Origin of the sequence: Streptomyces sp. CB01635, from assembly GCF_002803065.1 — a bacterium.
GTDB lineage: Bacteria > Actinomycetota > Actinomycetes > Streptomycetales > Streptomycetaceae > Streptomyces.
The window spans coordinates 91,106-136,458 of the sequence record NZ_NNBL01000023.1 but is presented as its reverse complement, the minus strand read 5'-3'; the positions used below and the strand labels follow the sequence as shown (position 1 = coordinate 136,458).

The following is a 45,353-nucleotide window of genomic DNA, read 5'->3' as shown; positions in this document are numbered from 1 at the left end:
TTCCCTTTCCGGCGGTTCCGACTCTATCAGATCCTTTCGGGCCTGATTCCCAGTCAGCGGGGCTTGCCTTCCCGGCTGTTGGGCCGTTCCGACGAGTGAGACTTTAGCGGAGTCCTGCCTCCCGAGCTAATCGGGGGCGTTCTTTCGAACGCGGATTCCTCATTTCGCAAAGACGCATGAAAACGAGCCGTGGCGCATCTCGGAGAGACGCGACATCGATCGTTGAATGGTTCTTGCGGAATGGCCACCCGGGGACCGGTCAGGGACCGGAGCTCACGTCGGGCAACTCGGAGAACACTACGTACCGGGCCCAGGTGTGTCAACTTCACGCCTGTGAGGTCTACTCTTGGGCTCGTGACTACGCATGCGCACACCCAGCAGTGGTGGGCCGCCTGACGGCGGCCGGCACAAGCATGCACCCAACGGCCGCCGCCTCGGCGGCCGTTCTTGTATCTCCCTCCTGGAGACCACGGAGCCCGGCAGCCGGGCCGCGGCGGTCCTGACCAGGAGGTGGAGTGATGACGCGAATCTTCAGCGGGGTCAAGCCGACCGGGCATCTGACGCTGGGGAACTATCTGGGCGCCGTACGTCAGTGGGCAGAAGTCGATCAGCACAGAGCTGACGCGCTGTTCAGCGTCGTCGATCTGCACGCGCTGACCGTGGATCACGATCCCGGGCGGGTGCGGCGACTCAGTAAGCAGGCGGCAACGCTGTTGCTTGCCTCGGGGCTCGATCCCGAGGTGTGCACCGTGTTCGTGCAGAGTCATGTGGACGAGCACGCCCGGCTGTCGTATCTGCTCGAGTGCGTCGCCACGGACGGCGAGATGCGGCGGATGATCCAGTACAAGGAGAAGTCCGCGCGCGAGCGGGAGCGGGGCGGGAGTGTTCGGCTGTCGCTGCTCACGTACCCCGTGCTCATGGCGGCGGACATCCTCGCCTACGGGGCGGACGAGGTTCCTGTGGGTGATGACCAGACGCAGCACGTCGAGCTCACCCGGGATCTCGCGGTGCGGTTCAACCAGCGGTACGGGCACACCTTCGTAGTGCCGCGGGCGACGCCGCCCGCGGTTGCGGCGCGGGTCATGGACCTTCAGGACCCGACTTCCAAGATGGGGAAGTCGCACGACAACGGCGCCGGGATCGTCTATCTCCTCGACGAGCCGGACGTTGCGCGGAAGAAGATCCTGCGGGCGGTGACGGACAGCGGCGCGGAGGTCGAGTACGACCGCGAGGCCAAGCCCGGGGTGTCGAATCTGCTGGAGATTCTGGCCGCTTGTGAGGGTGGGAACCCGGAGGGCCTGAGCGGTGTATATGAGTCGTATGGCGCGCTGAAGAAGGCGACCGCGGAGGCCGTGGTGGAGCTTCTGGCGCCCCTGCAGAAGAGGCACAAGGAACTGGTTGCGGATCCCGCGTATGTAGAGGAGGTGTTGCGGCGCGGTGCTGAGCGGGCGAGGGAGATGGCGAAGCCAAGCGTGGACGCCGCCTATCGGGCGATCGGACTGCTTCCCGCTGCCTAGGCGTCCCTATATAGGGGCGTCCTATGGAGGGCCGCTCTCAGGAGCGGTGTTCTTAGGAGTGGGTGACGGGCCGCTCGGCGAATGAGGCCCGGTAGGAGCGTGGGCTGGTGGCGAGGCGCGATGCGAAGTGCTGGCGCATCGTGACCTCGCTGCCGAAGCCCGCGCGGCGTGCGACTTCGGGCATGGGGAGGTCGGTGCGTTCGAGCAGCTTCTGCGCTGCCGCCATGCGCTGGTCCAGGAGCCAGCGCAGCGGGGTGGTGCCGGTCGCTGCGGTGAAGTGACGGGCGAAGGAGCGCGGGGACATGCTGGCGCGCGCGGCGAGGCCGGCGACGGTGAGCGGTTCGTGGAGGTGCTGGAGTGCGTATGCGCGTACGGAGGTGAGCGCATCGGCGTCGCGGTCGGCTCGTGGCGTGGGGTGCTCGATGAACTGGGCCTGCGTTCCGGTGCGGAAGGGGGCCGTGACCATGGATCGGGCGATGGTGGCGGCGGTCTCCGCGCCGTGGTTCCTGCGGACGAGGTGCAGGCAGAGATCGATGCCGGCGGCTGTGCCTGCGGCGGTCCAGATGTTGTCGTCCTCGATGAAGAGGGCGTCAGGTTCGACGGTGACCAGGGGGTGATGGGCGCGGAGCAGGTCGACGAGGTTCCAGTGGGTGATCGCGCGGCGGCCGTCCAGTAGGCCGGCTTGGGCGAGTGTGAAGGCGCCGCCGCAGAGGGCGGCGATGGTGACGCCGCGGGCGTGAGCGCGGCGCAGGGACTCGAGGACCGGTTCGGGCGCAGGGGTGAGGTGATCGTCGAGGCCGGGGACGACGAGCAGATCGGTGGCGGGCGCGAGGCGTGTCAGCCAGGTGAGGGTGCGATCGGGGGTGAGGGTGAGTCCGCCCCGCATGGGGACGGGCGTGCGGTCTTCGGCGACGCGGCGCAGGTCGAAGGCAGGGACGCCGCGGTCGGTGCGGTCGGTGCCCCAGACCTCGGTGATGACGGAGACGTCGAAGGCCCGGATGCCGGGGAAGGCGAGGAGGGCGATGCGCTGGGTGGGGTGCGCGGGTGAGTGCGGGTCTGCGTGCGGCACGGTGGCAGTAAATCATCGATCGCTGTCTTTTGCGCCTCTGGGGCAGGCGCGCTCCGGGCGGGAGCATCGTGGGCATGGAGATCGCAGACAACGCAGCGCTGATCGTGGTGGACGTGCAGAAGGGATTCGAGGAGGAGGGGTTCTGGGGACCGCGGAACAACCCTGCGGCTGACGAGAACATCGCGTCGCTGATCGACGCGTGGCAGTCGACAGGGCGGCCGGTCGTATTCGTGCGGCATGACTCGCCGAAGCCGCAGTCGCCCTTGCGGCCCGGGTATGCCGGGAACGGTTTCAAGGAGTACGTGGAGGGGCGGCGTGGGAAGGGGGACGGGGCGGAGCTCCTGGTGACGAAGTCCGTGAACTCGGCGTTCTACGGGACGCCGGACCTGGACGCGTGGCTCAGGGCGGCCGGCATCGGACAGTTGGTGGTGGCCGGGATCCAGACCAACATGTGCGCGGAGACGACAGCGCGGATGGGCGGGAATCTGGGGTATGAGGTGTTGTTCGCGCTGGACGCGACGCACACCTTCGACCTGGAGGGCCCGTTCGGCTGGCACCGCACGGCGGAGGAGCTGGCACAGGCGTCGGCGGTCTCACTCCACGGGGGCGGCTTCGCCCGGGTGGTCACGACGACGGAGGTCGTGGCTTGGGCCGGGGCGCTTCGCGTGTGACGGTCGGGCGCGGGCGCCTCGGGCATGACCGACAGACGCGGGCGCCTCGGGCATGACCGACAGACGCGGGTGGGGGATCCGTGACAGTGAGGATCGGTGCCGGGTGGCGTGGTGCCGGCGGGCGGGCGCCGTCGCACCGGTGCGGGTCGTCGCCGTAGCGGTGTGGCCCGTCGGCCGTTCCCGTGTGATTCGCAGCGCCGTGTGAGGGCTGCTTCCGCATCGCCCGTCCGTCCCACGACGCCGCCCGCGCAGCACTCGGGCGCGGGCGGCGGTGGAGGGCGTAGGTCGGCGGGTCAGCTGTTGCCGGAGGCCAGTTCTCGGCTGCGGTCTCGGGCGGCCTCCAGGGCGGCGATCATGGCGGCGCGGACTCCGTGGTTCTCGAGTTCGCGGATGGCGTTGATCGTGGTGCCTGCGGGGGAGGTGACGTTTTCCCGGAGCTTGACCGGGTGCTCGCCGCTGTCGCGGAGCATCGTCGCGGCGCCGATCGCGGACTGGACGATCAGGTCGTGGGCCTTGTCGCGGGGCAGGCCGAGCAGGATGCCCGCGTCGGTCATGGCCTCGACCAGGTAGAAGAAGTACGCCGGGCCCGAGCCGGACAGGGCGGTGCAGGCGTCCTGCTGGGACTCGGGGACGCGGAGCGTCTTGCCCACGGCGCCGAAGATCTCCTCGGCGTGGGCGAGGTGGGCGGCCGTGGCGTGGGAGCCGGCGGAGATGACGGACATGGCCTCGTCGACGAGGGCGGGCGTGTTCGTCATGACGCGCACGACGGGGGTGCCTTCGGGCAGGCGCTCCTCGAAGAAGGTGGTGGGGATGCCCGCCGCGCCGCTGATGATCAGGCGGTCGGCGGGGAGGTGCGGGGCGAGTTCCGTGAGGAGCGTGCCCATGTCCTGGGGCTTGACCGTGAGGATCAGGGTGTCGGCCTGCTTGGCGGCTTCCGCGTTGGTGACGGGGATGACGCCGTAGCGGGTGCGGAGCTCTTCGGCGCGTTCCGGGCGGCGGGCCGTGACCAGGAGGTTGGCCGGGGCCCAGCCCGCCCGGATCATTCCGCTGAGCAGGGCCTCGCCGATCTTTCCGGTGCCGAGGACTGCGACGTGCTGCTGGGGCATGGAGGCCACCCTTCGGGGCGCGGGGTGCGGTGCGGTTGCGTCCGTCGGGGTCATCCTCGCATCGGCGGCGGTCAGGCCGTACGGCGGCGGAGAGTTGCGGCGCCGAGGGCCAGGACGAGGACGGCACAGCCGGCGACGACGGCCGTGTCGCGGATGAAGTCGGCGGTGAGGTCGGTGTGGCGGAGGACTTCGTTCATGCCGTCGACGGCGTACGACATGGGGAGGACGTTGGAGATCGCTTCGAGGACGGGCTGCATCTTGTCGCGCGCGATGAACAGGCCGCACAGGAGCAGCTGGGGGAAGATCACTGCCGGCATGAACTGGACGGCCTGGAACTCGGAGGCCGCGAAGGCGGAGACGAAGAGGCCGAGGGCAGTGCCGAGCAGGGCGTCGAGGAGGGCGACCAGGAGCAGGAGCCAGGCGGAGCCGGTGACGTCGAGACCGAGGCCCCACAGGGCGAGGGCCGTCGCCAGGACGGACTGGACGACCGCGAGGGCGCCGAAGGCGAGGGCGTAGCCGGCGATGAGGTCGCCCTTGCCGAGGGGCATCGCGAGGAGGCGTTCGAGGGTGCCCGAGGTGCGCTCGCGCAGGGTGGCGATGGACGTGACCAGGAACATCGTGATGAGCGGGAAGATGCCGAGGAGGGAGGCGCCGATGGAGTCGAAGGTGCCGGGGCTGCCGTCGAAGACGTAGCGGAGCAGGAAGAGCATCACGCACGGGACGAGCAGCATCAGGGCGATGGAGCGCGGGTCGTGGCGGAGCTGGCGCAGGACTCGGGCTGCGGTGGCGAGGGTGCGGGCTGCGTTCATCGGGGGCTCCGCTGGAGGGTGTTGGCCTGGTCGACGAGGTGGAGGAAGGCGTCTTCGACGGTGTCGGCCCCGGTGGCGGCCCGCAGGGCGTCGGGGCTGTCGTCGGCGAGGATCTCGCCCTCGCGCATGAGGAGGAGGCGGTGGCAGCGTTCGGCCTCGTCCATCACGTGGGAGGAGACGAGGAGCGTGGCGCCGCGCTCGGCGGCGATGGAGTGGAAGAGGTTCCACAGGTCGCGGCGCAGGACGGGGTCGAGGCCGACGGTCGGTTCGTCGAGGACGAGGAGTTCGGGGGTGCCGAGGAGGGCGACGGCGAGGGAGACGCGGCTGAGCTGGCCGCCCGAGAGATTGCCTGCCAGGGCGTCGGCGTGGGAGGTCAGGTCCACTTCGGCGATGACGCGGGCGACGTCGTCGCGGCGGTGGGAGGCGGCGGCGCGGCCCGGCTGGAGTACTGCCGAGAAGTAGTCCAGGTTCTGACGGACCGTCAGGTCGGCGTACACGGAGGGGGCTTGGGTGACATAGCCGATGCGGGAGCGGAGTTCCGCGGAGCCCGCCGGGTGGCCGAGGACGGTGAGCGTGCCGGTGACCTTGGCCTGGGTTCCGACGATCGCGCGCATGAGCGTGGACTTGCCGCAGCCCGAGGGGCCGAGGAGGCCGGTGATCTGACCTCGGGGCACGGCGAAGTTCAGGGCGTGCAGGACGGGGCGGGGGCCTCGGACGACGGTGAGGCCGGCGGCGTGAACGGCGGCCGCCGGGGGTTCCGGCGAAGCGGCGGGAGAGGGGGAGAGGTCCGGGGAGGATGACCCCTCGGGAATATTCATCATGTGATGAATATTCCTCCGGCGAGGCCGGACCGTCAAGCGTCTCGGGGGCGCAATGGCGGCGCCGGCGCTCGTGGGGTCGACCGGAAGCGGGACGTCCGCGGGCGGGTGACTCCGCGCTCCAGGGGACATCAGGACGTAACGGAAGTTCGGCCCGTCCTCAACTCCCTTACATGACAATGGATTTCGGCGCCGCGGCCTCCCCCCCCTGCCGGCGCCCACGCATCTCCCCCGGAGGTGCGCTCCAGATGCGTCCCCTTCGTCATGCACGTCATGCACGTCATGTCCGTCAGGTGGCTGTTTCCCGATCCCTCGCTCGCCCTCTCCCTCCCCCGTGCCGATCTGGGCGCGTCCCTCGTCGTCTTTCTTGTCGCGCTCTCGTTGTGTGTCGCTGTCGCCGTCGCGTCCGGGGTGCCAGCCGAGCTCGGGCTGATCACGGGCATCGTCGGCGGGCTCGTCGCCGGGGCGCTGCCCGGCAGCAGCCTGCAGGTCAGCGGGCCGGCGGCCGGGCTGACCGTCCTCGTCCACGAGGCCGTGCACACCCATGGCCCCGCCCCGCTCGGCGTCCTGATGGCCGCCGCCGGGCTCCTGCAGATCGGGCTGGGGCGCTGCGGCTCGGGCGGTGGTTCCGGGCGGTGTCCGTCGCCGTTGTGCAGGGGATGCTCGCGGGGATCGGCCTCGTACTCGTCGCAGGTCAGGTGTACGCGAGGGGGGACGCCGCGTCCGTGCCCGCGAGCGGGGTGGGCCAGGTGCTCAGGCACGCGTCGCTGCCCGGTGCGTCGGAGCCCGTCGCGCTCGCGGTCGGCGTCGGGACCGTCCTCGTACTGGTGCTGTGGCCCCGCTGGCGGCGGGCGGCGCGGCTGCTGCCCACGGCCGCTGGCCGCGATCGGGCCGGCGGCCGTGGTGACCGGGGCGTTCGGGTTACCGGTCCGACGGGTGGAGGTGCGCGGGCTGTTCGACGCGGTGCAGCCGCCCTCGCCGGCGAGGGCGGGGCTGCTGACGCAGGCCGGGTCGTCGGCACGGTCCTGGCGTTCACGCTGATCGCGTCCGCGGAGTCCCTGTTCAGCGCGGCGGCCGTGGACCGGCTCCACCGCGGGCCGCGGACGGACTACGACAAGGAGCTGATCGCGCAGGGCGTCGGGAACACGGTGTGCGGGGTGCTCGGTGCGCTGCCCATGACCGCCGTGATCGTGCGGAGCGCTGCCCATGTGCGGGCCGGGGCGCGGACCAAGGCGTCGCGGATCCTGCACGGGGTGTGGCTGCTGCTGTTCGCGGCCGTGCTGCCCGCCGCGCTGGGGCTGATTCCGGTGGCGGCGCTCGCGGGGCTCCTGGTGCACGCGCTCTGCAAGCTGGTGCTGGTACGGGAGTTGGTGCCGCTGTGGCGTGAGCATCGGGGTGGGGCGGTGGCGCTCGCGGTGACGGCGTTCGCGATCGTCGCCACGAATCTCTTCGAAGGGGTGCTGGCGGGGCTCGCGCCGGCCGTCGCGAAGACGGCGTGGGACATCAGCCGCGTACGAGTCCCGACCGAGGACGCGGGGGGCGGCCGGGCGGTCGTACGGGTGACCGGCAACGCCACGTTTCTGCGGCTGCCGAAGCTGCTCTACGCGCTGGATGCCTTGCCTGCCGACCGGGACGTGCGGCTGGAGCTGGACGGGCTGAGGCATCTAGATCACGCGTGCGCCACGGCGTTGGAGGGGTGGGTGGCGGGGCGGGTGCGGACGACGGCGTCGTGAGGTTGTGGGTGCGGCCGACCTCGTAGCGGCTGTGGGTCAGGTGCGGATGGCCACCAGGAGTTCGACCACGTAGGTCTCCTCCACCGTGCCGTCCGGGAAAAGCTCACCGACCCGGGCGCGCTCCTCGGTGAGGAAGGCCTGCGCGTCGCCCTCTTCGAGGACGAGGAACGCCGAGTGGCTGCCGATGTTGGCGAGGTGCGTGTCCAGCGGGACATGCCGGCTCCACCGCACGTGGCGCAGCGTGACCTCGCCGCGTCCCGGCAGGGCCGTAAGGCCGGACAGTTCGGTGGCGCGGGCCTCGTCGGGCCGCTGCCTGGCGCCCGTCTCCACACCCACGTGGCGCGCGATGCGCTCGTGCTGCGCGGCGATCCACGGGATGTCGAGGGCAACGGTGTTCCACCACAGCGCGAGCGCGCCGCCCGGGCGCAGGACCCGCATCGCCTCGGGGGCCGAGCGGGCCGGCTCGGTCCAGTGCCACGACTGGGCGTAGGTGAGGAGGTCGAGGGAGGCGTCGGCGAGCGGGAGGGCGTTGCCGTCGCCCCGCACGATCGGCACGGCGGGCAGGGTCTGGCGGAACTCGAGCGCCATGCCGTCGCCCGGTTCGACGGCGACCACGCGTGCGCCGCGCGCGTGCAGGAGGGCGGTCGAGATGCCGGTTCCCGCGCCTACGTCGGCCACGCGGGCGCCGGCGAGGGGCCGTCCGGCGGCTTCCTCGACGGCGTCGAGGAGGGCGGGCGGGTAGGACGGGCGGTTCGCGGCGTACTGGGCGGCGGCGATGTTGAACGAGTGAGCGCGCGAGGCAGTGGTCATGCCGCCATCCTGTCCTGCACGGGGGACTCTCGTCAGTACGTGGTGTGCGGCTCGGGCGATGCCTCGTGGCCCGTCCGCCCGTGGGGGCTGATTTGCGCCCGCAGGGGGTGTCAGCCCTTGCGCTTCTTCTTCGACGGGTTGCCGGTGCGGCGGGTGCTGCGGCGTTCGTACTGTTCGCGGGCGGTCGCGTACTCCTGCCTGCGGAGTTTCTCACCCGGGGCCTCGGAGAAGCAGCGCAGGCAGTACGCGAGCAGTACGCCGACGAAGCCGATCGACATGAAGCCGCGCAGGGATGCCTGCGCCTCGGGGTCCGGGCGCTTGGAGAAGCCGCCCCACGTGCGGCGGAAGGCGAGGGCGCTGCAGACCGCGAACATCAGGACGACGAGTACGTTCACGAAGGAGCCGACGTCGGCGATGGCCAGGCCCTCGTACGCGAAGCGCAGCACGAAACAGCCGGCCGCCGCGCCGACGAGCGCGCCCGCGGCGACCGCGGCGCGGCGCCATGTGTAGCCGCCGTCGTGCTCGACCCAGGTCCTGCCGAAGAAACGGATCTCCTCGGGCTGGGGGCCTGCGGGGATGCCGCCGTCTGCTTCCGGGGTCTCGGGGGCGGGGCTGAGGGTGCCGGATTCGTCGCTCACAGGTCGATTATGGCGGGCTCCGGCGGCGGCTTCGGGTCCGGAGGTCGGGCTTGGGTGGGGCGGTGGCGCCAGGCGGGTCCGGCGGATTGTCAGACCCCTCCCCTACATTGCCCGTATGACGGATTACGTACTGGTCGCAGGGGCGTGGCTCGGGGCGTGGGCGTGGGACGACGTGGTGCCGGACCTGCGCGCGGCGGGGCACGGCGCGCACGCCGTGACGCTCACCGGGGTCGCCGACAAGCAGGGCGTTCCGGCGGGGCAGAAGACCCATGTCCAGGACATCGTCGACGAGGTGGAGCGCCTCGGGCTGCGCGATGTCGTGCTGGTCGGGCACAGCTACTCGGGCATCCCGGTCGGTCAGGCCGCCGAGCGGATCGGTGACCGGCTGAGGCGCGTGGTGTTCGTCGACTCGAGTGTTCCGGCGGACGGGGAGTCCTTCGTTTCCGCGTGGTGGCAGGGGCCGGCGGCGCTGGAGGCCGCACTCGCCGCGAACGACGGTGACTGGCCGCCGCTGACTGCGCCCGAGTGCGAGGGGCAGGGGCTCGACGATGCGCAGATCGCGCGGTTCGTGAGCGGGGCCACGCCGCACCCGGGGGCGTCCCTGTCGGAGCCGGCCGTGCTGTCCCGCCCGCTGGGCGAGCTGCCGGCGACGTACATCAAGTGCCTGCTCGACGGGCCCGAGCCGAGTGATGACGTGGCCGAGCTTCTGCGCGGCGAGGGCTGGCGGCTGCGGGAGATGGACACGGGGCACTGGCCGATGTTCTCCCGGCCGCGGGAGCTGGCGCGGATTCTGCTTGAGGAGGCGGGGGCGAGCAGCGGTAGCCAGGCCGGTTGAGGGGCGGGAGCCAGAGGCCCCCGCCCGCCGTCCGCTACGCGCAGCGCGGGGCCACGTAACCGTCGTTGCCTGTCTTCACATACGCGTCCGACACGTACTGACCATTGGCGATGTTGTCCCAGAGGTTCGTCGTGCCGTATGTGCCGCTGATGCTCTCGCCCGGCTTCTGGCAGTTGATCGGCACGCGGGCGCCGAGCGGCAGGACCTTGACCAGCTGGTAGTGGGTGCCGGGGCCGCTGCGTACCTTCAGGCGGACTCCGGGGGCGACCGGGTAGCGGATGGCGAGCGCGTCGGCGCTCAGCTCCTCCGCACTGCCCCCTGCCTCATCCGCCGCGATGCCCTCAACCGTTCCCGCGCCGTCCTCAACAGCCATGTCGGTCTCCCCCGTTGATCACTCTGATGTCTCTGACATCTCTGAACACGCGTACGTGCCGCGCGACCCGCGCAGGCTAGCAAGCCCCTCCGACATCGCACGCACCATCGACTAGGCTCCGTGCGTCGCGCTTGCGGACACAGACACGGGGGTGGGCGATGCCGCCGCTGCGCAGCACCGGGCCGGGCCGGGAAGCGGAACATCCTGAGTACGCCGGGCAGTACCGTCTTGAGTCATGCCTCGGCGCGGGCGGCATGGGTGTGGTGCACCTGGCGACGTCCGCTTCGGGGCTGCGTCTCGCCATCAAGGTCGTACATGCCGAGTACGCGGCGGATCCGGAGTTCAGGGCCCGTTTCCGGCAAGAGGTAAACGCCGCGCGACGGGTCAGCGGCGCCTTCACCGCGCCGGTGGTCGACGCCGATCCGAATGCCGAACTGCCGTGGATGGCCACGCTGTTCATCCCCGGCGACACGCTCGCCGAGCGGGTGAAGCGGAGCGGCGCGCTGGCGTCCGACGACGTCCGCAGGCTGGGTGCGGGGCTCGCCGAGGCGCTGCGCGACATCCATCGTGTCGGCGTCGTGCACCGCGACCTCAAGCCGAGCAACGTCCTCCTCGCCGCCGACGGCCCGAAAGTCATCGACTTCGGCATCTCCCGCCCGACGGACAGTGATCTGCGTACCGAGACGGGCAAGTTGATCGGCTCGCCGCCGTTCATGGCGCCCGAGCAGTTCCAGCGGCCCCGTGAAGTGGGGCCCGCAGCGGATGTGTTCGCCATGGGCGCCGTGCTGGCCCACGCGGCGACGGGGCGTGGGCCCTTCGACTCGAACAGCCCGTACATCGTCGCCTACCAAGTCGTCCACAACGAGCCGGACTTGGCCGGGGCGCCCGAGGACCTCGCGCCGTTGATCAGGCGTTGCCTCGCGAAGGAACCCGGGGAGCGGCCCCTGCCCGCCGAGATCATGGAGGCGCTGCGGCAGCCTTCCCCGGCCGGGACGGGAACCGGGACCGGTGCTGGGGCAGCGGGTTCTGGGACCGGTGCGTTCATACCGGCCCAGCGGCGCCCGAGCGGGCAGCGGTACGCGGACAGGCAGCCGGACGCGGACGACGGACGCGAGCAGAGCACCCGGTGGACCCGGCGCATCCGCCGCCAGGACGGGCCCGCGCCCGCATCCACACCCGTCGGCCAGGACTCCCCCGCTTCCCGGGCGGACCAGCCCACCCACCCGCGGCCGAGCGAAAGAGCCACGCCGAAGTCACCGCGGCACCGTCGCCGCTGGGCACTGACGGCAAGAGCCGTACTCGCGCTGGCAGCGGCCGGCGCAGGCATCGCGCTGTACACGGCGGAAGGCGGTGGCGGGACCGGATCCGGCGGAACGGCCGTGCGGCAAGCCGGATCGTTCAAGCCCTGGCACAAGAACCTCGGTGGAGCGAGCGCCACCGCCCCGGCGTGCGCCTCCGGGCCGGGCGCCCTCTACTGCGTCAGCGGCGGCGGCAGAACAACGCGGCTCGACCCGTTGAACGGCCACGTCGTGTGGGCCTCGGCCGCGCCCCGCGAGCGGCACCCCTCCGGCACGGCCGCGCAGCGGTCCGCTCCGGCTGCGCCCACGCTGTCCGGAGGACTGCTGCACCTGGTCGACGACGGCCGGATCAGAGCACTGGATCCCCGTACGGGCGAGGAGCGCTGGGACGTCGACGCGTCCGCGTACGAGGCCGTGGAGCACGGCGTGGACACGACGCTGCTGATCGGATCGGGCGGTACCGTGCGCGCCCTGAACAGCGCGACCGGCGAGCCGCGGTGGACGAAGCGCGTCGGCGGCCTCGGCACCCAGTGGATCGCCGGACCGGGCGGCGACGGCGACTTCTTCGCCGTGACGGCGTCCGCCGACGGAGGCACCACGTCGGTCAGCGCGATCGGCGCCCACGGGGGCGCCGTGCGGTGGACCGTCCGGGCAGCGGGCAGCCTCAGCCCCTTCGGCGCATCGGACGAAGCCGTGTACCTGCTGTCCACCGACACGGACCTCCTGGTGGACGCCGTCGTACGGCTCGACACCGGCGACCGGACCGCACACCGCTTCCCCCTGACGACGCCCGCGGACCAGGCCGAGGCCACGGAGAGCGGCGGCATCGCCTACGTATACGGAGCCGGCGGCTCACTCGTCGCCGTCGACACCACGGCGACGAGGCCGCAGGACGCGGTCAGCTGGCGCCTGGAGACCTCGGTCAGCCGCCCCTCGCGGCCCGTCGTGTCGGACCGGTCGCTCTACCTCACCGCCCCCGACGGCCGCCTCCTCGCCACCGACGCCCGTACCGGCAAGCCCCTGGGCCAGACGCGCCCCCGGCTCGGGAGTGAACCCGGGCGGGTGGTCGGGGAGTTGCCCGCGCCCGTCGTGGGGGAGCGAGGGCGCGTCTACGGGAGTGCGCCGGACGGGAGTGTGTTCGGGGTGGACGGGCGGGAGCCCGGGCGCTGGTGACGTGGGCCGGGGCAGCACTCAGGTCAGGCACGGTGGCCGTACAGACATAAGGGCAGTCGCCGTACAGACATGAGCCCGCCCGGCAGCGAAATCGCCGCCGGGCGGGCTCACATCAGCATCGGTATCGGCAGTGGCACCGGCCAATGCGGGCTCCGACAGAGTCACGTCACCGCCTCATCCGGCGGCAGCCGGTCCTCAGCCCAGCTTCGAGACGTCCCGCACCGCGCCCTTGTCCGCGCTCGTGGCCATCGCGGCGTACGCGCGCAGCGCCGCCGAGACCTTGCGTTCCCGGGCGACCGGGGCGTAGACGCCGTTCAGGGCCTCGCGGCGGGTGGCCAGCTCCGCGTCGGGGACGAGGAGTTCGATCGAGCGGTTCGGGATGTCGATGCGGATCCGGTCGCCGTCCTGGACGAGGGCGATCGTGCCGCCGGACGCCGCCTCGGGCGAGGCGTGACCGATGGACAGGCCCGACGTGCCGCCGGAGAAGCGGCCGTCCGTGATCAGGGCGCAGGTCTTGCCGAGGCCGCGGCCCTTGAGGAACGACGTCGGGTAGAGCATCTCCTGCATGCCGGGACCGCCCTTGGGGCCCTCGTAGCGGATGACCACGACGTCGCCGTGCGTGATCTCCTTCTTGAGGATCTTGTCGACGGCGTCCTCCTGCGATTCGCAGACGACCGCCGGACCCTCGAAGGTCCAGATCGACTCGTCGACGCCCGCCGTCTTCACGACGCAGCCGTCGACCGCCAGGTTGCCCTTGAGGACCGCCAGGCCGCCGTCCTGCGAGTACGCGTGCTCGGCGGACCGGATGCAGCCGTTCTCGGCGTCCACGTCGAGCGCCTCCCAGCGCTCCGACTGGGAGAACGCCTCCGCCGAGCGGACGCAGCCGGGGGCCGCGTGCCACATCTCGACGGCCTCCGCGGACGGGGAGCCCCCGCGCACGTCCCACGTCTTCAGCCAGTCGGACAGCGACGGACTGTGGACGGAGTGGACGTCCTCGTTCAGGAGGCCGGCCCGGTACAGCTCGCCGAGGAGGGCGGGGATGCCGCCGGCGCGGTGCACGTCCTCCATGTAGTACGTGCGGTCCTTCGCCACGTTCGGCGCGACCTTGGCGAGGCACGGCACACGGCGCGAGACCTCGTTGATCTCGTCCAGGCCGAAGGCGACGCCCGCCTCCTGCGCGGCGGCCAGCAGGTGCAGGATCGTGTTGGTGGAGCCGCCCATGGCGATGTCGAGGGCCATGGCGTTCTGGAAGGCCGCGAAGGTGGCGACGTTACGCGGCAGGACCGACTCGTCGTCCTCCTCGTAGTAGCGGCGCGTGATGTCCATGACGGTGCGGGCCGCGTTCTCGTACAGCGCCTTGCGGGCCGTGTGCGTCGCGAGGACCGAGCCGTTGCCGGGGAGGGAGAGGCCGATGACCTCCGTCAGGCAGTTCATGGAGTTGGCCGTGAACATGCCGGAACAGGAACCGCAGGTCGGACAGGCGTTCTCCTCGATACGGAGGATGTCCTCGTCCGAGATCTTGTCGTTCACGGCGTCGGAGATCGCGTCGACGAGGTCGAGCGTGCGGACGGTGCCGTCGACCAGGGTGGCGCGGCCGGACTCCATCGGGCCGCCGGAGACGAAGACCGTCGGGATGTTCAGGCGCAGGGCCGCCATCAGCATGCCGGGCGTGATCTTGTCGCAGTTCGAGATGCAGATCAGGGCGTCGGCGCAGTGTGCCTCGACCATGTACTCGACGCTGTCCGCGATCAGGTCGCGGGAGGGCAGCGAGTAGAGCATGCCGCCGTGGCCCATCGCGATGCCGTCGTCGACGGCGATCGTGTTGAACTCGCGTGCGATACCGCCCGCCGCCGTGATCGCGTCGGAGACGATGCGGCCGACCGGCTGCAGGTGGGTGTGGCCGGGCACGAACTCGGTGAACGAGTTGGCCACGGCGATGATCGGCTTCCGGCCGATGTCCGCACCGGGTACCCCGGAGGCGCGCATAAGGGCGCGCGCGCCCGCCATGTTGCGTCCATGAGTAACTGTGCGGGACCTCAGCTCGGGCATCGTCGCTCGCTCCTTCAAGGGCCCGCATACGGGCCCGTGCGGCAGATAGGGCTGCTATCGAGCGTACGCCGCCGATCCAGGATCCGGACAGAGCGTCCGTAATGCGGGACAGGCGTCTCGCTGTATGTCCCGTTCAGCCGGCCGGAGCCCTCGTCACTCCCCCGTCAGATGCCCCTGCACCACCGGCGCCACCCGCTCGACGATCCGCTCCATGTCGGCCGACGCCAGCGGTTCCACCTTGATCACGTACCGCAGCATCGCGACCCCCACGAGCTGCGCCGCCGCCAGCTCCGCCCTGAGCTCGGCCTCCTCGGACGGCAGGTCGAGCTGCCCGGCGATCTTCCGCAGCAGCTGTACGGCGACCAGGCGCCGGAAGACGGCCGCCGCGGTCTCGTTGTTCACGGCCGAGCGGACGATCGCGAGGAGCGGGGCACGGGTCGCCGGGTTCTCCCACACGGAGAAGATGAAACGGGTGAGGCGCTCGCCGACGCCGGCCGTCGGGCCGTCCTCGATGGCGGCCGGCGCGTTCAGGGCGGGGGCGAAGGCGACCTCGATGGATGCCTCGAAGACCTGCTCCTTCGTGCCGAAGTAGTGGTGCACCAGTGCCGCGTCCACGCCCGCCGCCTTGGCGATGCCGCGTACCGACGTCTTCTCGTAGCCACGCTCGGAGAACTCCGCGCGGGCCGCCTCCAGGATGCGGTCGCGGGTCGCGGGGCCGGCCGCCTCCGTCTGCGTACGGGAGGGCCGCCCCCTGCGGCGTACGGGAGGGACGTCCGGGTCGGTCATGAGCGGGGGACCCGGACCGCCGACGCGAGGTGGAGCCGGGTGAAGGCGAGTGCCTCGGCGAGGTCGGCCTCACGTTCGGCGCTGGACATGGCGCGGCGGGTGTTGACCTCGATGACGACGTGCCCGTCGAAGCCGGTCAGGGCGAGGCGCTCCAGGAGCTCGGCGCAGGGCTGCGTGCCGCGGCCGGGGACCAGGTGCTCGTCCTTGCTGGAGCCGCCGCCGTCGGCGAGGTGGACGTGGCCGAGGCGGTCGCCCATGCGGTCGATCATCGACATCGCGTCGGTGCGGGCCGTCGCGGTGTGGCTGAGGTCGATCGTGAAGTGCCGGTAGTCGTCCTTGGTGACGTCCCAGTCGGGGGCGTACGCGAGCATCTCGCGGTCGCGGTAGCGCCAGGGGTACATGTTCTCGACAGCGAAGCGGACTTCCGTCTCGTCGGCCATGCGCCAGATGCCGTCGACGAAGTCGCGTGCGTACTGGCGCTGCCAGCGGAAGGGCGGGTGGACGACGACCGTGGACGCGCCGAGCTTCTCGGCCGCCGACTTCGCGCGCTGGAGCTTGGTCCACGGGTCGGTGGACCAGACGCGCTGCGTGATCAGCAGACAGGGCGCGTGCACGGCGAGGATCGGGACCTGGTGGTAGTCGGAGAGCCGGCGCAGGGCCTCGATGTCCTGGCTGACGGGGTCGGTCCAGACCATGACCTCGACGCCGTCGTAGCCCAGGCGTGCCGCGATCTCGAAGGCCGTCGCCGTCGACTCCGGATAGACCGAGGCCGTCGACAGGGCGACCTTCGCATCCGGGATGCGCACCACTGGTTCTGCCACGGAGACAGAGTACGGGCCCCGGCTGAGCCCCGGGGAGGTGGTCGGCGGGCGGGCGCTGTGGGGTGCGCCTCAATGGGGCATCCCCGGCCGGCGGCCCCGGGCAGTGGCGGGAGCCACCGCGGCCGGGGTGCCCGTGACCGCGACCCGGCCGCGGCCCGCGGTACGTCCCGTCAGACCCCCGGCATGTGGTCGAGCCGCCTGAGGATCACGCCCTCCCGGAGCGCCCAGGGGCAGACCTCCAGGGTTTCCACCCCGAACAGGTCCATGGCACCCTCGGCCACCAGCGCGCCCGCGAGCAGCTGGCCCGCTCGGCCCTCCGAGACCCCGGGGAGCTCGGCGCGCTCCGCCTCCGTCATCGCGGCGAGGCGCGGCACCCAGTCCTCCAGGGACTTGCGCTTCAGGTCTCGCTGTACGTACAGCCCCTCGGTGGAGCGGGCCGCTCCGGCCAGGCGCGCGAGCTGCTTGAACGTCTTGGACGTGGCGACGACGTGATCGGGTTTGCCGAAGCGCGTGAACTCCCCGACCGAGCGCGCGATCTGCGCCCGCACGTGCCGGCGCAGCGCCTTGATGTCCGCGGCGTCCGGCGGGTCACCCGGCAGCCAGCCCGCCGTCAGGCGCCCCGCCCCGAGCGGCAGCGACACCGCGGCGTCGGGCTCCTCGTCGATGCCGTACGCGATCTCGAGGGAGCCGCCGCCGATGTCCAGGACGAGCAGCTTCCCGGCCGACCAGCCGAACCAGCGGCGGGCCGCGAGGAAGGTGAGCCGGGCCTCCTCCTCGCCGGTGAGGACGCGCAGCTCGACGCCGGTGTCCTCCTTGACCCGGGCGAGGACCTCGTCGGCGTTGCTCGCCTCGCGTACGGCGGAGGTCGCGAAGGGGACGAGGTCCTCGACGCCTTTGTCCTCGGCCGCCTCCAGGGCGTCCCGCACGGTGGCGGTCAGCCGGGCCACGCCGTCGGGGCTGATGGCGCCACGGTCGTCGAGGAGCTGCGCGAGCCGCAGCTCCGCCTTGTGCGAGTGCGCGGGCAGCGGTCGCGCGCCCGGGTGTGCGTCCACCACAAGCAAGTGCACCGTGTTCGAACCCACGTCGAGGACACCGAGTCTCATAAACGGAACGCTACTGCGCCTGGGGCGGGCGTCAGTCCCCGAGGGCACCGCAGCGCGCTTACCCTGGAACCGTGCCAAAGACGAAAAAGGTCAACGCCGACAAGCGCGGTAAAAGCGACAAGGAAGCCAAGTCGGCCAGTAAGCCGTCCAAGGCGCCGAAGTCGAAGGAATCAGGAACTAAGGGGTCACTGCTGAACGAGTCATCGGCGAAGACGGCATCTTCGAAGGGCTCAAAGGGGGCGTCCGCGAAGGGCTCGTCCTCGAAGGGCACGTCCTCGAAGGGCTCGTCTTCAAAGGGCACGGCGAAGGGTTCCGTCCCGGACGAGAAGGGTCTGGACTTCGCCCGCGCCTGGGTCGAGTTCCCCGACCCCGCGGACGACGAGCAGATCTTCCGCTGCGATCTGACGTGGCTGACCTCGCGCTGGAGCTGCATCTTCGGGAGCGGCTGCCAGGGCATCCAGGCGGGCCGCGCGGACGACGGCTGCTGCACGCTCGGCGCCCACTTCTCCGACGAGGACGACGAGAAGCGCGTGGCCGGCTTCGTGGCGCGGCTCACGCCCGACATCTGGCAGCACCACGAGGTCGGTACGGAGACAGGTTGGGTCTCCAAGGACGAGGACGGCGAGCGCCAGACCCGCCCGTACAACGGCTCGTGCATCTTCCAGAACCGTCCCGGCTTCAAGGGCGGCGCGGGCTGCTCGCTGCACATCCTGGCGATCAAGGAGGGCCGCGAGCCCCTGGAGACCAAGCCGGACGTGTGCTGGCAGCTCCCGGTCCGCCGGACCTACGAGTGGATCGACCGGCCCGACGACACCCGCGTGCTCCAGGTGTCCATCGGTGAGTACGACCGCCGCGGCTGGGGCCCGGGCGGCCACGACCTGCACTGGTGGTGCACCTCGGCGACGTCGGCCCACGGCGCGGGCGACCCTGTGTACGTCTCCTACCGGCCCGAGCTGACCGAGCTCATGGGCAAGGAGGGCTACGACCGCCTCGCCGAGCTGTGCGAGGAGCGCCTGGCCTCCCAGCTGCCGCTGCTCGCGCCGCATCCGGCGGATCCCGCCACCGCTTCCTAGCCCCCGGTCCCCGCCGGCCGGCGGGGACCGCGCTAGCCGCCGCTCGGGCTCGCGCCGCCGCCGCTCGGCGGCGGTGACGAGTCCGTGGGGGCCGACGGGCTCGGTGACGGGTCGGACGGCGTGGGGCTCTGGTCGGACGGAGTGGGGTCCGGGTCGGACGGGCCGGGGTCCGACGGCGTGGGGTCGGACGGCGTGGGGTCCGAGGGGCCGGGGCCCGGGTGGCCCGTGTTCGACGGGTCGGGGCCCGGGTCCGAGGGGCCCGAACTCCCGTGTCCCTCTATTGAGATGACGGCCCCGGAGGGGTCGATGCCGATGCGCGCCGACCAGTGACCGGCGGGCTCCCGGTCGTGATCGACGTACACCCGGATCGTGAACGACTCGCCGGGCCGCAGCGTTCCCGACGTGCTCGTCAGATAGAGCCAGCTCGCTCCGGTGTGCGCGGACCAGTGGACCGGTGAACTCCCCGACGCCGTCAGCGTGATGAGGGTCGCGGAGCCGCTCGGCTGCGCCTCGACGGTGAGCCGGCCCGGGCCCGAGTGCGAGGGTCCGCCGGGGCTGATGACCTCCACGGAGACGTCCGGGGAGCGGCTGCCCGCGGTGAAACGGGGGTCCGGGGTCGTGCGCGCGTTGCCCGCGTTCTCGTACGCGCCGTCCGCGCCGTTGCCGTCGAGCCCGCCCGGGTCGCCGGCCTCGCTCGCGCTGATCGAGCGCCCGTCCTGGCTCTCGCCCGTCTGCGGCGCTCCCCGGTACGCCGCCCACAGCGCCAGCACCGGAGCGGCCACGACGGTGGCGACGACCGTCGTCGTGACGGCACGCGCGCGTAGCCGGTCGCGGCGGGCGGCGCGGTCCTTGGGGTCCATCGGGAAGCCGCGCCGGTCGAAGCGGGGTGCCGCGCCGCGCTGGGGGCGGTTGCCATGGGCCATCGCCCGGTGCAGGGCAGCGCGCGGGGCCGTCGCGAGGGGCAGGGCGGCCGGAGTGACCGTGGTGCCGGGCCAGGCGCCGGGGACGGCGCGCTCGGCGGTGCGGCGGCAACGGGGGCAGTCGTCGACGTGCCGGACCAGCTCGCGGCGCAGGGCGGAGCTCAGCAGCAGCTGATTGTCCCCGGTGAGGCGGGCGACGCTCGGGCAGGTGCCGGTCTCCACCACGGCCAGCGCGGCGCGGGTGCGTTCCACCTCGCAGGCGGCGGAGGCGAGCAGCTCGCGGGTGAGCGCCGGGTCCGTGCCCAGCGCGGCGGCGACCTCTCGGGGCGACAGCTGGTGCCGTACGGCCAGCTCCAGCGCCTCGCGCTGCTCGGGCGTCGTACCGGCCGCCTCGGGCCAGGCCAGGAGCGCCAGCTCTCGGCGGCGCTGCGCCTGGATCTCTTCGGAGGGGGTCTCTTTGGCGGGCGGGGTTTCGGGGTGGGGCCTGCCCGATGCGTGCGTCCCCTGTCTGCGGCGCTTCGCCTCCGCGAGCGCCCGCAGGCACGACCAGCGCGCGAGCGCGTACAGCCACGCCTTGCGGTCGCTCTCGGATTCGGGGCCGCGGGAGCCGCGGCGTTCGGCGAGCGCGAGGGCGTCGCCCAGTGCCGCGAGGGCGTCGTCGTGATCGCACAGGACGGACAGGCAGTACGTGAACAGGCCGTCCAGATAAGGCTCGTAGCGCGATGTCGGGCGCTGGGGTACGGTCCGCGGCGCAGGTCGCCCGCGCCCGTCGCGGTGCGCCCGGTGTGCGCCGGTGGTCTGCGTGGAGGTTTCCGGCCTGCTGGTCATCACCCGTGCGACCGTAGGCGGATGGTGGCGTACCCTTCCTCCCCCTTGGGGACATTTAATCCGTACGGGTGAAACGATCCCTCAAAGGGGGACGGGAATACCAAATTCCGTACAGGGGAACATGCGCTCGGCGCATTTTTGTGCGCCGGGGCGCATGGGCGCACACCCGGCGCGGGGCTCCCCCGAGGGGGCGGGTAGTGGTCGGTGCCGGGTTGTCAGTGGTCTCGGTTACGGTTCGGTGCATGGCTGCCCGTACGAAATCCGGCAAAGACCGGCCGTCCTACCGCTGCACCGAGTGCGGCTGGCAGACGGCGAAATGGCTGGGTCGCTGCGGCGAGTGCCAGGCGTGGGGGACGGTCGAGGAGTACGGCGTGCCCGCCGTGCGGACGACCGCGCCCGGCCGGGTCACGACGTCCGCCGTCCCGATCGGCCAGGTCGACGCCCGGCAGGCCACCGCCCGCTCCACCGGCGTGCCCGAGCTCGACCGGGTCCTCGGCGGGGGCCTCGTACCCGGCGCCGTCGTCCTGGTCGCGGGCGAGCCCGGCGTCGGCAAGTCCACCCTCCTGCTCGACGTCGCCGCCAAGGCCGCCAGCGACGAGCACCGCACCCTGTATGTCACGGGTGAGGAGTCGGCCAGCCAGGTCCGGATGCGCGCCGACCGCATCAAGGCGATCGACGACCATCTGTATCTCGCCGCCGAGACCGATCTGTCCGCGGTCCTCGGCCACTTGGACGCCGTCAAGCCCAGCCTCCTGATCATGGACTCCGTGCAGACCGTCGCCTCCCCCGAGATCGACGGCGCCCCCGGCGGCATGGCCCAGGTCCGCGAGGTCGCCGGCGCGCTGATCCGCGCCTCCAAGGACCGCGGCATGGCCACCCTCCTCGTGGGCCACGTCACCAAGGACGGCGCCATCGCCGGCCCCCGCCTCCTTGAACACCTCGTGGACGTCGTCCTCTCCTTCGAAGGCGACAGGCACGCGCGCCTGCGCCTCGTCCGCGGTGTGAAGAACCGGTACGGGACGACCGACGAGGTCGGCTGCTTCGAGCTCCACGACGAGGGCATCACGGGACTCGCCGACCCCAGCGGGCTGTTCCTCACCCGCCGCGACGAGCCCGTTCCCGGGACGTGTCTCACCGTCACCCTGGAGGGGCGACGGCCCCTTGTCGCCGAGGTCCAGGCCCTCACCGTCGACTCCCAGATCCCGTCCCCCCGGCGTACGACGTCCGGCCTGGAGACCTCTCGCGTCTCGATGATGCTCGCCGTGCTCGAGCAGCGCGGGCGGATCAGCGCCCTGGGAAAGCGGGACATCTACTCCGCGACCGTCGGCGGCGTGAAGCTCTCCGAGCCCGCCGCGGACCTCGCCATCGCGCTCGCCCTCGCCAGCGCCGCCAGCGACACCCCGCTCCCCAAGAACCTCGTCGCGATCGGTGAAGTGGGCCTCGCGGGCGAGGTCAGACGGGTGACCGGCGTGCAGCGCCGGCTCGCCGAGGCGCACCGGCTCGGCTTCACCCACGCCCTCGTGCCGAGCGATCCCGGCAAGGTGCCGGCCGGTATGAAGGTCACCGAAGTCGCCGACATGGGGGATGCTCTGCGGGTGCTGCCCAGGAGCCGTCGCCGAGAGGCCCCACGGGAGACGGAGGAGCGCCGGTAGACTTTGCCCTGGTCTCGCCCGTGCGTACGAACCCTGGGCATTCAAGATCTGCAAGTTCCGCAGGATCTGCGACATCTGTGACATCTGCGATGTCTGCAATAGATGTCTGCAATATCTGTGACATCTGCGACCGGAGGAGTGCAGTGGCAGCCAACGACCGGGCAGCAGCTCCCGGAAAGTCCGGCGGGAGCTCCGGCGCCGATGGGCTGATGCGCGCCTCACTGAGCGCCGTCGCGCCCGGTACGGCGCTGCGTGACGGCCTCGAGCGAATCCTCCGCGGCAACACCGGCGGACTCATCGTTCTCGGCTGGGACAAGACCGTCGAGTCGATGTGTACCGGCGGTTTCATCCTGGACGTCGAGTTCACCGCGACGCGCCTGCGCGAGCTGTGCAAGCTCGACGGCGGCATCGTCATCGACAAGGACATCACCAAGATCCTTCGGGCGGGCGTCCAGTTGGTGCCCGACCCCACGATCCCCACGGAGGAGACGGGCACGCGGCACCGCACGGCGGACCGCGTGAGCAAGCAGGTCAGCTTCCCAGTGGTCTCCGTGTCGCAGTCGATGCGGCTCATCGCCCTTTACGTGGATGGGCAGCGGCGCGTTCTCGAGGACTCGGCCGCGATTCTCTCCCGGGCGAATCAGGCGCTGGCGACTCTCGAGCGGTACAAGCTCCGCTTGGACGAGGTGGCCGGGACGCTCTCCGCGCTCGAGATCGAGGATCTCGTTACCGTGCGCGATGTGACCGCGGTCGCGCAGCGGCTGGAGATGGTGCGGCGCATCGCCACCGAGATCGCCGAGTACGTGGTGGAGCTCGGGACGGACGGTCGGCTGCTCGCCCTTCAGCTCGACGAGTTGATCGCCGGCGTCGAGCCCGAGCGAGAGCTCGTCGTTCGGGACTATGTGCCGGAGCCCACCGCCAAGCGGTCCCGGACCGTTGATGAGGCGCTGTTCGAGCTCGATGCGCTGACGCATGCCGAGCTTCTTGAACTGTCCACTGTGGCACGCGCGTTGGGGTACACCGGATCTCCGGAGACCCTCGACTCGGCCATTTCGCCTCGTGGGTTCCGGCTGCTGGCGAAGGTGCCCCGGCTGCCTGGGGCGATCATTGACCGGCTTGTCGAGCACTTCGGCGGGTTGCAGAAGCTGCTCGCCGCCAGCGTCGATGATCTGCAGGCTGTGGACGGCGTCGGGGAGGCTCGCGCCCGGAGCGTGCGGGAAGGGCTCTCGCGGTTGGCCGAGTCTTCGATCCTGGAGCGGTACGTCTAGGCTGCCGCCGGGCTGGGGTGTGGGGGCCTCGCCGTTTTCAGGTGCGGGGCCCCCGCGCCGTTTTCAGGTGCGGGGCCGCGCCGGGATGTACGTGGTCGCTGTTCTACGGGGCCTCGTCACCCAGCTGATTACCTGCACGTGGTGCCGGTGGCTCCGCGCGCACATCCCGCCACGGCCCCTCCCGTTTCGTACGCGGCCGGCGGCCGGTGGGCCGTTCGTCGGTCCTTCTGTCTCGTACGCGACTGATCGCCGGTGGGGCCCGTCGGGCGACTGTGCCGGTCAGTCCTTGGCCAGCACGAAAGATGCCCGGGCCTTGGGGAGTTGGGCTGCCTTCGCCTCTACCAGGTAGGTACCCGGCGTTGCCGGGCCTGCCGTCGGGGTTGCGCACTGAGGGGCGCTTGCCTTGCGGTCCCATTCGATCGTGTGCGTGATGTGGGCGCCTGCCGGTACGCGCAGCAGGAGGCTGCCGGAGCCCTTGGGGCAGTCGCCGGAGGACCAGATCTCGTCGTCACTGGAAGCCTGAGTGATCGTCAGGACCGCGTTCTTCGGGCCGAGATCGACCTTGCAGTCCTTCGCCGTCGTGTTCTTGGCCGTCAGCTCGAACTTCGGCTTCTCTCCGGGTGCGTACGAGTTGTGGACGCTGCGCAGCGTCAGGGTCACGCCGCCTGTCGTGCAGTCGGGGAGGCTCGAGCCCGCGGGGAGTCGGTCGCCCGCGCCTGTGCCGCCCTTCCCGTCGTCATCGGATCCCGCCCCTGAGCCGGCTGTGTCCGAGCCTGAGCCGTCACCGTTGTCGCCGTCCGAGGAACCGCCGTCACCACCACCGCCGCCGCCCGACTCGTCGCGGCCGCCCGGGTGTTCGCTGATCGCGGGTCCGGACCCGGAGGGGCCGGGCGTGATGGAAGAGGGCGCGGTGTTCTTGCCGTTCGAGCCACCGGCGCTGTTCCTGCCGCCTCCGCCACCGGAGTTGACGGCCCATACGATCAGCAGCGCGAGCAGCGCCACCATGGACAGCAGAACGGCCCTCCGTCGCCAGTAAATGGTGGAGGGAAGCGGCCCGATCGGATTGCGCAGAGATCCCACGGCGCAAACTGTACGAGAGATCCGTCCGTTCTCCCGCCCCCACCCGCCGCCACGGCCCGCGAGTTTTGCGGATCATAGTCCCGGGCGGCCGTTCCGGCGCGGGGACAACCCCTGTCTTTCGTCAGGTACGGGACGAGACCATCGCCGGATGTGACCGTGTACGGGCCTTACGTACCGTCCGTGACATGGGAATCTTCGACTCCGGCCTCTATCGCGACATCACCGGCTTCGCCCACGGCACCCCGTCGTGGTTCCAGCACCTCATGGAGGTGTTCACCGAGCTGGGGCTGCTGGCATTCGCCCTGCTCTTCGTCGTGGCCTGGTGGCGGGCCCGGCGCGGTGACCCCCGGGCCCTGACCCTCGCCGCGCTCGCCCCGCCGGCCACCGGCGTCGCCTACGTGTGCAGCGAGCTGGTCAAGTCCGTTGTCGACGAAGAGCGTCCCTGCCGGGCCGTCTCCGGCGCCCTGAACTCTCTTGTCGCGTGTCCGCCGCACGGTGACTGGTCGTTCCCCAGCAATCACGCCACCATCGCCGCCGCTGCCGCTGTCGGTCTCACCCTCGCCTGGCCCGCCATCGGGCGGCTCACCGTTCCCGTCGCCCTCCTCATGGCCTTCTCCCGCGTCTTCGTCGGCGTCCACTACCCGCACGACGTGGCGGTGGGGCTGGGGGTCGGGGCTCTTGTCTCGTTCGTCGTGGTGCGGCTCTGTGTGGGGGGTGGGGTTCGGGTCGTTGTTGCGATGCGGGGGTCCGGGAATGGCGTTGTTCGTTGGTTCGCCGGGCCGGGGGTGGTTGGTGCGTATGTGGCTGTTGGCGGTCATCGGCAGTGATCAGACCAGGCCCGCCTCGTACGCCACGATGGCCGCCTGCACTCTGTTCTTGACCTCCAAGCGCTCCAGGACCGCGCTGACGTAGGCCTTCACCGTGCCCTCCACCAGGTGCAGGCGGCGCGCTATCTCCGGGTTCGAGAGGCCCGCGCCCACCAGGCCCAGCACCTCGCGTTCGCGTGGGGTGAGCGTCGCCACTCGGGCTCTGGCCGCCGCCTCTCGGCCCAGGCGTTGTGCCCCGAAGCCGTCGATGACATGGCGCGCCACCTTCGGTGACAGGAACGCCGCGCCGTCCGCCACTGCCCTGACCCCCGCCATCAGTTCATGCGGGTCACCGGACTTGAGGAGGAATCCGGTGGCCCCGCCGGCCAGGGCCCGGGCCACGTACGCGTCCTCCGAGAACGTCGTCAGCATCGCCACCGCCGTGCCCGGCACCACTCGTACGATCTCCTCCGCCGCCGCCAGGCCGTCCAGGCGTGGCATGCGGATGTCCAGGAGCGCCACGTCGGGGCGGTGGGCCTGCGTCAGGCTCACCGCCTCGCGGCCGTCCGCCGCCTCTGCCACCACCTCGAAGTCGCCGCCCGCCGCCAGGATCGCGCTCACGCCCGCCCGGATCATCGCCTCGTCGTCCGCCAGCAGCACTCGGATCATTTCGGCTCCTTTCGGTTCTGTCGGTGTAGCTGGTCCGCTGTGCCTGGCTTGGGGATCACGCTCTTTTCTACCAATTCGTGGCTTTTGTTCTTTCTGAAGCAGAGTCTGAAGTGGTCCACCGGGGCGAAGAGTTCGCCGCTCGCCCTGTAGTAGCGGCAGTCCGTCCCCGGCGGAGGTGGGGTGGGAGCTCTGTCCACCGGTGGGTCGCTGATCGTGCGGTCCGGCAGCCGCGGGACCGTCTCCTCCAGCGGCGTTCCGATCTTCAGGGCCGTGTACGCCGTCGGTGTCAGCACCGCGTGCGTCTTCGTGTACGCGTACCAGGCGAACGCCCCGCCGATCAGGACCGCACCCATCGCTGCCGCCGCTCCGAACGCCACCCCGACCCGGCGGTGGGCCAGGCGCCTCGCCGATGCGAAGAGGGCGCCCGGTGTTGTGGTCTCGGGGGTGGGCGTCTTCCCGGTGGGGATGGTGGCGCTGACGCGGTAGCCCTCCTCGTGCGGGCCCGCCTCGAATGAGCCGCCCAGCGCCGCTACTCCGGCGCGCAGGCCTATGAGGCCCGTACCGCTGCCCGCCGGGCCCGGGCGGTGCCGGGGGCGGCCGTTCGTGATCTCCACCGTCGTTCCGTCTTCGTTCTGCGTGTGTTCGACGGTGACGGGGGCGCCGGGTGCGTGTCTCGCCGCGTTCGTGAGTGCTTCTTGGATCACTCGGTAGGTGGTGCGGGTTGTTGTGTTGGGGCTGGTGGTGCGGGAGGTCGGGTCGGGGCCGGTGTCCTGGGGGTCTTGCAGGGTTACCGGGAGGCCTGAGTCCGCTGCTCTTTCGATCAGGGCCGCGATGCTTTCGCCCGGTGGGGCCAGGGGCGCCGGCTCGTCGTCCTCGCGCAGCAGGCCGACTATGCCGTGCAGGCGTTCCGTCGCGTCCGATGCCGCCGCGCGCAGTTCGGCCGCCGCCGTGCGGTGCGCCTCGGCCATGTCCGGTGCCACCTGGAGCGCGCCCGCGCGCAGTGCGATGAGGCTCAGTTCGTGGCCCAGTGAGTCGTGCATGTCCTGGGCGATCCTCGCCCGCTCCCGCAGTCTCGCGCGGTCGGCGACGATTCTGTGTTCGCGTTCCAGCTGTTCCGCCCGTGCCCAGCCCGCCGCCGTCAGCTCGCGGCTCTGGCGCCAGTAGCGGCCGATCAGCCAGGGGAAGACCCCGCCGAACAGCAGCGTGCCCATGAGGACCAGCCACTCCGCCGCCGGGTCGACCTGGCGTACCGCGATCTTGGCCGTGCCCGCCGCCGCCACCGCCGCGAACGAGAGCAGTGCGACGCCCGTCGCCGTGCCGCGCAGGCCCAGCAGGAAGGCGAAGGCCGCCAGCGCGCAGCCGTACGACGTGGTGAAGAGGGAGGTGGACGTGGCGAGGCCCGGCGCCGCCGCGAGCAGGAACGCCGTCGCGGGCCAGGTGCGGTGCAGTGCGGTCGCCGCGGCCAGGATCGCGAGGCCGGTGAGCTGGGCCCACAGCGGGGTCCGCTCGTTCAGGCCGAGGCGCTCCGCGGCGACTGCGGGGACGGACAGGGCCGCCCAGAGCAGGGGGCCCGTACTGCGGGCTGGTGGTCTCACATCTTCCGAAGGTACAAGCGGCGGTCGGGCCGCCGCCCCTGCCGATCGTCAGGGGCGGGCGTCAAGCGAGCGAGGCCGAGCCAACCCGTTTGCGTCGCAGGGTGTCCGCGCCGTCCCCGCTCCCCGTGGCAGGATCGTCCTGCCATGACTGCGCCCACGAACACCAGCACCGAGTCCCTGCACGCCCCCGTCATCGACTGGTTCGCGGAGAATGCCCGCGACCTGCCGTGGCGCCACCCCGACGCGGGTCCCTGGGGTGTGATGGTCAGCGAGTTCATGCTCCAGCAGACGCCGGTGAGCCGCGTCCTTCCCGTGTACGAGCAGTGGCTCGCGCGGTGGCCGCGCCCCGCCGATCTGGCCAAGGAGGCGCCCGGCGAGGCCGTGCGCGCCTGGGGCAGACTCGGCTATCCCCGCCGCGCCCTGCGGCTGCACGGCGCGGCCGTCGCCATAACGGAGCGGCACAACGGCGACGTACCCGCCGCTCACGCCCAGCTGCTCGCGCTGCCCGGCATCGGTGAGTACACGGCCGCCGCCGTGGCCTCCTTCGCGTACGGGCAGCGGCACGCCGTCCTCGACACGAACGTGCGGCGTGTCTTCGCGCGCGCCGTGAGCGGTGTGCAGTACCCGCCGAACGCCACGACCGCGGCCGAACGCAAGCTCGCCCGCGCCCTGTTGCCCGAGCAGGAGTCGACGGCCTCGCGCTGGGCCGCGGCCTCCATGGAGCTCGGCGCCCTCATCTGCACGGCGAAGAACGAGAGTTGCCACCGCTGCCCCATCGCCGCCCAGTGCGCCTGGCGGCTCGCCGGCAAGCCCGACCACGTCGGTCCGCCCCGGCGCGGGCAGACGTACGCGGGCACGGACCGGCAGGTGCGCGGGAAGCTGCTCGCCGTGCTGCGGGAGGCCGTCTCGCCCGTTCCCCAGGCGGCGTTGGACCGCGTGTGGGACGAGCCGGTGCAGCGGGCGCGCGCCCTCGACGGGCTCGTGGCGGACGGGCTCGTGGAGCCGATGCCGGACGGCTTGTACCGGCTGCCTCTGAGCTGACGGGCGTACGGGTTTACCCACGTCTTACGTCTGTTACACAACCGACGGACAGCCGTGCGCCCGCCGCATGCTGAAGCGGACAACCCCGTGACAACGCCTCCGTAGCTTCTCCCCTGTACCGATCACCTACAGGTGACGGACAGGGAAAGCGCGAACGGTTCGCGAACGGGAGGCGGTTGGCATGGCGCACGGCGAGGTGCTCGAGTTCGAGGAGTACGTCCGCACTCGGCAGGACGCCCTGCTGCGCAGCGCCCGGCGCCTGGTGCCGGACCCCGTCGACGCCCAGGACCTGCTGCAGACCGCGCTGGTGCGGACGTTCGGCCGCTGGGACGGCATAGCCGACAAGCGTCTCGCCGACGCCTATCTGCGCCGCGTCATGATCAATACGCGTACGGAGTGGTGGCGCGCCCGCAAGCTCGAAGAGGTACCCACCGAGCAGCTGCCCGACGCGAGCATCGACGACTCGACCGAGCAGCACGCCGACCGCGCGCTCCTCATGGACATCATGAAGGTGCTGGCTCCCAAGCAGCGCAGTGTCGTGGTGCTGCGACACTGGGAGCAGATGTCCACAGAGGAGACGGCCGCCGCACTCGGCATGTCGGCCGGAACCGTGAAGAGCACGCTGCACCGGGCGCTGGCCCGGCTCCGCGAGGAGCTGGAGAGCCGGGACCGCCACGAGTCCGGCCACGGCGCGCTCGAACGGGAGGAGACGGAGCGTTGCGCGGCCTAGGCATACGTGCCGCTCGGGTCCTGAAGGCGGGGGGTACGGCGGTGGCCGCGCTCGCCGCCATCGGCCTTTTCCTCGGCGCCCTCACGGCCTGCTCGGCCGGCGGCACCGGCGCCCGCGACGAGGGGCCCGCCCGCTCCGACCCGGGGGCCTCGGCCGCCCCGAAGGCCGTGTCGTCCTCCCCGGCCTCCCCCGCGCCCAAGCAGGTGAACGCGGTCCGGCTCGTCAAGGACGACCCGTCGGTGAGCACGGAGGTCAAGCGCGACCTCAAGCCCTGTGTGGGGGACGAGTACCCGGTCGACGTGTCCTACGGGAACCTCACGGGGAACACGTCGAACGACGTCGTGGTCAACGTCATGACCTGCGGAGACGCCGTCAGCATCGGCAGTTACGTGTACCGCGACACCGGCGGCAGGTACGAGAACGTCTTCATGGCCGAGGAGCCTCCGGTGTACGCGGAGATAGACCGGGGCGACCTCGTCGTCACCAAGCAGGTGTACGAGAAGGGCGACTCGGTCGCGTATCCCTCGGGTGAGGACGTCCTGACGTACCGCTGGACCACCGGCCGGTTCGTCGAGCAGGACAGGACGCACAACGACTACAGCAACGCGGTGAACGGGGACACGCCCGAGCCGTCCGACAACTGAGCGGCCGGGCCGGGCAGCCCCGACCCTTCGGATGACGGACACTTTCACAATTCGGACGACGTAACAGGAGCAGCGGATTCGGATGGCAGAGCACACCCACGTCCTCTTCGTCGAGGACGACGACGTCATCCGCGAGGCCACCCAGCTCGCCCTGGAGCGGGACGGCTTCGTGGTCACGGCCATGCCCGACGGCCTCGCGGGCCTCGAGGCGTTCCGCGCCAACCGGCCCGACATCGCGCTGCTCGACGTGATGGTGCCGGGCCTGGACGGCGTGAGCCTGTGCCGCCGCATCCGTGACGAGTCCACCGTCCCCGTGATCATGCTGTCGGCACGGGCCGACTCGATCGACGTGGTGCTCGGCCTGGAGGCGGGCGCGGACGACTACGTGACCAAGCCGTTCGACGGGGCCGTCCTCGTGGCGCGGATCCGGGCGGTGCTGCGGCGCTTCGGGCACGCGAGCGGGTCGGCGTCCGGCGCGGCGCCGGCCGTCCCCGACGCCTCCGCCGGGAACGGCGGTGTCCTGCAGTTCGGCGATCTGGAGATCGACACCGAGGGCATGGAGGTCCGCAAGGACGGGGCCACGGTCGCGCTGACGCCGACGGAGATGCGGCTGCTCCTGGAGTTCTCGTCCGCGCCCGGCACGGTCCTCTCCCGCGACAAGCTCCTGGAGCGCGTGTGGGACTACGGCTGGGGCGGGGACACCCGCGTCGTCGACGTCCATGTGCAGCGGCTGCGCACGAAGATCGGCCAGGACCGGATCGAGACGGTCCGCGGCTTCGGCTACAAGCTCAAGGCCTGACGGGCCGTGCCGGGGCGGGGTGTTGGGAGAACCGTGGGCTCGGTCGGTCCGTGGGCCGGCCGGGTCATCCACTGTCCGACGAGGAACGGGATCGGGATATGAGGGGGGCCGCCGCGACCGTGCGCGCCCGGCTCGGGCTGCCGCTGCGGCTGCCGCTGAGACGGCTGCGCCCGGCGCTGCACACCGGGGTGCGCTGGAAGATCAGCGTCGCCATCGCCCTGGTGGGAGCGCTCGTCGCCCTCGCCCTGAGTCTGGTCGTGCACAACGCGGCGCGCGTCTCGATGCTGGACAACGCGCGCGACGTGCAGGACGAACGCATCCAGTTCGTGGCGCGCCAGTACGAGGCCACCGGGCGCGGTCTCCCCGTCGGCTTCAAGGTGGACGACCCCGGCATACCCCCTGACCTGCGGAAGAGGGCGATGGCCGGCCGGCGCGCCACCTTCGTCTCCGAACAGGCCGGCGGCGTACCCGACATCTGGGCGGCGGTCCCGCTGGGCGACGGGCGCCTGCTGTCCGTGCACACCCGCTTCACCGACCGCAGCGCCACCGTCATGAAGGACCTCGACCAGGCCCTGATCATCGGCTCGATCTCGGTGGTCTTCGGCGGCTGCGCCCTCGGAGTGCTGATCGGCGGACAGGTGTCACGGCGCCTGCGCAAGGCGGCGCTCGCGGCCCGGGAGGTCGCGCAAGGGCGGACCGACGTACGGGTCGGGGACGCCATCGGCGGCGTCGTACGCGACGAGACCGACGATCTCGCACAGGCCGTCGACGCGATGGCCGACGCCCTGAAGCAGCGTCTTGAGGCCGAGCGCCGGGTCACCGCGGACATCGCGCACGAGCTGCGTACGCCGGTGACCGGGCTGCTCACCGCGGCCGAGCTGCTGCCGCCCGGACGCCCGAGCGAGCTGGTCAAGGACCGGGCCCAGGCGATGCGCACGCTCGTCGAGGACGTGCTCGAAGTGGCTCGTCTGGACAGCGCGGCCGAGCGGGCCGAGCTCCAGGACCTGCTGCTGGGCGAGTTCGTGACGCGGCGGATCGGCGCGCGCCACGCGGACGTACGGGTGAGCGTGGTGCACGAGTCGGAGGTCACCACCGACCCGCGCCGCCTCGAACGCATCCTCTTCAACCTCCTCGCCAACGCCGCGAAGCATGGCAAGCCGCCCGTCGAGGTCAGCGTCGAGGGCCGGGTGGTGCGCGTGCGCGATCACGGACCCGGGTTCCCGGAGGAGCTGCTCGACGAGGGGCCGAGCCGCTTCCGTACGGGCGCGGCGGACCGCGCGGGCCACGGGCACGGCCTCGGCCTGACGATCGCGGCGGGCCAGGCGCGCGTGCTCGGCGCCCGCCTCACGTTCCGCAACGTGCGCCCGCCGGGCGCTCCTTCGGGGACTCCGGCCGAGGGCGCGGTCGCCGTGCTGTGGCTGCCGGAACACGCGCCGACAAACACGGGAAGCTTCCCGATGCTGCGGCTGCCGGACTGAGGGCGGCTCCGAACGAGAGCGTTAGCTGGTGGCCCACTCCTTGTCGAGGTCGAGCCCTTCGTTCCGCTGCGTGAACGAGAACCAGTTGCCGGAGTCGTCGCGGAAGATCGCCTCGGTCCCGTACGGGCGCTCCTGCGGCTCCTGGAGGAACTGGACCCCGCGCTCCTTGAGCTTCGCGTAGTCCCCGTGGATGTCGTCCGTGACCAGGACGCCGGCCCCGAGGATGCCCTTGGAGACCAGCTTCTTCACGGCCTCGGCCGACTCGGGGTCCATCGCGGGCACCCCGGGCACCATCAGCGTCAGCTCGACGTCCGGCTGGTCCTTGGCGCCCACGGTCAGCCAGCGCATGCCGCCCTCGCCCATGATCATGTCCGTACGCACCTCGAGCCCCAGCTTCTCGGTGTAGAACTCCTTGGCCCGGTCCTGGTCGAGAACCCAGACGGTGGAAATGGCGAGTCCCTTGATCATGATGCGCTCCGCGTTGTTCGGGCCACGCGCCGGGGAGTCCGGCCGTGCCCTGTCACCGTAGGCAGTCACCCCCCGCCCCCGCTTCTCCAGAATTGCGCTCCTCGCCGGCCCCCGGACCCGTACCGCCGGAAGGCCCCCTGCCGGGGAAGCCGCCGGCCCACAACATCGCGTAACACCCGGGGATGAGCGCCGCCCCGCGCCCCACATGCTTCGCCCGGTACTCGCTCGGCGTCAGGCCCGTCTGTCTCTTGAACCGGGACGAGAACGTGCCGAGGCTGCTGAACCCCACCAGGCCGCAGATCTCCGTGACCGACAGGTCCGCCGTTCTCAGCATCTCCTCCGCCCGCTCGATCCGGCGGCGCGTCAGATACTGCCCGGGCGTCTCCCCGTACGCCTCCTTGAAGCACCGCACGAAGTGGTAGCGCGAATAGCCGGCATGCGCCGCCACCGCGTCCAGGTCGAGGTCCGCCTCGGCCCAGTCGCGGTCCATCGCATCCTTCGCGAGCCGCAGCTGCCGCAATTTCTCCACGCCATCGATGCTGGCACGCCCCACTGACAACGGCCCCGTTCCAGCAGGCCACAGCCCCGGCACGGCGAAGGCCCCCGGTGCACGTCAGCGCACCGGGGGCCTTCATCAAGCCGAGGAGGATCGGGACGACCCGCTCAGACGGTCTCGGAGACCGTCCTGCCGTCCGCCGCGGCGTCCCCGGCCGCGCCCCCCTCGACCGGCTTCGCGTCGGCCGTGGCCGTACCGGTCTCAGCTGTACCGTTCGCAGCCGCAGCGGCCGTAGCCGTACCGGCCTTGGCCATGTCGATCGGCTGCGCGTCCGCCGGACCCGCGGCCTCGGGAGAGCTCGGCGCCTCCTTGGCGGGGCCCGCGCCCCGCAGCGGCACCTCCTTCACGAAGACCGCCGCGATCAGCGCCAGAACCGCGATGACCGAACCGAGCAGGAAGGCCGAGTGCGTACCTGCCGACACCGCGTGCAGGTAGGCGTCACGCACCACGTCCGGAAGCTTGGCCAGACCCTCGGCCGTCAGCTGCGTGGAATGCTCCGCGACCTTGCCGCCCGTCGCCCCGGCCCGCTCGGCCATCACGTCCTGGACGCGGTTGTTGAAGAGCGCGCCCATGATCGCGACGCCGAAGGAGGAGCCGAGCGTACGGAACAGGGTCGTGGAGGACGAGGCGACGCCCATGTCCTTCATCTCGACGCTGTTCTGCGCGACCAGCATCGTGATCTGCATCAGGCAGCCCATGCCCGCGCCGAGCACGGCCATGTACAGGCCGGAGGTGAGGCGCGTCGTCTCCGTGTCCATCTGCGCGAGCAGGAAGAGTCCGGCCACCATCAGGACGCTGCCGACCAGCGGGAACACCTTGTACTTGCCGGTGTTGGTGGTGACGCGGCCCGCGACCAGCGAGACCACCATCATCGAGAGCAGCATCGGCAGGAGCAGCAGACCGGAGTTGGTCGCGTTCGCCCCCTGCACCGTCTGCTGGTAGAGCGGCAGGAAGAGGACGGCGCCGAACATCACGAAGCCGGTGATGAAGCCGATGAGGGACATCACCGTGAAGTTGCGGCTGCGGAAGATGTGCAGCGGCATGATCGGCTCGGCTGCCTTCGTCTGGACGAAGAGGAAGCCGACGAGCGCGGCGACACCGATCGCGGCGAGCTCCATGATCACGGCGGAGCCCCAGGCGTACTGCGAGCCGCCCCAGGTCGTCACGAGCACGATCGAGGTGATGCCGACGGTGAGCAGCGCGGCGCCGAGGTAGTCGATCTTCCCCTTCGACCGCTTCTTCGGCAGGTGCAGGACCGCGGTGACCATGGCGAGGGCGACAAGGCCGAGCGGCAGGTTTATGTAGAAGGACCAGCGCCAGCCCCAGTTGTCGGTGATGGCGCCGCCGACGAGCGGTCCGCCGATCATGGCGAGCGCCATGACGCCGGCCATCATGCCCTGGTACTTGCCGCGCTCCCGCGGCGGAATCAGGTCACCGATGATGGCCATGACGCCGACCATCAGGCCACCGGCGCCGAGACCCTGGATCGCGCGGAACGCGATGAGCTGGTTCATGTCCTGGGCCATGCCGCTGAGCCCGGAGCCGATCAGGAAGATCACGATCGAGGTCAGGAAGGCGCCCTTCCTGCCGTACATGTCGCCGACCTTGCCCCAGATAGGGGTCGAGGCGGCGGTCGCGAGCGTGTACGCAGTCACGACCCACGAGAGGTGTTCGAGGCCGCCCAGGTCGCCGACGATCGTGGGCATCGCGGTGCCGACGATCATGTTGTCGAGCATTGCGAGCAGCATCGCGATCATCAATGCCATCAGGACGACGCGCACGCTGCGCGGCTGCCGCTCCTTGGTGGCCGCCTCGCCGCCCCCGCCGGTGTCCACCGCCGCCACTGTTCCGGTCTCCGCCATGATCCCCACTCCCCAGTTACTTACTTACCTGCCGACACTTACTTGCCGCCCGGCAAGTTGACTACACTGAGGGAAGATAGAGCGCTAACTAGCCGGGCGTCAAGTAAGTTTTCTCCCAAGGCCCGCCACCAGCACGAAGGAGCAGCCACAGATGGGCAGCAGCAAGCAGCGCCGCGGGAACACGCGGCAGCGCATCCAGGACGTGGCGCTGGAACTGTTCGCCGAACAGGGCTACGAGAAGACCTCGCTGCGCGAGATCGCCGAGCACCTCGACGTCACCAAGGCGGCGCTCTACTACCACTTCAAGACCAAGGAAGACATCGTCGTCAGCCTCTTCGAGGACCTGACGCGGCCCATCGACGAGCTGATCGAGTGGGGCCGGGAGCAGCCCAACACCCTGGAGACCAAGCAGGAGCTCATGGAGCGCTACAGCCTGGCGCTGCACGGGGCGGGACCGCTGTTCCGCTTCATGCAGGAGAACCAGGCGACCATGCGCGAGCTGAGCATCGGCGAGCTCTTCAAGGACCGCATGAAGGCGCTCCTCGACCAGCTCCTGCCGGAGGACGCCACCCTGACCGAGCGGGTCCGCTGCTTCAGCGCGATCTTCTCGATGCACGCGGGCCTGTTCGTCCTCAAGGACGTCGAAGGCGACCCCGAGGAAAAGCGCAAGGCCATCCTCGAGGTCGCCACCGATCTCATCACCCAGGCGCAGCGGGGCGCCTGAGTTCTGTCATGCAGTTGTGCTCTTCGTGCAGGTGAGCTCATTTACGCAGGTGAGCTCGCTTGTGCAGGTCAGACGCTGACGCCGACCGAGCGCAGGAAGTTGACCGGGTTGACCGCGGAACCGTAGTTCGGGGTCGTGCGGATCTCGAAGTGCAGGTGCGGGCCGCTGGAGTTACCGGTGTTGCCGGAGAGCGCGATGTGCTGACCGGTGGAGACCGTCTGGCCTATGTGCACGTCGATGCGGGACAGGTGCGCGTACTGCGAGTACGTGCCGTTGCCGTGCTTGATCACGATGGCGTTGCCGTACGCCGGGCCGTCGCCGCCGCCGTTGGGGCCGGCCTTGACGACGGTGCCGCCGTGGGCGGCCATGACGTTCGTGCCGATCGGCACGGCGAAGTCCTGGCCGGAGTGCTTGTGCGACCACATGTTGCCGCCGAGGCCGAAGCCCGCGGACAGCTTGTAGCTCTTGACCGGGTCCATCCAGCTGGCAGCCTTCTTCGCGGCGGTCTTCTTGACCGTCGCGGCGTTCTGCTTCGCCTGCTCGGCGGCCTTGGCCTGGGCCTTGGCCTGCGCCTGAACGGAAGCCGCGGCGACGCCGGGCAGCGCGACGCTTCCCTGAGTGCTTTCGGCGGCGACCGCGGCCCCGGCCCCCAGCAGCGCCGTGGCTCCCATGGCGACGGTCACGACGGCCGCCCGAGTACGGAGCAGGGACGAGCCGGAAGAAAGAGTCATGGTGCGCTTCGACATTCGGGATTACCTCCGCGTTGATGACAGGGACAGACCGGCACTCGTTGGTGACGTGCCGGGCTGGCTGTTCATTGGTAACCCGGGACCCCATCTCGACTCAAAGGCCCCATCTACTACCCAAAGCCGTACTAAAAGGTCGGGACTTCAACCTCTTGACGACCCCTGAAGACCCCCTACGATCTGTCGGTTTTATGCCCTGATTCCAGGTTTAGGGGCACTTCGCGCCCTTGCGTCCCGGGCTCCACCGGTCGCGCACCCCACCGATCCAAGAAACGGACATTTCGGTATAACCCATCGATGCCGCAACAACCCTCCACCCTCCCAACGCATCCACTATTGCGGCTAGTACCGGACAAAACGCCTGTGCGGCATGTCACCGGGAGGCAAGATCCAGAGACCCGCGAATGTGACGCGGGCTACGCCGAAGCGCCTGGTTTCACGGCCTTCGGGGGAAGCGCAGATGGATCCCTCAGTCCTCGGCACGCGCCTGGCGTGGAGCGTGCTCTCGCCTCTGGCGAAGCCGCTCCTCACCCGCGACGGCCCCGGCTCGGGCCTGGTGGACAGGCCCGTACGCCTCTAGGGCCTCGTCACCTTCCGCGGCGAGAAGCGGACCCTCGGGGAGAAGGAGGTCCGGCACCTGGCCGCCCGTCTGGTGCGGGAGGCCGTGCAGTCCTCGGGCGAGCCCCCGTTCCCTGCGGACGAGCAGGAGGCGGTCACGGCGGCCTCGCCCGCAGGCTCCTCGCCCTCGGCGACCTGGACACGGACGACCTCCAGGCGGTCCGCCTCGGCCACCGGCAGCCGGCCCACACCCTGCGCGAGTCGGCCACCGGCAGCCGGCCCACACCCTGCGCGAGTCGGCCACCGGCAGCCGGCCCGCACCGTGCGCGAGCCGGTCCCCGCGCCTGGCCTCACCGCCGACGCCCTGTGCCCTCCACCGCGCGCGCCGCGGATATCTGCCGCCGCGCCGCAAGGCCCCTGTATGACGCCGCGCTCCAGATGATCCTCACCGACCGCGACCGCCGGCACGGCTTGGGCGGCCTCGACGGCATCGAACCCGACACCGAGGACCAGACCGAACTCCTCCAGCGCCTCGCCTACGCACGCGTGCTCGCGGCCGCACCGAGAGGGACGAGGCCACCGCGCTCACGCTGCTCGAACGCGCCCTGCCCTCGGCCCTCGACGCCGCGCGCCAGGGCGACGCCCCCACGATCCTGCGCCACCTCCTGCTGCGCAGCGGCGTCCTGCGCAGCCCCGCCCCGCAGGCGGTCGCCTTCGCGCGCACCGGACGTTCCTCGACCACCTCTCGGCGCGCGCTACGCGGTCGAGGAGGGCCACCTCGACGTCCTGCTCGGCCACGCCGGCGACACCCAGTGGGGGACGTCGTGCGCATGGCGGTGGCCCATGCCCGTACTCGCGAGCGGACGACGCTCCTACGTACGCGCACGAGGTGCGCCTCATCTTCTCCGAGGACGCGGCACCGGCCGCCGGCGAGGTGTACGCCGACCACTTCCCTCAGGCCGACGTCACCGTCCACCGGCGGGGTGGCTGACCCGCGGGCACGACAAAGGGGCTTCCCCAGGACCAAAGTCCTGGGGAAGCCCCTTTGTCTCAGCGCATCCCCGAAGGGTTACGCCTCCTTGTTCAGATTCGGCCCGGCTCCGCCGGCCGCCTGCTCGATCGGCGGGACGTCCGGCAGCGTGGCCTTCTCCTCGCCACGGAAGGTGAACGTCTTGGCGTCACCCTCGCCCTCCGTGTCGACGACCACGATGTGGCCCGGACGCAGCTCGCCGAAGAGGATCTTCTCGGAGAGCGAGTCCTCGATCTCGCGCTGGATCGTGCGACGCAGCGGACGCGCGCCGAGCACGGGGTCGTAACCCTTCTTGGCCAGGAGCTCCTTCGCGGACTGGCTGAGCTCGATGCCCATGTCCCGGTCCTTGAGGCGCTCGTCGACCTTGCCGATCATCAGGTCGACGATCTGGAGGATGTCGTCCTGGGTCAGCTGCGGGAAGACGACGACGTCGTCCACACGGTTGAGGAACTCGGGGCGGAAGTGCTGCTTGAGCTCGTCCGAGACCTTGTTCTTCATCCGCTCGTAGTTGGACTTCGTGTCACCCGTGGCCGCGAAGCCCAGGTTGAAGCCCTTCGAGATGTCCCGCGTGCCGAGGTTGGTCGTCATGATGATGACCGTGTTCTTGAAGTCCACGACCCGGCCCTGGGAGTCGGTCAGGCGACCGTCCTCCAGGATCTGAAGGAGCGAGTTGAAGATGTCCGGGTGGGCCTTCTCGACCTCGTCGAAGAGAACCACCGAGAACGGCTTGCGCCGCACCTTCTCCGTCAGCTGGCCGCCCTCTTCGTAGCCCACGTAACCGGGGGGCGAACCGAAGAGACGCGAGACCGTGTGCTTCTCGCTGAACTCCGACATGTCGAGGGAGATCAGCGCGTCCTCGTCACCGAAGAGGAACTCGGCGAGCGCCTTGGACAGCTCGGTCTTACCGACACCGGACGGGCCCGCGAAGATGAACGAGCCACCGGGGCGCTTCGGGTCCTTCAGACCGGCACGCGTACGGCGGATCGCCTTCGAGAGCGCCTTGACGGCGTCCTTCTGGCCGATGACGCGCTTGTGGAGCTCGTCCTCCATGCGCAGCAGACGCGAGGACTCCTCCTCGGTCAGCTTGAAGACGGGAATGCCGGTCGCGGTCGCGAGGACCTCGGCGATCAGATCGCCGTCGACCTCGGCGACGACGTCCATGTCGCCGGCCTTCCACTCCTTCTCGCGCTTGGCCTTCCCGGCGAGCAGCTGCTTCTCCTTGTCGCGGAGCGAAGCTGCCTTCTCGAAGTCCTGGGAGTCGATGGCCGACTCCTTGTCACGGCGCACGCCCGCGATCTTCTCGTCGAACTCGCGGAGGTCCGGCGGCGCGGTCATCCGGCGGATGCGCATCCGGGAACCGGCCTCGTCGATCAGGTCGATCGCCTTGTCCGGCAGGAAGCGGTCCGAGATGTACCGGTCGGCCAGCGTCGCCGCCTGGACGAGGGCCTCGTCCGTGATGGAGACGCGGTGGTGGGCCTCGTAGCGGTCGCGCAGACCCTTGAGGATCTCGATCGTGTGCGGCAGCGACGGCTCAGCGACCTGGATGGGCTGGAAGCGGCGCTCGAGAGCGGCGTCCTTCTCCAGGTGCTTGCGGTACTCGTCGAGCGTGGTCGCACCGATGGTCTGCAGCTCACCGCGGGCCAGCATCGGCTTCAGGATCGAAGCGGCGTCGATGGCGCCCTCGGCGGCACCCGCACCGACCAGCGTGTGCAGCTCGTCGATGAACAGGATGATGTCGCCGCGGGTGCGGATCTCCTTGAGGACCTTCTTCAGGCGCTCCTCGAAGTCACCGCGGTACCGGGAACCGGCGACCAGCGCGCCCAGGTCGAGGGTGTAGAGGTGCTTGTCCTTGAGGGTCTCGGGCACCTCGCCCTTGACGATGGCCTGCGCGAGGCCCTCGACGACGGCGGTCTTGCCGACGCCGGGCTCGCCGATGAGGACCGGGTTGTTCTTCGTGCGGCGGGACAGCACCTGCATGACCCGCTCGATCTCCTTCTCGCGCCCGATGACCGGGTCGAGCTTGGATTCGCGGGCAGCCTGCGTGAGGTTCCGGCCGAACTGGTCGAGGACCAGGGACGTGGAGGGGGTGCCCTCGGCAGGACCGCCACTGGCGCCGGCGGTCTCCTTGCCCTGGTAGCCGGAGAGCAGCTGGATGACCTGCTGCCGCACCCGGTTGAGATCGGCGCCCAGCTTGACCAGGACCTGGGCGGCTACGCCCTCGCCCTCGCGGATCAGGCCGAGCAGGATGTGCTCCGTGCCGATGTAGTTGTGGCCCAGCTGAAGGGCCTCGCGGAGCGACAGCTCCAGGACCTTCTTGGCACGGGGGGTGAAGGGGATGTGTCCGGACGGGGCCTGCTGGCCCTGGCCGATGATCTCCTCCACCTGCTGGCGGACCGCCTCGAGCGAAATCCCGAGGCTCTCCAGGGCCTTAGCGGCGACACCCTCACCCTCGTGGATCAGGCCCAGGAGGATGTGCTCGGTGCCGATGTAGTTGTGGTTGAGCATCCGGGCTTCTTCCTGAGCCAGGACGACAACCCGCCGCGCGCGGTCGGTGAACCTCTCGAACATCGTTAATCGCTCCTCAGAGCGGTCAGGCAGTAAGGGGACGCTCCCCTCCCTGTCCTTCCGCAGCTTAGTCCCGCAAGCGGGGACCGCTCATTCCAACTGCCGACACCCGTCGATGGCCTCCTGACCCGAACGCCGACAACTGCTCCAACACCGATGGTGCGAGACGATGTTCCCGCAGGCCAGGCAGTTACCCCCACCATCAGTACGCCGATGGCGAACGCAAGACGGCCCGAACCCACGTGTCGCCCCTCCTCACTAGGGATGTCTTACCCGCTAGCAGTGACAGTCCATGCGGCGCGCCCCGGTTCCCTCCGCTACGGGCGAACACCCTTGCGCCGCCGAACGCCTCCGCGCGCCCCCATTCGAGAAACTCTGTGCACCCATCCGACAACGCTGCGTAACTCGCGAGGGTTCCCGGCGGTTGCTCCGGACATGGTCTCCATCGTGCCCACCGTGCCCCTGCCCCGTCGGCCGCTCGACGCGGGCGACCCGGTGCGGGAGTGGTACGAGAACGCGCTCGGCTGGGCCACCGCGCCGGGCCCCGAGGGCCTTCAGCTGCTGACGGGGCTGCGCTTCGACGTACTGGAGTTGCCCGCGGAGGCGGGACGAGCCGTGCTGCGGCGGCTGGACCCCAGGTGTCCGGTGGCCCTGCAAGGGGAGACGATGCGCCTGCTGGTGGCCGCGGGCAGCGCGGAGGAGCTGCCGGGGCTGCTCGACTGGCTGGAGTGGGGGGCGCTGCCCCTCGATCTCACCGTGGCCGGTGCGGGCGGGCGGATCGACGCGCCCGCGCCCCCGGGAGTGCCGGACCCGCAGGAGGCCGCGGTCTGGGTGCGGCCCCCCGAGCCCGGATGCGACGTCGAGCCGACACTTCCGGCCCTGACGGCGCTTTCGGCCGTAGGGGGCGGTGGGGGCGCCCCCGGTCTCGTACGGCTGGTGGAAACGGCGGCGACTCAGTGCCACCGGATCCGGCTGCGACGTGGCTGCACTCAGCCGTTGGCCTTCTCGTAGGCCTCACGGATGGACGCGGGGACACGGCCGCGGTCGTTGACCTCGTAACCGTTCTCCTTGGCCCAGGCACGGATCTGCGCCGTGTCCTGGCTGCCGCCGGCCACCGCGGCGCGCGCCTTGCCGCGTCCGCCGGCGGAACGGCCTCCGGTGCGACGACCACCCTTGAGGTACGGCTCAAGAAGTCCGCGGAGCTTGTCCGCGTTGGCGGTGGTGAGGTCGATCTCGTAAGTCTTGCCGTCCAACGCGAACGTCACGGTCTCGTCCGCCTCGCCACCGTCGAGGTCGTCGACAAGAAGGACCTGAACCTTCTGTGCCACCGGATTTCCTTTCATCGATATCTGTAGGGCCGGACTCCACGACCTCAGTCGTTGATTCGCCGTCCCCTTGTTATATGCAGTACGCAGTACGTCGGAAAGCAAACCGCTTTTGCTGGAAAAACACAAACCCCTGGGAGAGATCCAGGAGAGATCAAGCGCCGCGAGAAGCCCGGAAAGATGCGCGTTTCGGACATAGGGCACCTGGGCAGGCAGCTGCTGAGTAATACAGGGGGGCGATCACAGATGCAGAAGCATCCGACTGTTGCCCAAGGTGTTCGGTTTCACTCGTTCGAGACCGAGGAACTCCGCGACACCCTCGTCATAGGAACGCAAGAGCTCGCTGTAGACATCGGTGTCGATGGTATCGACGGGTGCCTCTCCGATCTCCACGAAGCCGTGGTTCGCGAAGAACTCCACTTCGAAGGTGAGACAGAAAACCCGGCGAACACCGATCCAGCGCGCGGTCTGAAGCAACTTCTGGAGCAGCTGATGACCGACGCCCGCGCCCCTGACCACCGGATTCACGGCGAGGGTGCGGACTTCCGCGAGGTCTTCCCACATGACGTGCAGGGCGCCGCAGCCGACGACCTCCGCGTTGTCGTCACGTTCCGCGACCCAGAACTCCTGGATGTCCTCGTAAAGCGTCACGGTGGCTTTGTCGAGCAGGATCCCCTCGCGGCTGTACGCGTCGAGGAGACGGCGCACGGACGGCACATCGGCCGTCCTCGCCCTGCGCACGGTGACTGCTTTTGCGGTGACTGCGGGGAGCTGTGCTGGCATGAGCGGACGCTATCGCCCGGCGTCCGGGTCCGGTCCCTCGGGTCCTTCAGTGCCTTCGGGTCCTTGAGGCCCCTCTGGCCCTTCAGATGCTTCGGGCCCTTCGGAGTCTTCAGATGCTTCGGGCTCTTGAGTCGTGAGGGTCTGCGCCTGAGGCCCCTGCACCATGCGCACTGCATCGCTCAGTGCTTGGCGTTGTTCCGGCGACATCATGCCGAAGAAGGCGACGAGAGCCGCCGCTGGGTTGTCACTCTGGGACCATGCGTCGTTCATCAGCGCGGCGGAGTAGGCGGCGCGAGTGGAGACGGCCTCATATCGATAGGCCCGGCCTTCCGCTTCGCGGCGCACCCAGCCCTTCTGGTGGAGATTGTCCAAAACGGTCATGACCGTGGTGTAGGCGATGGAACGGTCCTGCTGGAGGTCTTCCAGGACTTCGCGAACCGTCACGGGGCGGTTCCACTTCCACACCCGTGTCATCACTGCGTCTTCGAGTTCTCCCAATGGGCGCGGCACGAGCAGCACACTAGTGGCAGAAGTCGGGAATAGGGCGCCGGACGTGGCAAACGGCGCCTAATAACGGCAAAAAGGGCGCCCGGTGGGGCGCCCTTCTCAGATGTCGCTCGGCTGCGGGCCGGCCTGGCGGGCCGCCTCGGCGCGGGCGATCGCCGCGTCGACGGCCGCGTCTTCCTTGGCCTTCCTGTCGCCGCCCTGGGACTTCACGATCGTCACGATGAGACCGACGAAGAAGACGGCCATCACTACGGGGGGCACGAGCGCGGAGACGTAGTCCATGCCCCCAGAGTAGCTATCCGACGGCGAGCTCCTGCGGCGGGGCCGCGGGGGGTGCGGGGCGGCGCTTGGGCGGGAAGACCTCGGCCGGGGTGGGCATGGGGCGCGGCGGGGCCGGGGGGTTCGCCGGGGGCCTGGGGTCGGATGCCGGCTTCCCGGTGGCGGCGAGACCCCCGGGCAGGGCGAGCAGCCGGGTGCGGGAGGCCGGTACGCGGGGCTGCAGGACGCGCACTTCCCCGCGCACGGACGCCCGGCCCTCGAGCCTGGCCCGCACGTCGCGCTCGGTGAGCGTGCGGCAGCGTTCGAGGAGGGTGGCGGCGGAGGGGTTGCCGCGCAGGGCGCGCAGGGAGGCGAGGTCGTCGGCGCCGGGCTGGTAACCCGCCGCGAGCGACTCGTCGAGCAGCTCCAGGTAGCCGGTGGTGGTGCCGGGCAGGGCGGCCCGGTAGCGGGCGAGGTCGGCCAGCAGGAAGGCGCGGATACGGGCGCCTTCGTCGGCTGCCTCGTCGACCGACTCGGCGAGCCGGAGGCAGTCCTGGATGTCCTCGGCGGAGACAGGACTCGGGTGAAGGGCAAGGGCAAGGGCGCGTCGGAGCACACGCAGCTCTTCAGCGCCGAACGCCATGCCGCCGCGGTTTCCGTAGGGCGTGGGCATGGGCCGACGATACGCAGCACAACGGACAAAATCCGTTTAACCGCCAATTTACGGCGTGGCTCCGGGTGCGGTCAGTCGCCCCTGGGCACCCAGGTCACTCGGCCCGGCGCCGTGACATGGCGAACACGATCGCGCCCACGCCGAGCGCCGCGGCAGCGGCCGCCGCCAGCCACGGCAGGAACCCGGCACCCGTCGCCGCCATGGACCCGGACGTGCCCGAGGTCCCCGAGCCACCCGACGTCACGGAGACCGTGGCGGAAGCGGAGGGCGAGGGGGTCGCGGTGCCGCCCGAGGCCGACGGAGACGGCGACGGCGACGGGGAGGAGGACGCCTCACCGACGGTGATCGCCGCCTCGTCGTTCGACTGGTCCGGGTCGTTCAGGACGATCCCGTCGCCGGGGCGCACGGTGACCGTGCCGCGGGCGGCGCCGGCGGCGAGGTCCTTCTCGTAACTGACCTGGAAGCGGTACATCTGGCCGTCGCCGCTCTCCTCGGAGACGGTGTCCGGGCAGAGGTAGCGGCGGTGGCCCGGCTCGAAGGGCGAGGTCTTGCCGCCGGTGTACGTGTAGCAGTCGCCGCTCGCCTGGTCGTCGGGCTCCTCGTCGACGCGCACGCTCTTGGCGACGACGCCCTTGGGGAGCGTCACCTCGGCGTAGGCCACGGGCTTGCTGTCGGGGTGGGCGACCACGGCGGGGCCCGCGTTGCGCAGGCCGAACGCGAGCGGGTGGGTGGAGCCCTTCTTGCCGGGGACGAGGACGGCGCCGACCGCGAGGAAGTCCGCGGCGTTGTCGGCGTCGTACGTCACCCGGTGACTGTCGGCGAAGTCCGTGCCCGTGGCGGGGCTCAGGGTGAGCGCGGCGCCCTTGCCGGGGGTGCCGCCGGTGTCCGTACCGGAGGAGGCCGGGACGGCCTCGGCGGTGATGTCGGTCCAGGTGTGGAAGGCGTCCTTGCCGAGGGACCCTTCGAGCGGGTTGGAGAATCCAACCGTGGCACCCGGGGCGATCGCCGTCTTGAACACGCAGGTCACGTCGGCGTCGTCCCTGCCGAAGTCGCCCGGCAGGTAGAGGCAGTTGCTGTGCTTCCCCGCGAACATGACGCCCGGGCTG

43 protein-coding genes and 1 pseudogene (1 of these 44 cut by a window edge) are annotated in these 45,353 nt (G+C 70.7%); 18 read left to right on the top strand and 26 right to left on the bottom strand.

Translation table 11 applies throughout. The features are described 5' to 3' along the window. Positions 1 to 518: 518 nt before the first annotated feature. Positions 519 to 1,517 carry a tryptophan--tRNA ligase gene (gene trpS / locus CG723_RS36170; protein ID WP_100597767.1) on the top strand — a complete coding sequence of 333 codons (999 nt, stop codon included), beginning with the start codon at positions 519 to 521 and terminating at the stop codon, positions 1,515 to 1,517. 52 nt (positions 1,518 to 1,569) lie between these two features. On the opposite strand, the gene CG723_RS36165 is transcribed toward trpS, so the two are convergent. Beyond that, positions 1,570 to 2,586: a GlxA family transcriptional regulator gene (locus CG723_RS36165; protein ID WP_100597766.1), complete on the bottom strand. Its 1,017-nt coding sequence runs from the start codon at positions 2,584 to 2,586 to the stop codon at positions 1,570 to 1,572. Positions 2,587 to 2,660: 74 nt separating this feature from the next. Here CG723_RS36165 and CG723_RS36160 point away from each other — a divergent pair, with 74 nt between their 5' ends. Then, the gene (locus CG723_RS36160; protein ID WP_100597765.1) at positions 2,661 to 3,257 is read left to right on the top strand and encodes a cysteine hydrolase family protein; all 597 of its coding nucleotides are present in this window, start codon (positions 2,661 to 2,663) and stop codon (positions 3,255 to 3,257) included. A 293-nt stretch (positions 3,258 to 3,550) separates the two neighbouring features. Here the strand turns inward: CG723_RS36160 and proC are convergent, their stop codons facing one another. From proC to CG723_RS36145, 3 genes are all read right to left on the bottom strand, one after another. Continuing rightward, complete coding sequence (proC, locus tag CG723_RS36155) at positions 3,551 to 4,363, bottom strand: pyrroline-5-carboxylate reductase (RefSeq protein WP_100597764.1); 813 nt, start codon at positions 4,361 to 4,363, stop codon at positions 3,551 to 3,553. 71 nt (positions 4,364 to 4,434) lie between these two features. Beyond that, positions 4,435 to 5,172 carry an ABC transporter permease gene (locus CG723_RS36150; RefSeq protein WP_100597763.1) on the bottom strand — a complete coding sequence of 246 codons (738 nt, stop codon included), beginning with the start codon at positions 5,170 to 5,172 and terminating at the stop codon, positions 4,435 to 4,437. Further along, complete coding sequence (locus CG723_RS36145) at positions 5,169 to 5,993, bottom strand: ABC transporter ATP-binding protein (RefSeq protein ID WP_100597762.1); 825 nt, start codon at positions 5,991 to 5,993, stop codon at positions 5,169 to 5,171. The genes CG723_RS36150 and CG723_RS36145 overlap by 4 nt, the downstream gene beginning before the upstream one ends. Before the next feature lie 261 nt (positions 5,994 to 6,254). Here CG723_RS36145 and CG723_RS49375 point away from each other — a divergent pair. Together CG723_RS49375 and CG723_RS36140 are read left to right on the top strand one after the other, a co-directional pair. Continuing rightward, a pseudogene (locus CG723_RS49375) lies at positions 6,255 to 6,608 on the top strand (SulP family inorganic anion transporter); the annotation flags it as partial. Positions 6,609 to 6,625: 17 nt separating this feature from the next. Then, on the top strand, positions 6,626 to 7,723 hold the full coding sequence (locus CG723_RS36140; protein WP_442802619.1) for a SulP family inorganic anion transporter: 1,098 nt from the start codon (positions 6,626 to 6,628) through the stop codon (positions 7,721 to 7,723). 36 nt (positions 7,724 to 7,759) lie between these two features. Here CG723_RS36140 and CG723_RS36135 read toward each other — a convergent pair whose 3' ends face one another. Both CG723_RS36135 and CG723_RS36130 read right to left on the bottom strand, forming a co-directional pair. Continuing rightward, a complete protein-coding gene (locus CG723_RS36135) occupies positions 7,760 to 8,533 on the bottom strand; it encodes a class I SAM-dependent methyltransferase (protein ID WP_100597761.1) in 774 nt (257 codons plus the stop codon). Between the two features lie 110 nt (positions 8,534 to 8,643). Further along, the gene (locus CG723_RS36130) at positions 8,644 to 9,171 is read right to left on the bottom strand and encodes an EamA/RhaT family transporter (RefSeq protein WP_199842025.1); all 528 of its coding nucleotides are present in this window, start codon (positions 9,169 to 9,171) and stop codon (positions 8,644 to 8,646) included. A 115-nt stretch (positions 9,172 to 9,286) separates the two neighbouring features. On the opposite strand from CG723_RS36130, the gene CG723_RS36125 reads away from it, so the two are divergent. Further along, entirely contained in the window at positions 9,287 to 10,006 is a 720-nt protein-coding gene (locus CG723_RS36125) for an alpha/beta fold hydrolase (RefSeq protein ID WP_100597760.1), read from the top strand. A 34-nt stretch (positions 10,007 to 10,040) separates the two neighbouring features. Here the strand turns inward: CG723_RS36125 and CG723_RS36120 are convergent, their stop codons facing one another. Then, on the bottom strand, positions 10,041 to 10,379 hold the full coding sequence (locus tag CG723_RS36120; protein WP_100597759.1) for a peptidase: 339 nt from the start codon (positions 10,377 to 10,379) through the stop codon (positions 10,041 to 10,043). A gap of 158 nt (positions 10,380 to 10,537) precedes the next feature. Between CG723_RS36120 and CG723_RS36115 the strand changes: the two genes are divergently transcribed. Beyond that, on the top strand, positions 10,538 to 12,850 hold the full coding sequence (locus CG723_RS36115) for a protein kinase domain-containing protein (RefSeq protein WP_100597758.1): 2,313 nt from the start codon (positions 10,538 to 10,540) through the stop codon (positions 12,848 to 12,850). Between the two features lie 195 nt (positions 12,851 to 13,045). Here the strand turns inward: CG723_RS36115 and ilvD are convergent, their stop codons facing one another. The 4 genes from ilvD to CG723_RS36095 all read right to left on the bottom strand — a co-directional run bounded on the left by ilvD (position 13,046) and on the right by CG723_RS36095 (position 17,609). After that, positions 13,046 to 14,899, bottom strand: coding sequence for a dihydroxy-acid dehydratase (gene ilvD / locus CG723_RS36110; protein WP_100597757.1), 1,854 nt, complete (start codon positions 14,897 to 14,899; stop codon positions 13,046 to 13,048). Positions 14,900 to 15,052: 153 nt separating this feature from the next. After that, the gene (locus CG723_RS36105) at positions 15,053 to 15,685 is read right to left on the bottom strand and encodes a TetR/AcrR family transcriptional regulator (RefSeq protein WP_100597756.1); all 633 of its coding nucleotides are present in this window, start codon (positions 15,683 to 15,685) and stop codon (positions 15,053 to 15,055) included. Then, positions 15,682 to 16,506 (bottom strand): sugar phosphate isomerase/epimerase family protein, encoded by an 825-nt coding sequence (locus CG723_RS36100; RefSeq protein ID WP_199842024.1) that lies wholly within the window; start codon positions 16,504 to 16,506, stop codon positions 15,682 to 15,684. Before CG723_RS36100 ends, CG723_RS36105 begins: the two co-directional genes overlap by 4 nt. A 170-nt stretch (positions 16,507 to 16,676) precedes the next feature. Further along, the gene (locus CG723_RS36095) at positions 16,677 to 17,609 is read right to left on the bottom strand and encodes a Ppx/GppA phosphatase family protein (RefSeq protein WP_100597754.1); all 933 of its coding nucleotides are present in this window, start codon (positions 17,607 to 17,609) and stop codon (positions 16,677 to 16,679) included. 191 nt (positions 17,610 to 17,800) lie between these two features. Between CG723_RS36095 and CG723_RS36090 the strand changes: the two genes are divergently transcribed. Then, complete coding sequence (locus CG723_RS36090; RefSeq protein WP_100597781.1) at positions 17,801 to 18,682, top strand: hypothetical protein; 882 nt, start codon at positions 17,801 to 17,803, stop codon at positions 18,680 to 18,682. Between the two features lie 32 nt (positions 18,683 to 18,714). On the opposite strand, the gene CG723_RS36085 is transcribed toward CG723_RS36090, so the two are convergent. After that, a complete protein-coding gene (locus tag CG723_RS36085; protein WP_100597780.1) occupies positions 18,715 to 20,430 on the bottom strand; it encodes a BACON domain-containing protein in 1,716 nt (571 codons plus the stop codon). 242 nt (positions 20,431 to 20,672) lie between these two features. On the opposite strand from CG723_RS36085, the gene radA reads away from it, so the two are divergent. Both radA and disA read left to right on the top strand, forming a co-directional pair. Next, positions 20,673 to 22,082: a DNA repair protein RadA gene (radA, locus tag CG723_RS36080; RefSeq protein WP_100597753.1), complete on the top strand. Its 1,410-nt coding sequence runs from the start codon at positions 20,673 to 20,675 to the stop codon at positions 22,080 to 22,082. 143 nt (positions 22,083 to 22,225) lie between these two features. Next, positions 22,226 to 23,350, top strand: a complete 1,125-nt coding sequence (gene disA / locus CG723_RS36075; protein ID WP_100597752.1) for a DNA integrity scanning diadenylate cyclase DisA — start codon at positions 22,226 to 22,228, stop codon at positions 23,348 to 23,350. Between the two features lie 279 nt (positions 23,351 to 23,629). On the opposite strand, the gene CG723_RS36070 is transcribed toward disA, so the two are convergent. After that, positions 23,630 to 24,430, bottom strand: coding sequence for a hypothetical protein (locus CG723_RS36070; RefSeq protein WP_100597751.1), 801 nt, complete (start codon positions 24,428 to 24,430; stop codon positions 23,630 to 23,632). 185 nt (positions 24,431 to 24,615) lie between these two features. Between CG723_RS36070 and CG723_RS36065 the strand changes: the two genes are divergently transcribed. Further along, entirely contained in the window at positions 24,616 to 25,257 is a 642-nt protein-coding gene (locus tag CG723_RS36065; RefSeq protein WP_100597750.1) for a phosphatase PAP2 family protein, read from the top strand. Here the strand turns inward: CG723_RS36065 and CG723_RS36060 are convergent, their stop codons facing one another. Beyond that, entirely contained in the window at positions 25,258 to 25,905 is a 648-nt protein-coding gene (locus tag CG723_RS36060) for a response regulator transcription factor (protein ID WP_100597749.1), read from the bottom strand. Then, complete coding sequence (locus tag CG723_RS36055; RefSeq protein WP_100597748.1) at positions 25,902 to 27,500, bottom strand: sensor histidine kinase; 1,599 nt, start codon at positions 27,498 to 27,500, stop codon at positions 25,902 to 25,904. Before CG723_RS36055 ends, CG723_RS36060 begins: the two co-directional genes overlap by 4 nt. Before the next feature lie 144 nt (positions 27,501 to 27,644). Between CG723_RS36055 and CG723_RS36050 the strand changes: the two genes are divergently transcribed. The 5 genes from CG723_RS36050 to cseC all read left to right on the top strand — a co-directional run bounded on the left by CG723_RS36050 (position 27,645) and on the right by cseC (position 32,192). Then, positions 27,645 to 28,541 (top strand): A/G-specific adenine glycosylase, encoded by an 897-nt coding sequence (locus tag CG723_RS36050; protein ID WP_100597747.1) that lies wholly within the window; start codon positions 27,645 to 27,647, stop codon positions 28,539 to 28,541. A 181-nt stretch (positions 28,542 to 28,722) separates the two neighbouring features. Further along, a complete protein-coding gene (locus CG723_RS36045; RefSeq protein ID WP_100597746.1) occupies positions 28,723 to 29,271 on the top strand; it encodes a SigE family RNA polymerase sigma factor in 549 nt (182 codons plus the stop codon). Further along, positions 29,259 to 29,915 (top strand): hypothetical protein, encoded by a 657-nt coding sequence (locus CG723_RS36040; protein WP_100597745.1) that lies wholly within the window; start codon positions 29,259 to 29,261, stop codon positions 29,913 to 29,915. The genes CG723_RS36045 and CG723_RS36040 overlap by 13 nt, the downstream gene beginning before the upstream one ends. 82 nt (positions 29,916 to 29,997) lie before the next feature. Beyond that, positions 29,998 to 30,714 carry a two-component system response regulator CseB gene (gene cseB / locus CG723_RS36035; protein ID WP_100597744.1) on the top strand — a complete coding sequence of 239 codons (717 nt, stop codon included), beginning with the start codon at positions 29,998 to 30,000 and terminating at the stop codon, positions 30,712 to 30,714. 98 nt (positions 30,715 to 30,812) lie between these two features. Next, positions 30,813 to 32,192: a two-component system sensor histidine kinase CseC gene (gene cseC, locus CG723_RS36030; protein WP_100597743.1), complete on the top strand. Its 1,380-nt coding sequence runs from the start codon at positions 30,813 to 30,815 to the stop codon at positions 32,190 to 32,192. A 21-nt stretch (positions 32,193 to 32,213) separates the two neighbouring features. On the opposite strand, the gene CG723_RS36025 is transcribed toward cseC, so the two are convergent. The 3 genes from CG723_RS36025 to CG723_RS36015 all read right to left on the bottom strand — a co-directional run bounded on the left by CG723_RS36025 (position 32,214) and on the right by CG723_RS36015 (position 35,078). Continuing rightward, the gene (locus CG723_RS36025) at positions 32,214 to 32,660 is read right to left on the bottom strand and encodes a VOC family protein (RefSeq protein WP_100597779.1); all 447 of its coding nucleotides are present in this window, start codon (positions 32,658 to 32,660) and stop codon (positions 32,214 to 32,216) included. 52 nt (positions 32,661 to 32,712) lie between these two features. Then, complete coding sequence (locus CG723_RS36020) at positions 32,713 to 33,150, bottom strand: helix-turn-helix transcriptional regulator (RefSeq protein WP_234374691.1); 438 nt, start codon at positions 33,148 to 33,150, stop codon at positions 32,713 to 32,715. Between the two features lie 173 nt (positions 33,151 to 33,323). Next, positions 33,324 to 35,078 (bottom strand): MDR family MFS transporter, encoded by a 1,755-nt coding sequence (locus tag CG723_RS36015; RefSeq protein WP_100597742.1) that lies wholly within the window; start codon positions 35,076 to 35,078, stop codon positions 33,324 to 33,326. A gap of 151 nt (positions 35,079 to 35,229) precedes the next feature. Here CG723_RS36015 and CG723_RS36010 point away from each other — a divergent pair, with 151 nt between their 5' ends. Next, entirely contained in the window at positions 35,230 to 35,802 is a 573-nt protein-coding gene (locus tag CG723_RS36010) for a TetR/AcrR family transcriptional regulator (protein ID WP_100597741.1), read from the top strand. Positions 35,803 to 35,870: 68 nt separating this feature from the next. Here the strand turns inward: CG723_RS36010 and CG723_RS36005 are convergent, their stop codons facing one another. Further along, positions 35,871 to 36,548, bottom strand: coding sequence for a M23 family metallopeptidase (locus tag CG723_RS36005; protein WP_100597740.1), 678 nt, complete (start codon positions 36,546 to 36,548; stop codon positions 35,871 to 35,873). Between the two features lie 637 nt (positions 36,549 to 37,185). On the opposite strand from CG723_RS36005, the gene CG723_RS49370 reads away from it, so the two are divergent. Continuing rightward, complete coding sequence (locus CG723_RS49370) at positions 37,186 to 37,548, top strand: hypothetical protein (protein WP_442802621.1); 363 nt, start codon at positions 37,186 to 37,188, stop codon at positions 37,546 to 37,548. Between the two features lie 627 nt (positions 37,549 to 38,175). On the opposite strand, the gene CG723_RS35995 is transcribed toward CG723_RS49370, so the two are convergent. After that, positions 38,176 to 40,704: an ATP-dependent Clp protease ATP-binding subunit gene (locus CG723_RS35995; RefSeq protein WP_100597738.1), complete on the bottom strand. Its 2,529-nt coding sequence runs from the start codon at positions 40,702 to 40,704 to the stop codon at positions 38,176 to 38,178. Positions 40,705 to 41,136: 432 nt separating this feature from the next. Between CG723_RS35995 and CG723_RS35985 the strand changes: the two genes are divergently transcribed. Next, on the top strand, positions 41,137 to 41,712 hold the full coding sequence (locus tag CG723_RS35985; RefSeq protein ID WP_100597737.1) for an SCO3374 family protein: 576 nt from the start codon (positions 41,137 to 41,139) through the stop codon (positions 41,710 to 41,712). On the opposite strand, the gene CG723_RS35980 is transcribed toward CG723_RS35985, so the two are convergent. The 6 genes from CG723_RS35980 to CG723_RS35955 form a co-directional block, all read right to left on the bottom strand. Further along, a complete protein-coding gene (locus tag CG723_RS35980; RefSeq protein ID WP_100597736.1) occupies positions 41,691 to 42,029 on the bottom strand; it encodes a histone-like nucleoid-structuring protein Lsr2 in 339 nt (112 codons plus the stop codon). The two genes, CG723_RS35985 and CG723_RS35980, sit on opposite strands and share 22 nt — an antisense overlap. Positions 42,030 to 42,266: 237 nt before the next feature. Continuing rightward, a complete protein-coding gene (locus CG723_RS35975) occupies positions 42,267 to 42,809 on the bottom strand; it encodes an amino-acid N-acetyltransferase (protein ID WP_100597735.1) in 543 nt (180 codons plus the stop codon). Between the two features lie 9 nt (positions 42,810 to 42,818). Further along, the gene (locus CG723_RS35970) at positions 42,819 to 43,307 is read right to left on the bottom strand and encodes a BlaI/MecI/CopY family transcriptional regulator (protein WP_100597777.1); all 489 of its coding nucleotides are present in this window, start codon (positions 43,305 to 43,307) and stop codon (positions 42,819 to 42,821) included. 108 nt (positions 43,308 to 43,415) lie between these two features. After that, on the bottom strand, positions 43,416 to 43,598 hold the full coding sequence (locus CG723_RS35965) for a hypothetical protein (RefSeq protein ID WP_100597734.1): 183 nt from the start codon (positions 43,596 to 43,598) through the stop codon (positions 43,416 to 43,418). A 13-nt stretch (positions 43,599 to 43,611) separates the two neighbouring features. Next, positions 43,612 to 44,247 carry a hypothetical protein gene (locus tag CG723_RS35960; protein ID WP_100597733.1) on the bottom strand — a complete coding sequence of 212 codons (636 nt, stop codon included), beginning with the start codon at positions 44,245 to 44,247 and terminating at the stop codon, positions 43,612 to 43,614. Positions 44,248 to 44,341: 94 nt separating this feature from the next. Further along, on the bottom strand, positions 44,342 to 45,353 hold the 3' portion of the coding sequence (locus CG723_RS35955; RefSeq protein WP_100597732.1) for a hypothetical protein. Its footprint extends 590 nt past the window's final position; only the last 1,012 of its 1,602 coding nucleotides appear in the window; its start codon lies off the right edge, out of view; its stop codon occupies positions 44,342 to 44,344.

Coding starts and splice junctions, on each gene's coding strand:
- trpS (WP_100597767.1), top strand. CDS start 519: ATGACGCGAATCTTCAGCGGGGTCAAGCCGACCGGGCATCTGACGCTG.
- CG723_RS36160 (WP_100597765.1), top strand. CDS start 2,661: ATGGAGATCGCAGACAACGCAGCGCTGATCGTGGTGGACGTGCAGAAG.
- proC (WP_100597764.1), bottom strand. CDS start 4,363: ATGCCCCAGCAGCACGTCGCAGTCCTCGGCACCGGAAAGATCGGCGAG.
- CG723_RS36150 (WP_100597763.1), bottom strand. CDS start 5,172: ATGAACGCAGCCCGCACCCTCGCCACCGCAGCCCGAGTCCTGCGCCAG.
- CG723_RS36145 (WP_100597762.1), bottom strand. CDS start 5,993: ATGATGAATATTCCCGAGGGGTCATCCTCCCCGGACCTCTCCCCCTCT.
- CG723_RS36135 (WP_100597761.1), bottom strand. CDS start 8,533: ATGACCACTGCCTCGCGCGCTCACTCGTTCAACATCGCCGCCGCCCAG.
- CG723_RS36125 (WP_100597760.1), top strand. CDS start 9,287: ATGACGGATTACGTACTGGTCGCAGGGGCGTGGCTCGGGGCGTGGGCG.
- CG723_RS36120 (WP_100597759.1), bottom strand. CDS start 10,379: ATGGCTGTTGAGGACGGCGCGGGAACGGTTGAGGGCATCGCGGCGGAT.
- CG723_RS36115 (WP_100597758.1), top strand. CDS start 10,538: ATGCCGCCGCTGCGCAGCACCGGGCCGGGCCGGGAAGCGGAACATCCT.
- ilvD (WP_100597757.1), bottom strand. CDS start 14,899: ATGCCCGAGCTGAGGTCCCGCACAGTTACTCATGGACGCAACATGGCG.
- CG723_RS36105 (WP_100597756.1), bottom strand. CDS start 15,685: ATGACCGACCCGGACGTCCCTCCCGTACGCCGCAGGGGGCGGCCCTCC.
- CG723_RS36095 (WP_100597754.1), bottom strand. CDS start 17,609: ATGAGACTCGGTGTCCTCGACGTGGGTTCGAACACGGTGCACTTGCTT.
- CG723_RS36085 (WP_100597780.1), bottom strand. CDS start 20,430: ATGACCAGCAGGCCGGAAACCTCCACGCAGACCACCGGCGCACACCGG.
- radA (WP_100597753.1), top strand. CDS start 20,673: ATGGCTGCCCGTACGAAATCCGGCAAAGACCGGCCGTCCTACCGCTGC.
- CG723_RS36065 (WP_100597750.1), top strand. CDS start 24,616: ATGGGAATCTTCGACTCCGGCCTCTATCGCGACATCACCGGCTTCGCC.
- CG723_RS36060 (WP_100597749.1), bottom strand. CDS start 25,905: ATGATCCGAGTGCTGCTGGCGGACGACGAGGCGATGATCCGGGCGGGC.
- CG723_RS36050 (WP_100597747.1), top strand. CDS start 27,645: ATGACTGCGCCCACGAACACCAGCACCGAGTCCCTGCACGCCCCCGTC.
- CG723_RS36045 (WP_100597746.1), top strand. CDS start 28,723: ATGGCGCACGGCGAGGTGCTCGAGTTCGAGGAGTACGTCCGCACTCGG.
- cseB (WP_100597744.1), top strand. CDS start 29,998: ATGGCAGAGCACACCCACGTCCTCTTCGTCGAGGACGACGACGTCATC.
- cseC (WP_100597743.1), top strand. CDS start 30,813: ATGAGGGGGGCCGCCGCGACCGTGCGCGCCCGGCTCGGGCTGCCGCTG.
- CG723_RS36025 (WP_100597779.1), bottom strand. CDS start 32,660: ATGATCAAGGGACTCGCCATTTCCACCGTCTGGGTTCTCGACCAGGAC.
- CG723_RS36020 (WP_234374691.1), bottom strand. CDS start 33,150: ATGGACCGCGACTGGGCCGAGGCGGACCTCGACCTGGACGCGGTGGCG.
- CG723_RS36015 (WP_100597742.1), bottom strand. CDS start 35,078: ATGGCGGAGACCGGAACAGTGGCGGCGGTGGACACCGGCGGGGGCGGC.
- CG723_RS36010 (WP_100597741.1), top strand. CDS start 35,230: ATGGGCAGCAGCAAGCAGCGCCGCGGGAACACGCGGCAGCGCATCCAG.
- CG723_RS36005 (WP_100597740.1), bottom strand. CDS start 36,548: ATGTCGAAGCGCACCATGACTCTTTCTTCCGGCTCGTCCCTGCTCCGT.
- CG723_RS35995 (WP_100597738.1), bottom strand. CDS start 40,704: ATGTTCGAGAGGTTCACCGACCGCGCGCGGCGGGTTGTCGTCCTGGCT.
- CG723_RS35985 (WP_100597737.1), top strand. CDS start 41,137: ATGGTCTCCATCGTGCCCACCGTGCCCCTGCCCCGTCGGCCGCTCGAC.
- CG723_RS35975 (WP_100597735.1), bottom strand. CDS start 42,809: ATGCCAGCACAGCTCCCCGCAGTCACCGCAAAAGCAGTCACCGTGCGC.
- CG723_RS35965 (WP_100597734.1), bottom strand. CDS start 43,598: ATGGACTACGTCTCCGCGCTCGTGCCCCCCGTAGTGATGGCCGTCTTC.
- CG723_RS35960 (WP_100597733.1), bottom strand. CDS start 44,247: ATGCCCACGCCCTACGGAAACCGCGGCGGCATGGCGTTCGGCGCTGAA.